This window comes from Actinosynnema sp. NPDC020468 (assembly GCF_040642015.1).
Classification (GTDB): Bacteria; Actinomycetota; Actinomycetes; order Mycobacteriales; family Pseudonocardiaceae; genus Actinosynnema.
Genome location: NZ_JBFAEO010000002.1, coordinates 285,695 through 343,365, shown reverse-complemented (window position 1 = coordinate 343,365; position 57,671 = coordinate 285,695). Strand labels below are relative to the sequence as shown.

The window sequence follows — 57,671 nt, the reverse complement described above, 5'->3', positions numbered from 1 at the left end:
ACCACGATCGGAGCACTCATCAGCGCGTTCCCTCCGGGGTTCGAGAACCTGTCGTCAGGTCCCATCACACCTCCGAAGCTAGGGGTCGCGCACCTCGGCGCACGCGGTCCAAGGTCCCGATCGGGTGAGGACCCCCACCCGGGACCTAAGACCCTGGGATGGTGCGGTGGCACGCGGGAGGGTCGGGTCGGCAAGCGAGCGGAGGTCCGGGTGGCACGGGTGTTTCTGGTGGACGACCACGAGGTGGTCCGGGTCGGCGTCCGGGAATTGCTCAACGGCGACGACGACCTCGAGGTGGTCGGCGAGGCGGGCTCGGTGGCCGAGGCGCTGGCCCGGGTGCCCGGCAGCGGCGCGGACGTGGCGGTGCTCGACGTGCGCCTGCCCGACGGCAACGGCATCGAGCTGTGCCGCGAGCTGCGCTCCCGCCTGCCCGAGCTGAAGTGCCTGATGCTGACCTCGTTCACCGACGACGAGGCCCTGTTCGACGCGATCATGGCGGGCGCCGCGGGTTTCGTGCTCAAGCGCATCCTCGGCAACGAGTTGCAGAGCGCGGTCCGCACCGTGGCCGCCGGCGGCTCGCTGCTGGACGCCCGGTCGACCGCCGCGCTGCTCGACCGGATCCGCCGCGAACGCGAGGAGGGCGACCCGCTGCGGGTGCTCACCGACCAGGAACGGGTCGTCCTCGACCACATCGGCGACGGGCTCACCAACCGGCAGATCGCGGAGAGGATGTTCCTCGCCGAGAAGACGATCAAGAACTACGTCTCGCACCTGATGGCCAAGCTGGGCCTGGAACGCCGCACCCAGGCCGCCGTGCTGTCGACCCGCCTGCGCAAAGCGCCGGACCGGGAGTAGCCGGATCGGGGGACGAACACGACCCTCGCCCGTACCGGTGACCGAAACCGGCGAAACCGCTCGACCTCGCGCCCACCGAACTCCGCGACCTGATCAGCGGGTCCGAGCGGCAGACGTCGACAACCGGTGCCGTCGAGTCGTGTCCGACCCCGCACCTCAACCGTGGCGGGTCGTCGTGGACAGCGAAGCGAAGACACCACGCGACGCGAACGCCTGCAACGACGCCGACGCGTCGCACCTGGACGGGGTGGTCGACGTCCTGCGGGTGGCGCACGCGGGCCGGGGTCTCGACCTGAAGGCGGTACCGCGCGGCCGGTACGAACGCGACGTCGAAGCGGTGTTCCTCGAGGGCGGACCGACGTCGGCGGGCGGCTTCCCCGCGCACGGCGTGGTCGACCGGGTGGTCACCTCACCTCGCGCGCAGCGACCCGGACGTGCGGCTCGTGGTACGGCGGGTGAGGTGGTCAGTCCAGCGGGACCTGCCAGGCAAGGCGGGTGCCGCCGCCCGGTTGGGCGGCGACCGAGAACGTGCCGCCGCACTCGGCCGCGCGCTGCTCCAGGTTGCGCAGGCCGCTGCGCGCGACCTGGTCCGGCAGGCCGACGCCGTCGTCGGCCACGGTGATCACCAGCGCGTCCGAGGCGTCCACGGTGAGCGTCAGCGCGCCGGCGCGGGCGTGCCGGACGACGTTGCTGACCGCCTCCCGCACCACGGCCACCGCGTGCTCCGCGATGTGCTCGGACACCGAGTTGTCCACCGTGCCCGACATCCGCACGGTGGGGGTGAGCGGCGCGTGCTCGGTCACCTCGGCCACCAGGTCGAGCAACCTCCGGCGCAACCCCGGCACGTCGTCGGACGCCTGGAGGTCGAAGATCGACGTGCGGATCTCCAGCACGGTCTGGTCGAGCTGGAGCACCGCGCGCTCCACCCGGTCGCGCACCTCGGGCTCCCGGATCCGCCCCACCGCGCCCTGGAGGCTCATGCCGGTCGCGAACAGCCGCTGGATCACGTGGTCGTGCAGGTCGCGGGCGATCCGGTCGCGGTCCTCCAGCACGTCCACCAGCCGCCGGGCCCGCTGGTTGTCGGCGAACTCCAGCGCCACGGCCGCCTGGTCGGCGAACGACGCCAGCAGCGGCACCTGGTCCGCGCCGAACTGCGGGCTGTCCTTGTCCCGCGCGGCGAGCAGCACCCCGGTCACCGCCGACCCCGACCGCAGCGGCACGCCGACACCCGGGCCCGCCTCCGGCGAGGCGTCGCCCAACCGCCCGTCCAACTCCTCCACCAGGACCGGCGTGCCGGAGTCGAGCACGTCGCCGACCACCGAGCCCGCGCGGGAGAACGTGCGGCCCACGAGCTCCTCGGCCCGCACGCCCGACCCGGCGGCGATCCGCACCCGGTCGCCCTCCACCAGCACGAGCAGCGACACCGCGGCGTGCGCCAGTTCCCGGGCCCGCAGCGTGATCAGCCGCAGCGCGTCGTCGGCCGTGCCGCCGCCCAGCAGCTCGGCGTTGATCTCCGCACTCGCCTCGAGCCACCGCTCGCGCATCCGGGAGCGCTCGAACAGCCGCGCGTTCTCCACCGCCACGCCCGCCGCGGCGGCCAGGGCGGTGAGCACCACCTCGTCGTCCGCGGTGAACGCCGCGCCGTCGGTCTTCTCGGTCATGTACAGGTTGCCGAACACCTCGTCGCGCACCCGCACCGGGACGCCGAGGAAGCTGTGCATCGGCGGGTGGCCGGGCGGGAAGCCCACCGACAGGTCGTGCCGGGTCAGGTCGTGCAGCCGGATCGCCCGCGGGTCCTTGATCAGCAGGCCGAGCAGGCCCTTGCCCTCGGGCAGGTGGCCCATCCGGGACCTGGTGTCCGGGTCGATGCCGACGTAGACGAACTCGGACAGGTCGTCCTTGTTGCCCAGCACGCCCAGCGCCCCGTACCGCGCGCCGACGAGCTCCGTCGCCGCCTGGACGATGCGCTGCAACGTCGAGTCCAGCTCCAGTCCGGCGCCGACCGCGAGCACGGCGTCCAGCAGACCCTGCATCTTGTCCCTGGTCGAGGCGATCTCGGAGAGCCGGTCGCGGACCTCGTCGAGCAGCTCGTCCAGGCGCAGTCCGCCGAGCAGGCGGGGCGTCGTGTCGTCCGGTCGCACCACGGAAGCCTGGCACGCCGCGGTGATCCGGCCAAGCCCGCCACGTCCTCGGCGGTTGAGGACTTTCGACCGTGTGGCGGGGTGACTCCCGGGTGGACAGTGGGGTGGTTGGTTCGATCGGGTGACGTTTCGAGGTGAGTGTGATGACCGGGGTGTTCGGGTTGTCGGCGGAGCAGTTGACCGGCGTGCTGCGTTCGGCGGCGCTCGCGCCGTCCGTGCACAACACCCAGCCGTGGCGGTTCCGCGTCGCGGAGGACCGGGTCGAGTTGTACCCGGACCTGTCACGCCGGCTGCCCGCCACCGATCCGGTCGACCGCGAGCTGCGGCTGTCGTGCGGCGCGGCGCTGTTCAACCTGCGGCTGGCGTTGCGCGGGCACGGCGTCACGCCGCTGGTGACGCTGATGCCCGGCAGCGAGGCGCCCGGCGCGCTGGCCATCGTCCGCGCGGGCGGGCGGCGTCCGCCGGACGACGAGACCGCCGCGCTGGTCGACGCGATCCCGGACCGCCGCACCAACCGCCGGCCGTTCCGCGAGGTCGTGGTGCCGGTGCGGCACCGGCAGGCGCTGGTCCGGGCGGCCGAACGGGAACGCGCGTGGCTGCACGTCGTGGCGGACCGCGAGGAGCGGGCCAAGGTCCAGTCGCTGGTGGCGAAAGCCCACCGCGTGCAGGCGGCCGACCCGGGCGTGCGCGAGGAGCTGCTCGCGTGGACCGGTCCGCGCGGCGGCGACGGCGTGCCGCCGAGGTCCGCGGGCAACCGCCCGGCGCCGCAGGACGAGTGGTCGTTCCGCGACTTCCAGGCCCGCGAACGCCCACCGGGCAAGGACTACGAATCCGACCCGCTCGTGGTGGTGCTGTGCTCGTTCTACGACGGACCCTCGGCGGAGCTCCAAACCGGCCAGGCGCTGCAACGGGTTCTGCTCACCGCGACCACGTTCGGCCTGTCCGCGTCGTTCCTGTCCCAGCCGGTCGAGGTGCGCCCGGTCCGCGACGAGCTGCGCCGCGCCCTGGGTGGCACCCTGGTGCCGCAGACCGTGCTGCGCGTCGGCTTCGGCTCGCCGGTGCCCGCGAGCCCGCGCCGCCCGGTCGCCGAACTCGTGGACAGTCCTTTGTAGACCGTCTACTGCGGATTGCCGAGTTTTACCGAGCCCTGCTCGACTTCCGCCGCGGTGCTGCCCCATCCGGCTTCCCCGGCGGCCTGCCGAATGGTCGCTTTCCACGGCACGTCGACGCCCCCTACCGTCGGCGGTGACGACGACGAGGTTCGGGGGTACCGGGATGAAACGACGCGTGGTGGCGATCGCCCTCGCGGTGGCGGGGACGGCGGTGTTCACGGGCACCGCCGACGCGGCGGGCGACGGCCTGTGGATCACCAGGGGGTACTGGGACGACCAGGCGCAGTGCGTGCAGGACAAGAACGCGCTGCGCTCCGAGGGCGTGCTCGTGACGCCGGCGGGTCAGACCTGCGCCCACGACACGTGGGGCTACTACTACCGCTACCTGGACCGGTGACGGGGAAAACCCCGACAACAACGCGACAACAACGCGCACGCGCTAACGGCGGGACCCGAGGACGCGACCACGGGGGTGGAATAGTTCCCACCCGACGAGGAACCGTCATGATCACGTGGTCTTCACCCCGCCGATTCCGCGTGCTGTCCGCCCTCGCCCTCGCCGCCGCCCTGCTGACGGGTTGCGGCGCGGGCGACGTGGGCGTCGAAGCGGGCGTCGGACTGCCCGTCGGCCCCACCGCCAAGATCAGTTGGAGCACCGCCGACCCGGAGCGCGTCACGTTCTCCGCCGGCGTCACGTTCCTGGGCATGGCGTACATCAACGCGACGGTGACGCCCGGCCCGCCGGCCGAGGACAGGATCCGGGTGATCCTGCGCGACACCAAGGAGTCCGGCGGCGTGGACCGGCACTTCGACGTCGAGGGCGCGAGCCGGCTGCGGGCCGTGCTGGTCGGCGTCACGGTGCTGGAGATCCAGGACCACCGGGTGCTGATCGACCTCACCGACGTCGCCGAGCAAACCATCGAGTTCACCACCCAGGAAGCGGGCGGCGGCACGGCCCCGAGCCCGTGGCGGACCTACTGGAAGGCGTCGCCGTACTCGCCGCTGGACCTGGCGCGCGGGGTGTACGACGACACGCACATCGGCGACTGGTACGGCGCGGGTTTCCTGCTGTTCCTGGTGCGGTTGATCGGCGCGGTGCTCGCGGGCCTGGTGGACCTGCTGCTGATGGCGGCGTTCGCCCTGGGCGGCCTGGCCTACCTGGCGTTCGGCCAACCACTCGGCAACATCGTGGTCGGTGTCGCGGTCCTGGTCGAACTCGTGCTGGTGATCGCCTGGCTGAAGGTCCTGGCCGAGGAGTTCTGAACCCGAAGCGGCCCACTACGATCACCGCGCGCCAGGTGCGGTTGCGCGTCAAGGAGGTCATCGCCTCGCCGGGCCGGACGACCTGGTGCCGGGGAGCCCGGACCTGGTGTCACTCCTCGTAGCCGCCGTCGTCCTCGAAGACCTCTTCGAAGACCTCGCCCAGCACCATGCCGCCCACGACACCGGCCGCCGCGCCCGCGACCACGCCGCCGATGCCCGGGCCCCGGTGGTGGTCGTACCCGTGCTGCTCGTAGCCGTGCTGCGGGTAGCCGTGCTCGTAGCCGTGCTGCGGGTAACCGTGCTGTTCGTACCCGTGCTGCTGGTACGGCTGCCCGTAGGCCGCGTGGCCGCCGCGTTCGGCGATCCGGGACAGCCACTGGCCCACCGCGCCCGCCCAGTCGGTGTGCAGCGCGTCCTGGTGCGACACGACGAAGCGACCGAAGGAGTCGCCGCCCGAGGAGAACGCGCCACCGCGCCGGTCCGCCTCCAGCACAACCGCCAGCTCGTGCGGGTTGGCCACGAAGGTCAGCTCGACCTCGGTCACCCGACCGCGGAACCGGTCCGGCGGCACGAACTCGATCTCCTGGTAGAAGCCGAGCTCCTGGTGCACGCCGTGGATCCGGCCGGTTTCCACGTCCGCCCGGCGGAAGTGGAAGCCGAGCTGCCCGAACGCCTCCAGCACGCGCTCCTGGGACGGCAGCGGGGAGACCGAGATCGGGTCGAGGTCGCCCTTGTCCGGCGCGCCGGCGATCACCAGCTCGGTGCGCACGCCCACCGTCATGCCGGGCAGCTGCGCGCCGCCGACCGCGGTGATCGGGGTTTCCCACGGGATCGGCAGCCGGAACGGGATGGCGAGCGGCTGGTTCGGCGCGACGTGCACGCCGTGCGCGACCGCGATCCGCAGGAACTCGGAGACACCGCCGTACTCGTGGTCGCCGTGCTCGACCTCGACCCGGGTCACCAGCGACAGCACGACCTGGTCGATGCGGGCCTCGGCGGAACCACCGCGGATGCGGACCTGGCCGGTGACCACCCGGCCGGGTGCGGTGTGCGGCGAGTCGAGCACGGTGTCGACGGACGGGCCGCCGACGCCGAAGGCGCCGAGCATCCGGGTGAACATGGGGAGTTCTCCTCCTAGGAGTTCTCGGGTGCCGCCGGTGTGTCGGTCTCGTCCTCGAAGTCGCCGATCAGCTCTTCGAGGAGGTCTTCCAGCGCGGCGATGCCCACCACGCGGTCCTCGGTGTCGGCCACCAGGGCCAACTGCGCCCGGTCGGCGCGCATCCTGGTCACGGCGGTGGCCACGGGCAGCGACGCGGGCAGGGTCAGCGGCACGGTCATCAGCTCGCGGGCCGGGGTGTCCGCGCCGACGGCGGTCGCCCGCACCACCTCGCGGATGTGCACGAGCCCGACGAACCGGCCGGCATCGTCGGTCACCGGGAACCGGGACCGGCCGCACTCGCGGCTGCGCGCCTCGACGTCGCGCGCCCCGGCGGTCTCGGCGACCGTGACGGTGTCCGCGACCGGCACCATGACCTGGGCGACGGTGGTGTTCTGCACCTGGAGCATCCGGGTGAGCAGCCGCTGCTGCCCCTCCGGGATCAGGCCGTGCTCGGCCGACTGGCGCACCAGCATCCGCAGGTCGTCCGGCCGGTGCGCCTGCGCCAGCTCGGACTGCGGGGTCACCTTCAGCAGGCGCAGCAACGCGTTCGTCACGCCGTTGAGTCCACTGAGGACCCACCGGACGGACTTGGCGAACGCCCGGAACGGCAGCGCGAGCAGCAGCGCGGACCGCTCGGGGTGCGAGATCGCCCACGACTTGGGCGCCATCTCGCCGACCACCATGTGCAGGAACACGACCAGCACCAGGCTCAGCGCGAACGCCACGCCGTAGGACACCGCCTCGGGCAGGCCGGTGAGCCGGAACAGCGGGTCGAGCAGGTCCGCGACGGCGGGTTTGGCCAGCGCGCCGAGACCGAGGGTGCACAGCGTGATGCCCAGTTGCGCGCCGGCGAGCATCAGCGACAGCTCGCGGACACCGGCGACGGCGGCCCGCGCGGCCCGGCTGTGCTCGGCGTCCTGCTCGAGCCGGTGCCGCTTGGCGGCGATCAGCGCGAACTCGGCGGCGACGAAGAAGGCGTTGGCCGCCAACAGGACCAGCGACACGACCAGGGACCAGGCGGTGCTCATCGGACGTCCTCCCGACTCGGCGTGACGGCGCCCGGGGTGACGGTGCTCAGCACGACGCTGCTCGGCACGTTCCGGGCCACCTCGGCCACCCGCACCGACACGCCGTCGAACTCCACCTCGTCGTCCACCTCGGCGATCCGGCCGAGCCGGTGCAGCACCAGGCCGGACACCGTGTCGTAGCCGTCGTGCGCGGGCAGCGCCACGCCGGTCGCGGCGGCGATCTCGTCCAGCCGCAACCGGCCGGGCACCCGCCACACCCCGGCCGCGACCGGCTCGACCGCGTCGGGCACCAGGTCGTCCTCGTCGTGGATCTCGCCGACCAGCTCCTCGGCCAGGTCCTCGAGCGACACCACCCCGGCGAAGCCGCCGAACTCGTCCACCACGCACGCCAGCTGACGCCGTTCGGCGCGCAGCCGCTCCAGCACGGCGGGCAGCGGCAGGGTCGCGGGCAGCACGAGCGCGGGCGAGGCGACCTCGCCGATCGGCGTGCGCGCGCGGTCCTCCGGCGGCACGGTCAGCACCTCGGCCAACCCGACCACGCCGCGCAGGTCGTCCAGGTCGTCGCCGACCACCGGGAACCGGGAGTGCCCGGTGTCCAGCAGCTCGACCACCCGCGCGACCGGCTCGTCCGCCCGCACGGTGTGCACTGCCACGCGCGGCGTCATCGCCTGGTCGGCGACCAGCTCGCGGAACCCGAGGCCGCGTTCGAGCAGCAGCGTCAGCTCCGGGTCGAGGTGACCGCCCTCGCCCGCGTCGCCGATGATCTGCTTCAGGTCCTCCGGCGTCGCGCCCTGGGGCAACTCCTCGACGGGCTCGATGCCGACCGCGCGCAGCAGCCGGTTCGCCGCCGCGTCGAACAGCCTGATCACCGGGCCCGCGATCGTGAGGTACACCAGGGTGGACCCGGCCAGCGCCTTGGCCAGCGCCTCGGGTTCGGCGATGGCGAGGTTCTTCGGCAGCAGCTCGCCGAGCACCATCTGCACCACCGTCGCGACCACGAGCGCGAACGCCGTGGACAGCGCGACCGACCACGGCCCGAGCAGGGCGGTGAGCCCCTCGCCGAGCAGCGGCTCCGCCACGTAACCGGCGAGCAGCGCCGTCACCGTGATGCCGAACTGGGCTCCGGAGAGCATGAACGAGAGCTTCGTGGTGACCCGGTACGCGCGGTCGGCGGCCTGGTCGCCGCCCTCGGCGAGCCGGCGGAGCCGACCCCGGTCGACCGCCATGTAGGCGAACTCCTGGGCCACGAAGTAGCCGGTGGCCGCGGTGAGGGCCACGATGACGAGAACGCCGTAGAGGATCAGCACGCCGGTGCTCCGGCGTGGTCGAGTGGCCGGGTCTCCCCCGGCCGACTACTACAGGTGTCGTCGTCCGCACTGCTGGGCATACCCCACACTAGCACGTGGCACTGTATGGTTGACGTCACGCGAGAGGGGGACGTCACGTGGTCGAGGCACTGCTGCGGATCGGCGAGTTGGCCGCCCGCGCGGGCGTGAGCATCCGGACCGTGGACTACTACACCGGCCTCGGCCTGCTCACCCCCGCCCAGCGCACGGCGGGCGGCTACCGCCTGTACGTGCCGACCGACGTCGACCGCATCCACCTCGTGCAGCGCCTGGAGGTGCAGGGCGTGCCGCTGGACGCGATCTCCACCGCGCTGACCGCTCCCCGCGCCGACGTCACCGAGATCCTCGCCCGCATCGACGAGGACCTCCGGGTGCTGCACGCCGCGGCCGAGACGGCGTCGCCCGAGGTGCACGGGCTGCTCGCGGCGATCGCCGGCCGGGTGCACTCGTTGATCACCGTCGCCCTCCAGATCCCGCCGGACCTGTTCGTGCCCTGAGCACGGCGGTCACCGACGGGCGGTGCGCGGCAGCACGCCGGACCAGTCGCCACCGGCCAACCGGCGGGTGCTGCGCGCGAGGTCGAAGGTCGACCACCGGGACAGCTCGGGGTGCGCCGGGTGCGACCACACGCCGGCCGGCCCGCGCAGCCCGGCCAGGAACGCGACCAGGTCGGCCGCCCTCGGGTCCTCGGTGGACGCGCCGGCGCGGGTCGCGATCCAGCACGTGCGCGAGGTCGAACCGCGCGGAGAAGGTGAAGAACCCGGCCACCGGCTCCTCGCCGAGCAGCCGGGCCGGCTCCGCGCCCAGCGCCCACTCGTCCCGGGTTTCCCGGCGCAGCACCAGGTCCACGCCCGTCCGGGTCACCGGGTCGACCCGCCGCGAGGGGTGCGGCACGAGGCACGCGACCGCGGCCCGGGTGTTGGCCCGGCACCCGGCCGAACCGGGCAGCCTGCGGTAGCCCGCGACGTAGGCGGGTTGGCCGGCGGCGTACCCAACGGGCCACGAGCCGTCGCCGAGGCGTTGCGCGACCAGCCGGTCGTCACCGCGCTCGACCCGCGGGTCCCGCGCGTACCCGACGGCCGCGAGCCCGCGCAGCGGGAGGGCCGTCCGCAACGGGATGAGGTCGTAGCGCCCGTCGGACTTGACGTCGGCGAACGGGAACGAGCCGTCGTCGCGCTGCCGCGCCGGCAACCGCTCGGTGAACTCCGCGACCCGGCCGTGCGTCCGGTCGAGGCCGAGCTGGGCGAACCGGCACAGCCGGTAGGCGAGGTCGCGGTGGTCCACCGGCTCGGCCTCGACCAGCGCGGCCACCTCGGCCGACGCCGCGCGCGCCGCCACCAGCTCGCGCACCTCGGGGTCGTCCGCCGGCACGTCCAGCAACTCGGTCAGCACCCTGCGCCGCAACGCCGGACTCGGGTCGGACAGCAGCAGCCACTCCGTCACCCCGGCACCTCCCGCAGGTACGGCGCCGTCGGTGTGGTGCCGGCCGCCAGGGTTTCGGGCGGGCCGGCGCCGACCACGCGTCCGCCGCCCGGGCCGCCCTCGGGGCCCAGCTCGACCAGCCGGTCGCAGCACGCCAGGAACACCGGGTCGTGGTCGACCACCAGCACGCTGTGCCCCTGCCGCACCAACGCGTCCAGCACCGCGACGAGGTGCGCCACGTCCCGCGCGTGCCAGGCCGGCGGTCGGCTCGTCCAGCACGAACGGGGTCGGCCTCGTGGTCCGGCGGGACAGCTCGCGCGCCGGCCGCAGCCGCTGCCCTCCCCACCGGACAGCGACCGACCGGCCTGACCCGGGGTGAGGTGGCCCAAGCCCAGCTCGACCGCGCGGCGCAGTGGCGCGACGATCGGCTCCCCGTCGTCCCACCGGTCCGCGACCTCGGCGAGCGTGCGCCGGTCCAGCTCGGGCGGGGTCCAGCCGCGCACCGCGAGTTCCCGGACCTCCCAGCGGTACCCGGTGCCGTCGCACGCGTCACGCGGGCGCTCCACGTCGGCCGGGAAACCCAGGTCCTCCCGGATCGCGCCGCGACCCTTGCACCCGTCGCACGAGGGCAGGAAGTCCTTCTCCGCCAAGCCTTCGGACGCCGAGGCGTACTCGGCGCGCAGCGCGGCGGCCACGCCCACCGGCGACTGGTCCACGTGCGGCACCCGCGCCGGCGCGCCGTCGATCCGCTCGTGCGCGCCGGGGTCGACGGGCGTGGCGGCGACCGAGGTGGTCAGCCCGCGCGGCGCGAGCGCGCGCACCAGCACGTCGATCACCAGCGTCGACTTGCCCGACCCGGACACGCCGCACACCCCGGCCGGCACGCCCAGCGGCAGCGCCACGTCCTCGCCGACCAGGTTGTGCGCGGTCGGTTTCCGCACCACGAGCCACCCCGACGGCGTCGTCCTGGGCGCCCGGGCCCGGTCCGGGCACGGGTGGTCCAGCAGGTCCGCCGCCGCCGGCACCGCGCGGACCACCTCGGCCGGACCCGAGGCCACGACCGTGCCGCCCTCCTCGCCGGGACCGGGTCCCGGCACGACGTGGTGCGCGGCGCGGCGGGTCACCCTCGGGTCGTGGTCGACCACGACGACCGTGTTCCCCTTGTCCGCCAACTCCTCCAGCGCCCGGGCGAGCACGTCGGCCTCCCGGGGGTGCAGCCCGCGCGACGGCTCGTCCGGCAGCACGACGGTCCCGGTCAGGTCGGCGCCGAGCAGCGCGGCCGGCCGGACCCGCTGCGACTCGCCCTCGGACAGCGTGCCGGACGACCGGTCGAGGCCGACGCACCCGAGCCCGACCAGTTCCAGGAACTCCAGCCGCCGCAGCACGACCGCGAGCGACCAGCGCGCCCACTCCGGCACGTCGGCCGGCACCGCCGCGCCCGCGAGCGCCGCGCGGACCTCCGCGATCGGCAGCCGGTGCAGCGCGTCCCGGTTGCGCCCCGCCACCCGCACGGCCGGGAACTCCGGCCGCCCGCGCACGCCGGGCACGGCACGCGCTCGGTGTACAGGCCGCCGACGTCCCAGCCGTCCACGATCCGGAACACGCCGCGCCAGGTCACCGTGCGACCGGCGGACCGGGTCGCCTCGGCGGGCAGCGTCACGTCCTCCTCGCCGAACAGGAACGCCTCCCGCGCCGGTTCGGTCAGCTCCGTCCACGGGGTGGTCTCCGGGTCGAAGCCGTACCTCGCGCCGATCTCCCGCAGCATCCAGTAGCCGACGTTGGCGGGCTTGGCCGGGTACGAGCGCGGGTAGAAACCGGGCGAGTGCAGCGCGCCGGCGCAGATCGGCAGGCCGGGCCGGGTGATCCGGCGCTCGACCCGCGGCACCGCGGCCGTGCCCGTGCCGCGGCAGTGCGGGCAGGCGGCCTCGTCGGTGGCGGGCGCGAAGTGCCCGGGGTCGGCGGGCGGTCCTTCGACACCGCACCCGGCGCACGTCCACGCCGAACCCGACCGCACACCGGCGCGTCGCTGCTCGCCGCCGCACGACGGGCACTCGCGGGCGCCGAGGTGGGCCGGCAGCACGCCGAGGTGGAAGCCGATGCCGGTCGACGTGCCGACCGTGCCGCGCGGGTTCCAGGCCTGCCGGCGTGGCCCGATCGCGATGGTGGGCCCGAGCCCGACCACCGACTCCACCCGCGCCCGCGGACCCTCCTTCACCGACTGCCGCTCGCAGACCGACAGGCACTCCAGCAGCCGCCGGGTCGCCTCGACCTCCAGCACGTCCCGCACCAGCGACGACTTGCCCGAGCCGGACACGCCGACGACCGCGGTCAGCCGCTGCTTGGGGAAGTCCGCCGACAGGTCGCGCAGGCTGTTCGCGGACGCGCCGCGCACCCGGATCACGTCGTGCGTCGGCCGGCCGGGTCTCGGCACCGCGCGCGGTCGCGGACCGACGGCGCGGGTGGTGCGCGGCGGTCCACAGTGGACGATCCGGCCGCCGTCCGGCCCGCCTCCGGGTCCGACCTCGACCACCTGGTCCGCGACCGCGACGACCTCGGGGTTGTGCTCCACCACGACGACCGTGCAGCCGCGGTCGACCAGCGACCGGAAGACCTCGACCAGCTGCGGCAGCACGTCGGGGTGCAACCCGGTGGTCGGCTCGTCCAGGTGCACCAGCTGCGCCGGCCTGGTCATCGCCGGCTGCTTCGCGAGCTTGACCCGCTGCGCCTCGCCGCCGGACAGCGTCGGCGACGGTCGACCCGGCGCGAGGCGGCCGAGACCGACGTCCGGCAGCGCGCCGATGGCCCGCCGGGACCGCGCGTCGTCGGCGAACAGCGGCGCGGCGTCCGCCACGGACAGCCCGAACACCTCGTCGATCGACTACTCGACCCCGTCGGCCGGCCGGGCGCGCACCGCCGGCACCTCGTCGGCGAACCGCCGTCCGCCGCACGTGCCGCAGCCCACCCACTCCGAGGGCAGGAACCGCAGCCACACCTCGACCGAGCCCATCCCGTCGCACTCCGCGCACGCGACCTCGGGCCGGTCGAACGAGAACGTGCTCGTGGGCACCCCGGTCGCGGCCGCGAACACGGCCCGGATCCGGTCGGCCAACCCGGTGCAGGTGGCCGGGGTGGACCGCCCTCCAGCGCCACGCAGCCCCGGGGTTCGCCCGCCACCAGCGAGGCCACCAGCACGTCGCGCACCAGCGTGGTCTTACCCGCGCCGGACGGGCCGGTCACCGCGGTGAGCGCGCCGACCGGGAACTCGCAGTCGACGTCGCGCAGGTTGTGCGCGTACCCGCCGCGCACGACGAGCTTCTTGTCCCCCAACGGTTTCGCGGGCACCCGGTCGAGCCGGTCGCGGCCGGAGAACCAGCGGCCGGTGCCCGTGTCGGACCGCCAGAGCCGTTCCGGCGTGCCCTCGAACGTGACCCGGCCGCCACCCGGTCCGGCCGCCGGACCCAGTTCCACGACGTGGTCGGCGGCGGCCACCGCCGTGCGGTCGTGCTCGACCGGCACCACCGGGCCGGGCAGCTCGGCGAGCCTGGCCACCAGCGCGGCGACCTGCTCGTCGCCGAGGCCGGTGGTCGGCTCGTCCACCACGTGCAGCAGGTCCTCGACGTCGTCGGCGAGGATCACCGCGAGCCGCAACCGCTGCGCCTCGCCGCGCGAGAGCGTGGGCGAGGGCCGGTCCAGCGGCAGGTAGCCCAAGCCGAGCGAGCACAGCGCGTCCAGCCGGCGGCGGACGTGCGCCACCGCGGGCCGCGCGCTCCGGGACGTCGGGCGAGGTCAGCACGGCGAGCGCGGCGAACGCGACGCCGGCCGGCTCGTGCCCGACGCCGGGTCCGTCGCCCCGGAAGTCCTGCGGTCGCACGGTCGGCACGTCCGCGCCGCACTCGGTGCACACCGGCGCGCGGGACAGCGTGCGCCGGACACCGGCCGCCACGAACGTCACCTGCGGCACGCCGAGGTCGGCCACCCCCGCGACCAGCGCGCGCCAGGTCCGGGGGTCGTCGCCGGGCGCGGCCGTGCCCACCGGGACCTCGACGTCGTGCGGGGCCGACGGGTCCGGCGGCGCGCCGCGCCACGGGCGACCGTCGACCACCACCGACCCGAACCGGTCGGCCGGCGCGGCGAGCAGCCGGCGGTGCGACCCGACCACGCCGCGCACCAGCGGCGCGACCACGTCCACCGGCCCGGAGTGGACCAGCCCGCGGAGCGCGGCCGGCTGTCCCTCCAGCGACGCCACGGCGGTCAGCTCGCCGCACCGACCGCAGCGCCGGTCCGCGGACGTCGCGTACGGCACCCGCAGGTACGGGTGCACGCCGAGCGCCGTCGCGACCGTCGACCGGGGATCGCGGTTGACCACGTTCTGCGACACCGCGACCGCCGGGTCGAGCCCCCGGATGGCCCGCACCCGCGCCGGCCTGCCCCGCGGCGAGCCCGCGCCGGCGGCCGGCGTCTCCACGAACCGGCGGCGCGCCTCGTGGTAGAGCGTGTCGAAGACCAGCGAGGACTTGCCCGCGCCGGACGGTCCGACCACGGCGGTGATCCCGCGGTCGAACGACACGTCCACCGACCGCAGGTTGTGCTCGGCGGCGCCCTCGACCACCAGTTCGCGCCGCTGCGTCACGGCGTGATCCCACCGCCGTCACCGGTTCGGCGCAACCACCGCTCCCGTGCCCCACCAGCCGGACGCCGACGTCCCCATCGCGGATACCGCCGAATTCCACGCCACCTCGCCTACCACGTCCCTCCACAGTGGACACCGGGCGGCCGGGCGGCGGATCGGCCACACCCGTCCGGGTGGGTCTCGGACGCACGCACTGATCCCTTCGTGCCACCGGCGTTGCGCCATTGACCGGAATACCCGAACCGAGTCCGCAGACCGGGTAACGGGGTCGGGTCGCGCTCCGATCCCCGGCGTGGAAGTGCCCCACCTGCACGGGAAAGGCGACACCATGCCCTCGTCCCGCACCACCAGACCAAGACCCGGGAGGTGGTGGGCACGACTGCTGGCGATCGCCGTCGTCGCCGCCACCGCGCCCGCGCTCACCGCAGGACCCGCGCTCGCCGACCCGTCGGTGGCGTTCACCGACGTGCCTCCCACGTCGACCGTCGGCAAGGACTACACGTTCGCCGGCACGGTGTCCGATGTGGACGGTGTCGCGGGCGTCGAGGTGTCCACCGACGGCGGCGCCACCTGGAGCCCCGCGACCTGGCGCGCGGGCGGGACGAGCTGGAGCCACACCTACACCCCGAACGCCTCCGGCACGGCCCGACTGCTGGTCCGCACCGTCGACGGCGAACGCCACCAGACCAGTCAGGCCTCCGCGACACCGGCCGTGTCGCCGCGCGCCTGCCCGTGCGGCCTGTGGGGCGACGACGACACGCCGTCCGTGCCGGACGCCTCCGACGGCAGCGCGCTGGAACTGGGCGTGAAGTGGCGCTCCTCGTCGGCGGGCTACGTCCGCGGCGTGCGCTTCTACAAGGGACCGGGCAACTCCGGTGTCCACACCGGCGCGCTGTGGTCGGCCGCCGGCCAGAAGCTCGCCACCGGCACGTTCCGCGGCGAGAGCGGCATCGGCTGGCAAACCCTGGTGTTCCCGAAGCCGGTCGCGGTCGCGGACAACACGACCTACGTGGTCTCGTACCTCTCCCCCACCGGGCACTTCTCGGTGGACGCGGGCTACTTCACCCGCGCGCCGCGCTACCTGGAGCCGTTGACCGGCCTGCAAACCGGCACCGACGGTCCGAACGGGGTGTTCCGCGGCGGAGCGGGCTTCCCCGACCAGAGCGCGGGCGACGCGAACTACTGGGTGGACGTCGTGTGGTCCACCGAGGAGGGCCAGGACACCCGACCGCCCGACCTGCTGGGGCTCGGCCCGGTCGACGGCGCGGTGAGCGTGCCGCTGAACGCCGTGGTGAGCGCGGCGTACGACGAGGTGCTGGCGCAGTCGGTCGAGTTCGGGCTGACCGGTCCCGCCGGGGCCGTCGAGGGCGCGACCGCGGTGACCGGCAACGGGATGACCGCGCAGTTCGTGCCGAACGCCGAGCTGACCGCCGGCACCCGGTACACCGCGAGCGTGCGGGTCAAGGACGCCGCGGGCAACTACACGACCGTCCGGAGCTGGCCGTTCACCACCGGCTCGCCCCGTCCGGCGGCGTGCCCCTGCACGATCTGGGACGACTTCAGCGCGCCCACCCTGGCCGCCGCGGACGACGGCACGGCGGTCGAACTCGGCGTGAAGGTCCGGTTCGACGGGCGAGGCGAGGTGACCGCGCTCCGGTTCTTCAAGGGCGAGGGCAACACCGGCACGCACACCGGCACGCTGTGGTCGGCGACCGGGCAGAAGCTCGCCACCGGCACGTTCACCGGCGAGAGCGGCGCGGGCTGGCAAACCCTGACCTTCGACCGGCCGGTGCCCGTCGAGGCGAACACCACCTACGTCGCGTCCTACTTCGCCCCGAACGGGCACTACGCGGCCACCCAGCAGTACTTCTCGGCGGGCGCCGCGTCCTACGGCCAGCTCCACGCGCTCGCCGAGGGCGCCGACGGACCCAACGGTCTGTTCCACGCCGGCGCGGGCTTCCCGACGTCGAGCCACCTGTCCACGAACTACTGGGTCGACGTCGTCTACCGCACGGGTCTCAACGGCGACACCGCGAAACCGACCCTGGTGAGCCGGGACCCGGCGCCGGACTCGGGTGGCGCGGCGGTCGGCGGTCCGATCACGCTCGGCTTCGACGAGCCGATCGACCCGGGTTCGCTGCGCCTGACCCTGACCGACCTGGGCGGTGGGGTGATCACCGGCACCCGGACGTTCTCGGTGGACGGCAGGACCGCGCGGTGGACGCCCGACGCGCCGTTGAAGCCGAACACGAACTACTACGCCTCGGTGCTCGCCGCCGACGTCAACGGCAACGCCCTGGCGCAGGCGGAGAACTGGGCGTTCCACACGGCGTACGCGCCGGACACCGCGTGCCCGTGCTCGCTGTTCAGCACCGCCTACCGGCCGCGGGTGCCCTCGGCCAACGACGGCGGCGCCTACGAGCTGGGCTTCCGGTTCGACTCCACCAAGGGCGGGTTCGTCACCGCGGTCAAGTTCTACAAGGGCGAGGGCAACACCGGCACCCACACCGGCTCGGTCTGGAGCGACGACGGCCTGCGCCTGGCGACCGGCACGTTCACCGGCGAGACCGACACCGGCTGGCAGACCCTGGTGCTGGAGCACCCGGTGCCGATCCAGAAGCACCTGAGCTACGTGGTCTCCTACACCGCGCCGAACGGCCACTACGCGATCGACCACGGCTACTTCGACCGCAGCGCGGTCGCCTCGTCCGGACCGCTGTACGCGCGCAACGCGGTCAACCGCGGCAACGGCCTGTTCCAGCCCGGCGGCGGCTTCCCGACCAAGTTCCAGGGCAACAACTACTGGGTCGACGTCGACTTCACCGTCGCCGACGACGAGAGGCCGCCGGAGGTCGTCTCGGTCAGCCCGCACGACTACGCCGGCAACGCGCCGGAGTCGGTGGTGACGGCGACGTTCGACGAACCGGTGTCCGATCTCAGCACGGTGATCTCGGTGACGGACGGCACCGGGAACCGGATCAAGGGCACGACCGACCGCAACGACGGCGGCGCGACGCTGGTGTGGCGGCCGGTCGCGCGGTTGGCCAACCAGGCGCACTACGAGGTGGAGATCACCGCGTCCGACCTGGCCGGGAACATCGGCCGGCTGCGCTACTGGTGGTTCGACACCGGGGTGGGCGCGTGCCCGTGCTCGCTGTTCAGCGAGGCCGCCGGCCTGTCGTCCTCCGACAGCGAGATCGGCAGACCGGTGGAGGTGGGCGTCCGGTTCGACACCCGGAGTCGCGGGAAGATCACCGCGCTGAAGTTCCTCAAGTCGGCGCGCGACACCGGCACGCACACCGGCACCCTCTGGTCCGACGGCGGCACGGTCCTCGCCACGGGCACCTACACCCACGAGACCGCGTCGGGGTGGCAGACCCTGGTCCTGGACCAGCCCGTGACGATCGAGGGCAACACGTCCTACGTGGCGACGTACTCGTCGTCCTCGGGCGTCTTCAGGTTCGCGCCGGTGTACGTGAAGTCCGGCCGGGCGGCCCAGTTCCCGTTGAACGCGTGGCCGCTGTACGCGCCGGGCACCGGGTCCTCGAGCACGTACTGGCTCAACGGGCTCTCCCGGTTCGGCAGCACCGGGTTCCCGGACACCGCCACCGGCGTCAACGCCTGGGCGGACGTGGTGTTCGTCCCGGCCTGACGCGACGCGCCGGACCCGCGACACCCGTCGCGGGTCCGGCGACCGCGATACTGATCGCCATGGCCGCCGCCTCCCTGCCCCCGTCCGTCGTCCGCATCCGGACCACGTCCGGCGCGATCGTGGGCAGCGGAGTGCTGGTGGGCCGAACCGAGGTGCTCACCTGCGCCCACGTGGTGAACCTCGCGCTCGACCGCGATCCCCTCTCGGCCGAGTTGCCCGACGGACCGATCCGCGTCGAGTTCCCGGCCACCGACGAGTTCGCCACCGGTGTCGTCCACCGCTGGGCCGCGCCACCCGCCCGCGAGGGCCTGTCCGGCGACGACATCGCCTCGATCCGGTTGGACTCGCCGGTGCGGGCGGAACCGGCCCGCCTCATCGCCACCCCGCCGGCGCCCGGCCACCCCGTCGACGTGTTCGGCTACCCCGCCGACCGGCCCGACGGGGTGTGGGCGCACGCGGTGGTGCGCGGCGAGGTGGGCGGCCGGGTGCTGCAACTCGACGCGGTGGCCGGCGCCGCGGTGCGCGTGCAGCGCGGGTTCAGCGGTGGAGCCGTGTGGGACTCGACCACCCGTCGCGTGGTCGGCATCGTGGTGGCCGCCGGCGACCGGGACAGCTACGCGATCCCGGCCGAACGCCTGCGCGGCCTGCGGGCCGAACACCGATCCGACCCGGTCGGCGACGTGACCGTGCTGCACCTGGCCGGACCGCTCGTCGCGCTGCCCGACGACATCGGCCGGCCGGACCTGATCGTGCACTCGGGCGACCTGACCACCGCCGGCCGGCCGAGCGAGTTCGAGCACGCCTTCGGGCTGCTGGGCCGGATCGCCGAGGAGGCCGGGCTGCACCGCGACCGGGTGGTCGTGGTGCCCGGCGACCAGGACGTGAACAAAGACCTGTGCGCCGCCTACTTCACCGCCGAGCGGGCCCGAGAACGCGAGCCGGTCGCGCCGTACTGGCCGAAGTGGGAGCCGTACGCGGCGGCCTTCGAGGAGTTCTACCGAGGTCGGTTCACCTTCACCCCGGACGAGCCGTGGACCGTGTTCGACATCCCGGACCTGGAGGTGGTGGTGTCGGGGCTCAACTCCACGATCACCGACACGCACCACTACTCCATCGCGGAGGTCGGGAAGCACCAGATGAAGAGCGTCCTCCAGCGGCTCGACGAGTACGACTCGGCGTGGCTCCGGCTGACCGTCGGCCACGACCTCCCGGGTGCGAGGGCCGGGACGGTGCAGCTGTCGTCCGCCCGGACGGTGCAGCAGTGGTCCGACCGGACCCTGCGGTTCGCCAGGCCCGGACGTGGCCCGCACGGCAACCCCACCGGGCGCAGGGGCGCGACGTCGAGGGACGTGTTCTTCGACAACGTGCTGGAGGCGACCCGGGTGAAGCACCCGGAGGCGGTGGTGACGCCGTTCCCGGACCAGCGCTACATCCGGATCTCCGAGCGGCGCCCCGGCGGCGGGGTCGCGCTGTGGCCGGTGGGGGTGGGCGAGGGCGAGGCGTCCGAGCGCATGCTCGCGGTCTTCGTGGCCGACGTGCACCGCTCGTTCGCGGCGGCCGACCCGGCGGTGCCGTCCGAACTGGTGCACGAGGGTCCGCCCGCGACCGCCGACCTGGTGCGGACGGCCGGTCGGGACGGCGTGTGGCTGCGCAGTTTCGTGGAGTACCAGGGAATGCTCGACCTGCGCCCGCTGGCCGAGCGCCAGGCGAACCGGCTCGCCCGCGACGACGTCTACCCGGCCGCGCTGTACGTGGCCCAGCGCTACACCGACGAGGCCGGCGGCGAGATCCGCGAGGACGTGCTGGAGCGGGTGGTGGACTGGCTCGGCCAGGAAACCGCGCGGTTCGTGGTGGTGCTGGGCGATTTCGGGCGTGGCAAGTCGTTCCTGCTGCGCCAGTTGACCCGCGAGCTGCCACGCCGGCGGGCCGGGTTGCTGCCGGTGCTGGTCGAGCTGCGCAGCCTGGAGAAGGCGCCGACGCTGGACGAGTTGTTGGCGCAGCACCTGGTGCACCAGGGCGTCGAGGACCTCGGGGTCAAGAAGCTCCGCTACATGATCTCCTCGGGCCGGCTCGCGCTGCTGTTCGACGGTTTCGACGAGTTGGAGCTGCGGGTCGGCTACGACAACGCGACCGACTACCTGACGACGTTGCTCCAGGCGGTCACCGATCGGGCCAAGGTGGTGCTGACCAGCCGCACCCAGCACTTCCGCTCCACCGACCAGGTGCGCACGGCGCTGGGCGCGCGGGTCGCGTCGCTCAACGCCAGTCGCGTGGTGGTGCTGGAGGACTTCACCGACGACCAGATCCGGGACTGGTTGGTGCGCCACTACAACGGCGACGCCGACCGCGCGGACCGCCGGTTCGACCTGCTGGGCGCGATCCGGGACCTGCTGGGCCTGTCCCGCAACCCCCGGATGCTGTCGTTCATCGCGGACCTGGACGAGGAGCGGTTGCGCGCCGTGCAGCGCCGGCACGGCCAGATCAGCGCGGCCGAGCTGTACCGGGAACTGGTCGACTACTGGCTGCTGCACGAGGCCGACCGGCAGCAGCACAAGATGGGCGTGTCGTCGTTGGACGAGCACGAACGCCTGGACGCGTGCGTCGTGCTGGCGCTGAAGCTGTGGGAGGGCACCGCGACGACCATCCCGGCGACCGACCTCACCGCCACCGCCGCCACCGTGCTGACCCGGCTGGCCGAACGCGGCTACTCGCACGACGAGGCCGCGCACGCGGTCGGTTCCGGAACCCTGTTGGTGCGCAACGAGGACGGCGGCTTCGCCTTCGTGCACCAGTCGGTGGTCGAGTGGCTGGTGGCGAAGGTCGCGTCGACCGGGCTGGACGACCCGGCCAACCCGGTCGCGACCCGCCGGATGTCCCGCCTGATGGTGGACTTCTTCTGCGACATGGCGGGCCACCAGGCCGCCCTCGACTGGGCGCAACGGGTGCTGGCCGAACCCCAGTCCTCGGAACAGGCCAAGCAGAACGCGGCGGACGTGGTGCGCAGGCTCGGCTCCAGCACGCCGATCACACTGTCCGATGTGGACGTTCGGGTCATCGACCTGAGCGCGTTGGACCTGCGCGGCGCGGTGCTGCGCGGCGCGAACCTGACCGGGCAGCGCCTGGTCGACCGGGACCTGACCGGCGCGGACCTGACCGGCGCGACGCTGCGCGGGGTCCGGATGTTCGGCGGCAGCCTCAGGAACGCGGTGCTCGCCGACACCGACTGGCGCGGCGCCGCGCTGATCGGCGTGGCCGACGTCCCGGCCACCGGAACCGCCGAGGCCGCCGTGCTCGGCCGCGACCCGCTCCGGAGCCACCTCACACCACCGACCACTCCGGTGCAGGCGCTGGCCTACTCCCCCTCGGGTGAGCTGCTGGCGATCGCGCGCACCGCGCACGTGGAGTTGGTCGACCCGGACTCCTTGACACCGCTGAGCGTGCTGTGGCCGCTCGGCCGGATCGCCGACGTGGCGTTCTCGCCGGACGGGCGCACGCTGGCCGTGGCGCTCAGGGACGGCTGGGTGGTGGTGTACGACGTCGAACTCGGTGGTGTGGTGCGGACGTGGAGGGCGCACTCGGCGGCGGTCAACTCCCTGGCCTACTCGCCGGACGGCACCCGCCTCGCGACCGCGTCCTCCGACTGCACCGCGCGGGTTTGGGAAACCTCGGGCTGGAACGAGGTGCGGGAGCTGACCGGTCACGCCCGGCGGGTGCGGTCCGTCGCCTACTCCCCCGACGGCAACTGGCTCGCCACGGCCTCGGACGACAACACCGCGGTCCTCTGGGACGCCGTGGCCGGCCGCCGGGAGCGGGTGCTCGCCGACCACCTCGGCGCGGTGTCCGGAGTGGTGTTCTCGCCGGACTCCACGACTCTCGCCACCTCGTCGGGCGACCACTGCACCCGCCTGTGGTCGTTGACCGGCGCGGTGCTCTCCCTGGTGGCAGGTCACGACGAACGCCTGCGCGGGCTCGCGTACTCGCCCGACAACCGCTTGCTGGTCACGGTGTCCACCGATCGCGTGCAGCTGTGGGAGATCGGGAGCGGCACCCCTCCCACCGCGCTCACCCTCGGCCGGGACCTGCGCGCGATCGCGCTCTCCCCGGACGGCGAGGTGATCACCACCGGTCGCGGCGACGGCGAGGTCACCCGGTGGAGCGTCGACGGTCCGGCACTGCGGCGGTCGCAGGGCCGGTCGCCCGAGGCTCACGCGGTCACCTCCGGTCGGTACGCGATCCGGGCGGGCGACGTGGGTTGCGACGTCTGGGATCTCACCACCGACCGGGTCGACCAGCGCTGGGCGCCGGAGAACGTGACCGCGGTCGCCCACTCCGACGGACGGGTCGCCTACGGCACCGCGGGCGTCGGGGTGTTCGTGGTGCGGCAGGACGGCACCGTGACGACGTTCAACGCGGAGACCAACTGGACGTTGGCGGTCGAGTTCGCGCCGAACCGGCGGTTGCTCGCGACGATCGGCAAGGACGGGCTGGTCCGCGTGTGGCCGCTGGACCACGGGTCGGCGGCCGATCCGTGGTCCTTCGGGAGACGGGTGCGCGGGATGGTGTTCTCACCGCACGGCACCGGACTCCTGACCAGGTCCGACTCGGAGGTGGCCGAGGTGTGGCAGGTGTCCGCCGGCGAGCCGGTGATCTCGTTGCGCGGCACCGGGAACGTGACCGCCGTGGCGTGGTCGCCCGACGACCGGCTGGTGGCGACCGGCCACGCCGACGGCACGGTGCGGCTGTGGCCGACCGAGTGGGCCAAGCCGCCCGTCGTGCTGGAAACCGACGACGGCTCGATCACCGCCGTGGCGTTCGACCCGGGCGCGAACGTGGTCGCGACCGCGTCGGACCGCGGCAGGGTCCGAATCTGGACCCTGGACGGGGAACCGGTGCACGAACTCCGCAGGCACCTGGACCGGGTCGGGTCGGTGTCGTTCAGCGCCGACGGCGTGCTGCTGACGGAATCCGACGACGGGCGGATCCGCCGGTTCGACACCACCACCGGCGAACTGCTGTCCACCCACGCGATGTGGGCCGACGGCCGGATCACCGTGCTGCCGAACGGGAGTTTCCGGGTGTCCGGTGTCGCCGAGGACCGGATCTGGTGGGCGATCCGGCTGTGCCGGTTCGGCGCCGACGAACTCGACGCGTACCTGACCGCCGACCAGCTCCCCGACGCACCGGACACCCCGGTGCACTGACTCAGGTGCAGCAGGCGGCCACCGCGGCCAGCAGGATGTCGGCCGCCCGGTCGACCACCCGCGCGGTCACGTTGAGCGGGGGCATCAGGCGGACCACGCCGTCGTCGCGGCCGCCGACCTCCACGATCAGGCCGTGCCGCAACGCGTGGGTCTGCACCGCCGCCGCCCGGTCGCCCGCAGGCCGGCCGTCGACCGGGTCGGCCAGTTCGACGCCCCACATCAGGCCGCGGCCGCGCACCTCGCGCACCCACGGGTTGGTCTCCAGCTCACCGAGCCGGGCGCGCAACTGCTCGCCACGCCGGCGCACGTTGCCCAACACGTCGTCCCGCCGCACGATCCGCACCATCTCCACACCGGCCGCGAACGCGAGCTGGTTGCCCCGGAACGTGCCGGTGTGCGCGCCGGGTGCCCAGGTGTCGAGCCTCCGGTCGTAGAGGATGATCGACACCGGCAACCCGATGCCGCTCAACGCCTTGGACGCCACCACCACGTCCGGCTCGATGTCGTACTGCTCGAAGGCGAACCACGTTCCGGTGCGCCCGCAGCCGGTTTGCACCTCGTCCACCACCAACGGGATGTCCAGCTCGGCGGTGAGGGCGCGCAGCCGGCGCACGAAATCGCGCCGTGCCGGGATCATCCCGCCCTCGCCCTGCACCATCTCGACCACCACGGCGGCCGGTGTCGCCACGCCGCCGTTGCCGTCGCGCAGCGCCTTCTCCAGGTAGCCGACGCAGTTGACCTGGCACGAGTCGGGTCGCAGGCCCAGCGGGCAGCGGCCGCAGTAGGAGTAGGGGAAGAAGTGCACGCCCGGCATGCCGTCGGCCACCGGTTCCTTCTGCGACACCAGGCCGGACAGCGCCATGGCCGCGTGCGTCGACCCGTGGAAGCCGCCCTGGAACGCCACCACGCCACCGCGTCCGGTCGCCGTCTTGCACAGCTTCAGCGCGGCCTCGACGGCGTTCGCCCCGGTCGGGCCGCAGAAGTGCACCTTGGTCCGGTCCCGCATCCCGGCCGGGAGCATGGAGATCTGGGCGTCCAGGAACTCGCGCTTGGCCGACGTCGGGAAGTCCAGCCCGTGGGTCAGCACCCGCAACCGCCCGGCGGCCGCCTCCGCGACCTCGGGGTGGTTGTGCCCCAGCGCGAGCACGCCCGCGCCGGACAGGAAGTCCAGGAACACGTTGCCGTCGACGTCGCGCACGAAGCTGCCGAACCCCTCGGCGAGCGCGATCGGCAGCCGGCGCGGGTAGCTGCGGGCGTTGGACTCCCAGCGCGCCTGGTGGTCGAGGTACTCGGCCGACCTCGGTCCCGGCAGGTCGGTGACGACCAGCGGGTAGTCGGTGTCGATCAGCGTCATGGCGTCCTCCGCACGGGCGACCCGGCGCCGGTCAGCTCGACGGCGGGGTTGCCCCGCCACCGCGAGCCCTCGGCCACCTCGGTGCCCTTCATCAGGAAAGAGTCGGGTTCGAGCACCGCGTCCGTGCCGAGTGATGCTCCGTAGTGGACGAACGCGCCGGTGCCCACCGTCACGCCCGCGCCCAGCACGACGTGGTCGGACTTGAAGGCGCCGTCCTCCAGCGAGTGGGCCTGCACGGTGCTGCCGATGTTGAGCGAGCAGTCGTCGCCGATGGCCACCAGGGACTTCTCCGGTATCGCGCAGCCGTCGTCGCACACCCGCCGCCCGATCCGCACGCCGAGCAGCCGCCACAGCGCGTTCTTCAGCGGTGTCCCGTTGAACAGCACCAGGTAGCGGCCGGCGCTGAGCTTCCAGAACCGCTCGTGCCGCCAGAACACCGGGTCGTAGATCGAGCAGAACCGCGGTCGCAGCGGGCGGAAACCCTGGACCGCGCGTTCGGCGAGCACCAGGAGGCACACCGAGAACACCACGGTGAGCACGAGGTCCGCGGCGGTCGAGAGCCAGCCGACCCGGGTGTGCAGCCGACCGGCGGCGACCCCGATCAGCACCACGCCGAACACCTGCGCCCAGTGCACCAGCAGGTACACCAGCGCGGTCACCGCGTTGTGCCGGTTCTTGCCCGCCACCCCGCGTGCCGCGTCCACCCCGGCGAACCCGGTGTCCCGCGCCACCGTGCGCGGGATCGGGAACGCGGGCGAGCCGAGCAGTCCGGTACCGGTGCGCGGCGGGCCGTCCAGCGGCACGAGCACCTTGGTGGCGAGCAGGCAGTCCGCGCCGACCTTCGCCTCCGGCGGGTAGGCGATGTTGTTGCCCAGGAAGGCCTTCCCCGGCACCCGCACCCGGCGCAGCCGGAACGAGGTGGCCGAGAACTCGGCGTTGAGCAGGGACAGCCCGTCGGACACCATCGTGCCCACGCCCACCTCGCACAGCGCGGGCGACTCGTGCCGGATCTCGACGCCGAAGTTCGAGCCGGTCTGGGTGAACCGGCCGAGCCGGTAGCCCAGCGCGCGCAGGTAGTGCACGATCGCCGAGCTGTCGCCGAACAGGTAGGTGAACGCCCGCAGGTTGGTCAGCCGGAACACCGCCTGGTGCGCCGAGTAGCGCCACCCGTAGAGCGGGTGCGCGCGGTCCGGGCGCAGCAGCGGCGCGAGCAGCCTCGGCACGGTGAGCACCGCGAGCAGGCCCGCGACCAGACCGCCGAAGTAGAGCACCGCCGAGTCCCGGAGCGCGGCCCGCACCGCCGCCGCGCCGGTGAGCACCGTCGTGTCGCCGACCAGTGCGATCACCACGTCCGTGCCCAGCAATACTGCGGGCAGCGGCACGAGCAGCAGCACGAGCAGTTGGCCGAGTCCGAACACCACCCGCCGGCCGCGTCGCGCCGGGCCGTCCGCGAGCACCCGGTAGTCCACTGTGGAGGGTCGGGCGGGCGAGCCGTGCCAGACCTCGCCCGCCGGCACCGACTGGCCCACGTGCAGCGAGGAGGCGTGGCCCAGCTGCGCGTCGTCGCCGAGCGCGGTGTCCACGTCCAGCACGGACATCTCGCCGACGAACGCGCCGGCGCCCAGCGTGACCCGCCCGGTCCGCACCCGGCCGCCGTGCAGCCGGTACCCGGTGAGGTAGGAGTCCTTGCGCACCACCGCTCCCGCGCCGACGGTCAGCAGGTCCGCGCACACCGGCGGGTACCGGGTCAGGAACAGCGCGCCCGCGCCGATCCTCGCGCCCAGCGCGCGCAGGTACAGCGCGTACAGCGGCGAGCCGACGAACAGCGCGAGCGGGCTGAACGCGATCAACGTCCGCACCGTCCAGAACCGGAGGTAGCGCAGGCCCCACAGGGGGAACTCCCCCGGCGTCCACCGGCCGATCAGCACCCACTTGGCCGCGATCGGCAGCAGGCACACCGCCGCGAAGCCGGCACCGGCCGCCGCGACCGCGCGCAGGTAGCCGTCGAGCGGTCCGGTCGCGTCGGCGACCCAGCCGAGCCCGGTGTCCAGCAGCAGGCCCGCGCCGCACGCGTAGGCCAGGAACACCAACGCCTGGGCGAGCCCGCACAGCAGGTACCGCGCGGTGCCGGCCCGCAGCACGGCGACCGCGGGTTCGGAGGCCTCCTCGACCGGCGCGTCGGCCAGTGCCGCCGCGAGCGCCCGCACGGACCGGTGCGCGTACACGTCCCGCATCGGCACCGGCGGCAGGTCGGTGTCCCGGCGGACGCCGGCGCAGAACCGGGCCAGCAGCAGGGAATCCGCGCCGAGGTCGGCGAAGAAGTCCGCGTCCGCCGACACCCGCTCCACCCGCAGCGCCCGGGCCAGCGCGTCCGCCAGGTCGCGCTCCACGCCGTCGGCGGGCGGCACGTGCGGCCGGCCCGACGCCAGGCCGCGCGCGGACCGGGGCGGCGGCAGGTTGCGCCGGTCCGCCTTGCCGCTCGGCGTCATCGGCACCAGGTCGAGCCGCTCGAGGTGGGTCGGCACCATGTACCCGGGCAGCCGGTCGCGCAGCCGCCGGTAGATCTCCTCCGCGCCGGGGTCCACCGCGTCGCGCCGGAGGCTGTAGTAGGCGACGAGTTCGACCACGCCGGGTTCCGGCCGGTGCGGCTCGACCACCGCCTGCGCCACGCCCGGCACCTGGAGCAGCACGGACTCCACCTCGGTCGGCTCGACCCGGTAACCGCGGATCTTGACCTGGGTGTCGATCCGGCCCAGGTACTCGACCTCGCCGCCGGCGCCGACCCGGCCGAGGTCGCCGGTGCGGTAGATCCGGCCGGACGGGTTGTCCGGCAGGCCGAGGAAGTCCGGCACGAACGCGCGTTCGGTCAGGTCCGGCCGGTTCAGGTACCCCGTGGCGAGGCCGATGCCCGCGATGCCGATCTCGCCCGTCTCGCCGCGGTCGAGGGCGCGCGGCCCGTCCGGGTCGAGCACCACCACCGAGTAGGTCGGCAGCGGCACCCCGATGGTCACCGGCCGGTCCGGTCGCACCGGGGTCCAGGTCGCGGTGACGGTCGCCTCGGTCGGGCCGTAGACGTTGAGGAACCGCCGGTCCGGCCGGTGCCAGCGGTCGACCAGGTCCTCCGGGCAGGCTTCGCCGGACACCAGCAGGAACCTCAGGTCCGGCACGTCGTCGTCCAGCGTGGCGAGCAGCGTCGGCACGCAGCACAACGCGGTGATCCCGTTGTGCCGCAAGAACTCCCCCAGCTCGTGCCCGACCAGCGCGGCGCCCGGCGGCCGCGGCACGAGGGTCGCGCCCGCCAGCAGCGGCACCCAGATCTCCTCGACCGAGAAGTCGAACGCGATCGTCATGCCCTGGTACACCCGGTCACCCGGCTCGATCCCGTACACCTCGCCCGCCGCGCGCACGAAGTTGCAGATCGCCGAGTGCCCGACGGTGACGCCCTTCGGCCGCCCGGTGGAACCGGAGGTGTAGACGACGTAGCAGAGCCCGTCCGCCGCGCCGCCCTTGTCCTCGGAGGTCGGCCTGGTCGCGGGCAACCCGGCCAGGACGGCGTCGAGTTCGTCCAGGCACACCACGTCGACCGGCACACCCCGCCACCGGTCCCGCCCGGCGGACAGCGTCAGCACCGCGCGCAACCCGGCGTCCTCGGCGATGTAGGCGAGCCGATCGTCCGGGAACGCCGCGTCCAGCGGCACGTAGACCGCTCCGGCCTTCATCACCGCGAGCATCGCCCCGTAGGCCCGCGCGGGCTGGTCGACCAGCAACCCGACCCGATCACCCGGCACCACCCCGAGCGCGCGCAGGTGGTGCGCGACCCGGTTGGCCACCGCGTCCAACCCGGCCACGGTCAACCGCGCCTGGGCGCAGTCCACCGCGAGCCGCTCGGGATGCCGGTCGCAGTACTCCTCGAACACCTCCTCCAACCGCTCACCCGGCCGCCACCGCGCCGCCTGGTCCGCGCCGGGACAGGTCAGCACGGCCGTGCCGACGCCACCCTCACGCGCGCTCACCGCGCCTCCTCCGCCACGACGTCGGCCGACGGGTCCGCGGACGTGGGCGAGGGCAGCACCACGTCCGCGGGGGAAACCCGGTCAGGTGAGGAAAGCGCGGTGTCCGCCGCCGACCCGGCACGCGGCGGCACCACGTCCGCCGCCGCGAGCCGGTCGGACGCCCGGTCGGCCACCGCACCCGGTGTGGCGGGCGGAGGCACGAAGCCGGCAGGCGTCCGGTCCGGCGGGCGCGCGAAGTCGCCGAGGTGGTCGGCCACCTCGGCGGCGACCGGGTCCGGTGTGGTCGGTGGTGGCAGGAACGCCTCGTGCAGCGCGCGGACCGCCGGCTCCACCAGGTCCGCCGGCAGCACGGCGGTGAAGCGCGACGACGAGGTGGTCACCGTGGTGACCGGGGCACCGAGGTCGGCCAGCACGCGCAGCACCCCGGTGAGGTAGCGGCGGTCGTCGAACAGGCCGACGCCCACCAGGGACACCGCGCCCAGGTCCTCCTCCACCGACCACCGCGCGCCGAGCTCACCGGCCACCCCGTCGACCAGCGCGCGCAGGGGCGCCCGGCCGCGCACCGCGAAGCGGAAGCCGCGACCGTCCTGCCAGGACTGGACGTCCGGGTGCAGGCCGCGTTCCACCAGCAGCGCCAACGCCTCCGCGCCGCGCGCCGGGTGCAGCGTCACCAGCCGCAGGTCGCGCTCGTGGGCTATCCCGACCACCCGGTGCGGCTCCTCCAGCGGCAGCGCGGCGACGGTCGTGCCGGCCACCGGCCACGCCGAGTGCAGCACCCGCACCCGGACGCCGTGCCGCTCGGCCACCGCCACCGACCTCGGGTGCAGCACCTTCGCGCCGTTGCCCGCCAGCTCGGCCATGACGTCGTAGGACACCTCGGGCAGCCGCCTGCTGCCCGGCACCGCGCGCGGGTCGGCCGTGTGCACGCCCGGCACGTCGGTGCAGATCTCGCAGTCGGCGCTGCCCAGCGCGGCGGCCAGGGCGACCGCCGTCGTGTCCGAGCCGCCGCGGCCGAGGGTGAGCAGGTCGCCGTCACGGGTCCGACCCTGGAACCCGGCCACCACGACCACCTGCCACCGCCGCAGCCGGCCCAGCACGCGGTCGGTGTCGATCCGCTCGATCACGCCGGCACCCGGCCGGCCGGTCACCACGATCCCGGCCTGATCACCGGTCAGCGAGCACGCGCGCACCCCGAGATCACCCAGTGCCACCGCCAGCACGGCGGCCGACACCTGCTCGCCGGTGGCGGTCAACTGGTCCACCTCGCGCGGCTCGGGCCGTTCGGCGTACTCGCCCGCCACCGCGAGCAGCCGGTCCGTGGCGCGGCCCATCGCCGACACCACCACGACCACCCGCCGGCCCGCCGCGACCAGGTCCGCCAACGCCCGTGCCACGGACCGCACCCGGTCCGGTGTGGACAGCGACGAACCGCCGTACTTGCGCACGACGAGCGCGGCGCCGCCCGCCACTAATTCGGACATGTCCCGTTCCAAGGTAATCCTCCGCGTTTTTTACCCAGGTCAGGGGACAACTGCCGGCGGCCCGAGCCGTCCGCTGACCGGAGGCGCGTCCCACGCGCCGTTCGGAATGGAGCAGAGAATCCGAACGTAGCGCACCGCGGTCCACCCCGGACACCCTCCGGAAGGATTATGCGAAACGAGGCGGTGACAACACATTCGGCTGGTTTGAACCGCCGTACCACCGGTTCGGCGTGGCCCGAACGGCCCTCCCAGCTGGGAAAACCGGGTGCCCGCGGGTCGACCTGCCCCATTTCGCACGGTTCGTGCCACTCGCCGGGAAAAGCCCCGTCGTCCCGTCGTAGGAGACCTCCGGAAAAGGTCACGAAGTTTCCTCCGGAACGCATTTCAGTCGACTGCTCACATGGTCCGGAGCCCTCGAGGGTGCGCCTTACCGCGGGTTGGGCCACTCGACGGACAGCGGCCTGAACGCCAGGTCCGCCCGCCCCGCGAGCACCCCGTCGCGCAGGGTGCCCGCGTGCCGAGGATCACCGGCGGCGGTGAACGAGCCCCGGCCCACGATCGCGGTGAGGCTTTCCACCTGACGTGGCGTGGACATGAGCCGATTCTATGGCAGCGAAAGACAATTCTTCTTTGAATTCCGGTTTCCGATTCGTGACAGTAGAAACCATCCCGGAGACGAAGGAGGAAATGTCGTGTACCTGACGCCGAACGGCGAGGTGGTCGTGGTGACCGGCGCGTCGGCGGGCAGCGGCGAGGCGGCCCGCTTCCCGGACAAGTCCATTGTGGACCACGCCGCGTCCGCGACCGCGGTGCCGACCCCGTCCGAGGTGATCGCGGGCGAGTTCGGCGCGCGGGGCGCGCGCCACTTCGTGCGCGAGGTCCGCGACCTGCCGACGCAGCGCCTCGGCACGCCCGACGACGTCGCGCCGCGCCGGATCTGACCGCCACCACACTCCCAGGGGAGATCATGCCGCTCGCACTGCTCGCCCTCGCCGTCGGCGCCTTCGGGATCGGCACCACGGAGTTCGTCGTCGTCGGGTTGCTGCCCGACGTGGCGGGCGACCTCGGCGTCTCGATCCCGGCGGCCGGGCTGCTCGTGTCCGGCTACGCCCTCAGCGTCGTGATCGGCGCGCCGCTGATGACCATGGCGGGCTCCCGGTTGTCCCGCAAGACGGTGCTGCTCGCGCTGATGGGCGTGTTCATCGCGGGCAACGTGCTCTGCGCCCTGGCCACCGACTACACCGTGCTGATGGCCGGCCGGGCCGTCGCGGCGCTGTGCCACGGCGCGTTCTTCGGCATCGGCTCGGTCGTCGCGGCCGAACTCGTGCCGCCGCACCGCAAGGCCGGCGCCGTCGCGATGATGTTCACCGGCTTGACCGTCGCCAACGTGCTGGGCGTGCCGCTGGGCACGGCGCTGGGCCAGGAGTGGGGCTGGCGCTCGACGTTCTGGGCGGTCTCCGCGCTCGGCGTGCTCGGGCTGATCGGGATCGCCGCGCTGGTGCCGTCGACCCCGCGCCCGACCACCGGGCTGCGCGGCGAGCTGGCCGTGTTCCGCGAGCCGCAGGTGTGGCTGGCGCTGGCGATGACCACGCTGGGGTACGCGGGCGTGTTCGCCTCCTTCACCTACATCGCCCCGATGATGACCGAGGTGGCCGGGTTCTCCACCGGCGCCGTGACGTGGCTGCTGATCCTCTTCGGCATCGGCCTGTGCGTGGGCAACGTGCTGGGCGGACGCGCCGCGGACCGCCGGGTGCTGCCCGCCGTGTTCGGCACGCTCGGCCTGCTCGCGGTGGTGTTGTTCGCTTTCGTGTTCACCGCGCACGCCCGGTGGCCGGCCGCGATCACCATCCTGCTGTTCGGCGCCGCCGGCTTCGCCACCGTGCCACCGCTCCAGACGTGGGTGATGCGTCAGGCGGAGGGTTCGCCCGCGCTCGCCTCGGCCGCGAACATCGCCGCGTTCAACCTGGGCAACGCGCTCGGCGCGTGGCTCGGCGGCGCGGCTCTGGACGCCGGACTCGGCTACACCGCGCCGAACTGGGTCGGCGGCCTGCTGGCCGTGTCGGGACTGGGCGTGGCGCTCGCCGCGGGCCGATTGCACCGACGTGCCGGGGCCGTGCGCGTGCCCGCCTGACACAGCGAACTCCTCACCACCCCAGCACTTCTCACCACGAGGCCTGCGCGCGCACGTGCCTCGACACCGGAGGGCGGCTCGCGCCGGGCGAGGCACGAGCCGCCCTTCGCCTGACACCGCGGCTGACAGACCAGACCACGCGCGAGAAGGCGACAACCAACCCTGAGGGCGGGCGCGCGTTCGTGGTCGAGGCGGGTGCCCGGCTCACCGACGTCCACGAAAGCCTCTCCAAGGGTTGGCACGCCAAGAACATCGGGCACCGCGACCGCATCCCGGGCGGTAGGCGCCACGCGGGTCCGGTGCCTCCGATCGGGGCGCACCGGACCCCGCGCCACGCCGAGGGGACCGCCCGCCTTGCCACCCCCCGCGTCCGCGCGGGACACTGTGGGCGGTTTTCGATCTGTCGTCCGAACAGGTGAGGTGAGGGGATTCGACTCCGGTCGACCCGTGTCGTGGTGGATACGCAGCGTGTCGTGGAAACGCCGTCGGTGGCCGACGTGCAGGCCTGGCAGGACGCCCCCTACCCGTCCGTGCTGGTCGGAGCGGGTGGCGAGGTGCGCGCGGCCAACGACGCCGCGACCGCCCTGCTGCTCGAGCCCGGCGGTCCGGTCGCCGAGGTCGGCTGGCTCGCCGACGCGCACGACCGCTTCGTGAGCGCGCCGGACGACCTCGTGGTCCCGGTGGCGGGCTCGGTCGGCGACCGCAGTTTCGAGGCCCACCCCGTCGCGCACGACGACCGGTCGGTCACCTGGTGGCTGGTCGAGGACACCGACGTGCGGCTGGCCAGGGAGGCGCTCCAGGTCGAACAGGGCCGGGCCGCGCTGCTGGCCGACGTGTCGTCCGCCCTGCTGACCTCGTTGAACCCCGAGCGGTGCATGCGCATCACAGCCGAACTCGCCGCGCGCCACCTCGCGGACGCCGCGTTGGTGATCAGCGCCGGCAGCCACCGCGAGTCGACCGTGACCCGGTGCGCCCGCGACGGCGAGCCCGAGCAGGTCCGGACGCGGATCGACGCGGACGAGGTCGCCGGGCTCGGCGAGGCGCTGCGCGGGTTCCCGCCGGTGCCGTCGCGCTGGATCGATCCGGCGAGCGCCCCCGGCTGGCTCGCGCCGGACGGCTTCGGCGACGTCGGCTCGATCGTGGTGACCCCGCTGCCCGGCCACGGCGTGCCGGCGGGGGCGCTGATCCTCCTTCGGCACGCGGGCGAGCCCGTGTTCACCGAGGACGAGGAGGTGTTCGCCCGGCTGTTCGCCTCCCGCGCGGGCACCGCGATGTCGGCCGCGCACATGTTCACCCGGCAGGCGTCGATCACCGAAACCCTGATGCGGGAACTGCTCCCGCCCACGTTGCGCGACGTCGGCGGCATCGAGTTCGCGGGCCGCTACCGACCGGCGGGCGACACCGAGCGGGTCGGCGGCGACTTCTACGACGTGCACCCGGTCGAACGCGAGGACGGCGACGCCGAGGCACTCGCGGTGCTCGGCGACGTGTGCGGCAAGGGCCTGGAGGCGGCCGTGCTGACCGGCAAGGTCCGCACCACCGTGCAGGCACTGCTGCCGATGGCCGACGACCACCAGCAGGTGCTCGACCTGTTGAACAACGCGCTGCTCACCTCGCACCACACCCGGTTCGTCACGCTCGTGCTGGCGTCCGTGGTGCGCACCGGCGCGGAGGTGCGGCTGCGGCTCACCAGCGCGGGCCACCTGCCGCCGCTGATCGTGCGCAACAACGGCGACGTGGACGAGGCGGACACGACGGGCACGCTGGTCGGCGCGCTCGCCGACATCCCGTCCACCACCGCGACCGTGGTGCTCGCGCCCGGCGAGACGTGCCTGCTCTACACCGACGGCATCACCGAGGCCAGGGGCGGGCCGCTCGGCGGCGAGATGTTCGGCGAGCACCGGCTCAAGCACGCGCTGGCCGCGTGCGCCGGCATGCCCGCGGACGCGATCGCCGAGCACGTGCACATGCTCGCCGCCCAGTGGGTCGGGTCCGGCGCGCACGACGACATGGCCGTGCTGGCGATCACCGCGCCGCGCGGGCGGCACCTGAGCGCGGTCGGGGGGCACGGGCGCGGGCGGTTCACCCCGTGACGCCCGCCGACCTGTTGTGGGACGCGGTGGTCGCCGGTGACGAGTACACCGCGACCGACGTCGTCCTGGACTCGCTGCGGGCGGGGTTGGACGTGGAGTCCGCGCTGCTCGACGTGGTGGGCGCGGTGCAGGCGAAGGTGGGCGTCGAGTGGGCGGCCAACCGGCTGACCGTCGCCCAGGAGCACGCCGCGACCGCGATCAACGAGCGCGTCGTGGCCGCCGTCGCCGCCGGGCTCGACCGCGGCACGCCGACCAGGGGCCACGTGACGGTGGCGTGCCTGCCCGGCGAGTGGCACGCGCTGCCCGCGCGACTGCTCGCCGAGGTGCTGCGGCTGCGCGGGTTCCGGGTGGACTACCTCGGCGCCCAGGTGCCGGCCCCGCACCTGGTCACCCACCTGCACCGGACCGGTCCGGACGTGGTGGCGCTGTCCGGGTCGCTCGCGCCCCGGCTGCCCGACGCGCACGCGACGATCACCGCCTGCCAGGCCGCCGGCACGCCCGTGCTGGTCGGCGGCAGCGCGTTCGGCCCCGACGGCCGGTACGCCCGGCTGCTCGGCGCGGACCTGTGGGCGCCCGACGCGCGCACCGCCGCCGACCTGCTGCGCTCCGTGCCGCGGCCGCGGGACGGTCGGCAGCCGATCGACGTGCTGCCGCACCTGGCCGACCAGGAGTACACGATCGTCAGCCGCACCTCGGCGCAGCTGGTGAAGGCCGTGCTGACCGGGCTCGAGGAGCGCTTTCCGGCCGTGCGCGAGTACTCCGACCTGCAACGGGAGCACACCGCGTCGGACCTGGCGCACATCGTGGACTACCTCGCGACGTCGTTGTACGTGGACGACGCGGACCTGTTCACCGGTTTTATAAGCTGGACGGCGGACATCCTGGACGCCCGCGGCGTGCCACCGGTGTTCCTCCCGCCCGCCCTCGACCTGCTGGCGGCCGAACTGCGCGACTTCCCGCGCGCGGTCCGGCTGCTGACCGACGCCCTGTCCGCCTCGCACCACCACGGATCCACCGCATGAGAACTCCTGCCACACCCACGTTCACCAGCACGGTCGACGGCGCGGTCGCGCACGTCGTGATCCGGGGTGAACTCGCCTACGAGACCGGCGACGAGCTGGTCGCGATCGTGGACGACGTGCTGACCCTGGTCGCCGAGGTCCGCGTGGACTGCGCCGAACTGGGCTTCTGCGACTCCTACGGCCTGTCGACGCTGCTGCTCGTGCAACGCCGGCTGCACGCGGCCGACGTCCGGCTGAGCCTGGTCAACCGGTCCGCCGCGCTCGACCGGTTGCTCAAGCGCACCAACACGTTCCTGCACCTCACGAACCCGGCGCCGGACACCAGGCGACGCCGCGACAACTGAGGTGTTTGAACCGTCCACGACCCGGGTACCACGCACGACGTGCGGCACCACCGTCGCGAGGCCCGGGGGACGCCCGCGACGACGAGTCCCGCCCGGACAGGAGTGGGAACCATGGCTGCCGTCGAGGACGGGGCGCCGCAACTGGCGGTAGAGGGCATTCCGCTCGCCACCATCCGCGGATGGGTGCGCGGGCTGCTCGACGACCTCCACGCCGACGACCTGGACGACTGCCTGCTCGTGGTGACCGAGTTGGTGAGCAACGCGTTCGACCACGCCGACAAACCCCGCCACCTGCGCGTGCGCCGAGGCACCCTGGTCCGCATCGAGGTGGACGACAGCACCCACGACGAACTGATCATCGGCCACTCCCGCCTGGGCGAACACCGAGGCCGAGGCCTGGTCCTCGTGGACAACCTGGCCCTCGCCTGGGGAGTCGACCACTCCCCCCACGGCAAAACCGTCTGGGCCGATCTCCCCGGCCCCCGCCCCTGACCCGACGACCGGGGCCACGGTCGCGCCTCGGACACGAGCACTCCGACTCGGTGATCGCCTGGACCACCGAGTCGGTCGCCGGCGGACTGGACTCCTCGGGGGACAGGCCACGGTTGACCGTGCGAGTCCACCAGTACCGAGGGCCTCCACCTACGGGAACTGCTTCTCCTCGCGGCCGATGTCCTCGATCGGGCCGAGGATCGTCCAGCCGGGCCCAAGGGGGCGGGTGGAGCGGAAGCCGCGGGCGTTCGCGTACTCCTCGGCCTCCGCCGCGGTGTCCTCGGGGGCGCGCATGATCGTGTAGCGCGGGGGGTCCTCGTGGTAGAAGCGGTAGAACGTGCGGCCCTCGTCCTTGGACTGGTAGAGGATCACGCTGACGCCCCACAGGGCGTCGTACACCTCCTGGTCGCGCGGGGGTGTCGTCGTGCACGTGTCGGAGGGGCGGCCGGGCTCGCGGACGCAGGTTCGGTACTGGCTCCAGGCGATGCGTTCGGCGCGGGGGTGTTCCGCGATCAGCGTCCGCATCCGGGTGTCGGCCTGGGCGAAGGCGTCCTCGTGGCGGTCGTACTCCTGCTGTAGTCGGGTGAAGCGCTTCTCATCGAGGCCGCCGCCGAAGTGGGCCTCCAGGCCCGCGAGGACGGCGACCCGCCAGGCCAGGTACCCGACCGTCACGACGAGCAGCGTGATGACCAGGACCCGGACCGGCGAGCGCTTGTGGGGCATCAGGTCGGCGAGCTCAGAATGTGCCACTGATGGGGATCTCGATGTCCGCCTGCGCGATCGCCGGGGGGTACTTCCCGTCGAACCGGTCATAGTGCTGGAGCGTAAACCAGTCGATGAAGCCGTACTCCGTGATCTCGTCGTCCGGGTCGAGACCGAAGTGGTCGTAGGAGTGGAAGAGGAGCTTGCCGGAGAAGGAGTTGCCCTCGACCTTGTAGTCCTTCAGCGCGATCGTGTGGCCTTGGAACTGGTGGATCGCGATGGCGAGGGCGCGCTGGTTGGCGTCCCAGAGCGAGAAGTCGTACACCGGGAACTTCACGTCCTGGCTGTAGAACTCCTGGAAGAGGAAGTTCCTGGAGAGGTCCTCCTGGACCTTGAGCTGATCGGTGCGGCCCTTGTTGTCCACGAGGGACTGCTTGATGATCTGGCCGGCCTTGTCGGTGTACACCTTCTCCTGCGGTGAGGCGCCGACGGCACGGGAGAGGGCGGTGCCGGAGCCGCGGTAGAGGTAGCGGCCGGGGTCGAAGTTGTCGTCGACGGTGACCTTGCCCGCGCTCTGGCCGCCGCGGCCGTAGCGGAAGGCGTCGCGGAGGTCATCGACGGACTGGGCGTAGTCGGCGTCGGCACCGAGCTTGCCGAAGTTCATGATGTCGTTGAACTCGGCCCACATCCAGGACTCGGGCGTGATGCGGGCGACCCAGAACTCCCAGCCGAGGTCGGTGAGTTTGTCGAAGTCGTAGTCGTTGAAGGTGAGGTCGTCGGCGACGCGCGGGTCGGCCGGGACGGGCGGGTGCCGGGGGTCGGGTGCCTTGCGGTGGCCCTCGAGGAAGGACGACTGGTGGATCAGCATGTCGGTCGGGGGCGGGTCACCGGGGTCTCCGCCGTCCGGGATTCGCTTGCCGGGGGCGTCGGGGCCCGCCTTGTCGAAGGCGTCGCTGTCGAGGACGACGTACTTGGCGGAGCCGTAGTCCGTGGCAGTGACCGTGATCGTGCTGCCGTCGCGCTGCTGGCCCGACTGCTTGACCAGGTGGCGGCCCTTCTCGTCGTAGCGGTAGAGGGCCGGTGCGGTGCCCTTCGTACGGTCGGGGTCGAGGCGGAAGGTGAGCCTTGCGGCGTGGTCTGCGGGAGCGGAGAGCTGGAAGCCGTTGCCGAGGTAGCCCGGAGTGGACGTCGGGAACTCCCGCTGCTCGGCGGGGAGCCTGGTGACCTGGAAGCCGCCGACCTGCTCGGCGCGCAGGTCTTCGAGCGCGGCCTCGGCGGTGGTGGTGCCGCCGTCCGCGCGGCGCGTCACGTCGAAGGTGGAGTTCTTGGCGCTGGGAGAGGTGTTGAGCCTCGTCTCCTCGCCGTCCTGGACGCCGTCGCCGTCGGTGTCGGCCTTGGTGGGCTCCGTGCGGAGCTCCAGCTCGCGGGCGTCCGCGAGGCCGTCCCGGTCGGTGTCGTCGTTGGCGGGCTCCGTCCGGAGCTCCAGCTCGCGGGCGGTCGTGAGGCCGTCCTTGTCGGGGTCCTCGGCGCCGTCCTTGACGCCGTCGCCGTCGGTGTCGGCCTTGAGCGGGCTGCTGAAGCGGTAGCCGAGCTCGGCGAAGTCGGAGAGGCCGTCGCCGTCGGTGTCCTGGGACTTGGGGTTGAGCCGGGCGCGCACCTCCAGGTCGTCGGGGAGGCGATCGCCGTCGGTGTCCACCGTCGGCGAGACGCCGTGCTCGGCGAAGGACGCCCAGGTCGGGGTATCGGTCGTGGTGCCAGGCTCGGCGCGGTACCAGACGGTCTCGGTCCTGCCCGGTTGCAGGGTGTTCGCAGGGCCGACGCCCTGGAGCGTCGTGCGCACGCCCTGGGGGGCGGCGAGCTTCGCGGCGGAGGTGTCCGTGATGCGGTCGGAGAGCTCGAAAGTCAGCGACCACTGGGAAACGGGGTGATCGGAGACGTTCTCGAGCTGGAGCCGGGCGACGTAAGAGCCCTCCGTCGCCCTGTCGCGGAGGGCGGCCGGGACCTGGCTCCACGTCGCGTCGCCGGGGGCGACCTGGCGGTAGGAGACGTCGACCGTGTTGTCGTGGTAGAGCGTCGCCCCGTCGGTGGCCGCGCCGTTGCCGGGGGTTCCCGCGACGGCGGGCACGGCCGTGCCGAGGAGAAGGAGTAAGGCCGCGCCGAGGGGCACGGCGACGCTTCTGTGCACTGTTACCTCTCAGTCTGGTGCGTGCGGATCGGCGGCCGCCATCAGGGCGGCAGCCGCCCTCATTGCTCGTCGTTTCCATTCCCGCCCGCCTGGATCCACTCGGCGGGGGATGGACAACTGTCCCCATCGTGGATAAATATGTGCTGAACATACTTTTCGACTGTGCAGCAAGGCAGCAGCCATTCGGGTTGTGAACTGTTTGTGAAGACAACATGATCCCACGCGACTGCGGCTGCCGGGATAGGTGCTCGACCGACCGGATGGGCAACCTCCTGGTCAGCCGGTTTGGGGAGATGTCCCGAAAAGGCGGTCATGATCCGGTGCTACAGCCGCAGGCTGTGATCCCGATGGGGATGCGGGGACAGGCACCGTGATCGACTTCGAGGATCTGTGCGACGCCGGCGAACACCATCGTCTGCTGATCCGACGTCCGCTCACCCCCGACACAATAGTCTGGCCCAGAATGCCACTGCACTGTCGAAATGACCGGGGAATCGCCCCGACGTGATAAACGCTGCAAGGTGAGGACGGCGAGACTCTGCTCGAACGGGTCACCGCCGCCGATCGCCCGAGCGCTTGGGCAGCTCGGGGAGTCTCGCCGGCCGCTTGCGAGACCGGGTTCACGGGTGTCCGCAGCGGTTTCCCGAACGCGACGGGTGCTCGTGGCTCGCGGGCGGGTGGGTGGCGTGCGAGGCCTTGTCGGGGGGAATCGGGCAGGTGTGTGCGGTCGGGGCGGCGGATTGTGCTGGGAGGCGGCGGGTTCTGGCGTGGGGTGGGTGGTTCGGCCTTGCGGGTGGACTCGGTTGGTGGGGGCTGTGCGGGGGCCGGTCGCGCGGCAGGCTGCGAAGTGCGGATCGGCTTGGGGCGGCGGGAGTTGGGCCGGTTTCGCGGTGGCGCGGTCGGGTTGCGCGCCGCGTGGTCGGAGAGGGGCGACGGTGGGGCTGCGCGGCAGGACCGGCGAGGGTGTTCTCGGGTGGGAACTTCCTGTCCCCCAAGGGAAACCTCGGCCGGAGAGCCGAGTGCCCCGACCTCGGCCCCCATCCCGCTGCCCGGCACCTTCACCCGCGGACAAGGAGCAGTCATGACCGAGATCAGCCAGTCCCAGTTGCACCGGGAAGCCGTGGAGATCGCGCTGTGGGAGGTTCCCTCCCCCGCGCCGGACGCCGACACGCTCGCCGAGCTGTCGCGGCTCGACTCCGGCGGTGACGACCAGGGGGTGGGCAACAAGTCGGCGGGTGACGGGAGTGTGCTGCCCGATCTGGGGTCGCTGTCGACGTTCGGGTCGTGGGAGTCCGTCGCCAGCACCATCGTGCACAAGGCGGTGACGCTCAGTGGGTTCAACCCCGGTACCGCGGAGTTCGACCCGGTCGCCTGGGGGAACTTCCTCAACAAGTTCGCGACGATCCCGTTCTTCCTGACCTACACCTACGACAACCGCGACACCTCCATCACCAAGCTGTCCCTGAAGGGCGCGGTCGACGCGGTGTCGGATCTGGTCGAGAACATCATGACGCCGGAGAACTTCAAGGGGATCCTGACGACCATCCAGAAGATCGGCACGCTGGCACTGGAGAACAAGGGCCAGACGCAGAAGAACTCCAACCAGCAGGTCGGTGTCCTGTCCCGGCACGCGAGCTCGCTCTACCTCGGCGCCGTCCGGACCGAGGTGGCGATGGAGTACAGGTCGGGCAAGGGGTACGAGCAGTTGCAGCAGAGCATCAAGGTCTACCGCGGCTACGGCGTGCTCGACTTCGACAAGTGCAAGCGCAACTCCGACACGCTGCTCAACTGGGACGGCCAGGACGTGAACGACTGGGAGAACGGGACGGCCAGCGCGTCGAAGACGCCCAACGACAGCCCCGCCTGGAACCAGTAGCTCGGGTAGGTCCACGTCCACCGGGCTCCCGGGGTTGCCACCCCGGGAGCACTCCACCCCGGGCAGGTACCCATGTCCTCCGCGGAAGCGCCGCCTCGCGGGACGGCGACGGCCTCGACCTTCACCCGGGTCCTCGCCGAGAACCTCGACCACTCGGACGGTGGCCTCACCTTCGTCCGGGAGGACGGGCACGAGCACGTCGTGAGCTGGTCGGAGCTGTCGCGGGAGGCCCTGCGCCGGGGACGCCTGCTGCTCCGCGGCGGCCTGCGCAAGGGAGAGCGCGTCGCGCTCGTCATCCCCGAGCAGCGGGAGTTCGTCCTCACCTTCCTGGGCGCGGTCTCGGTGGGCGTCGTCCCGGTCCCGATGTACCCGCCGCTGGGTTTCGGCAGGTTCGAGGCGTACCTCGCGGACGCCGCCCACGTCCTCCGCGCGGCGGGAGCCCGCGCGCTGTTCACCCCCCGGAGCCTGGTGGACGCGCTGTCCCCGGCGGTCGAGGGCTTGCGGGTCGTCGTCCCGGAGGAGTTCTTCGCCGAGCCGCTGGTGGGGAGTGCGCCCCGGCCCGAGCCGATCCTCCCGGACGACGTGCTGTTCCTACAGTTCACCTCGGGGAGCACGGCGGCGCCCAAGGGCGTGCGGGTCACGCACGCCAACGTGCTCGCCAACTGCGCGGCCATCATCGGCGCCCTCGGCCTGGACCGCGAACGGGACCGGGGCGTGAGCTGGTTGCCCCTGTACCACGACATGGGGCTGGTCGGTTTCGTGCTGGCGCCGCTGATCGCGCGCTGCCCGGTGACCTACCTCCCGACGCTGCGCTTCGCGCTCTCACCGAGGACCTGGCTGGACGCGGTGAGCCGGCACCGCGCGACGGTGACCTTCGCGCCGAACTTCGGCCTGGCGTTGGCCGTCAAACACACTCCCGCGGAGGAACTCCGGCGGCTGGACCTGTCCTGCCTGAGGGTGGTGGGCTGCGGCGCCGAGCCCAACCACCCGGAGACGCTGCGCTCGTTCGCGGCGCACTTCGCGGCGGCGGGGCTGCGGCAGGGTGCACTGGTGCCGTGCTACGGCATGGCGGAGGCGACGCTCGCGATCTCGTTCAGCGACATCGGGGTTCCGCTCGCCCCGGACACCATCCGGAAGGAGCCCTACCACGCGAGCGGCCTCGCGCAGCCGGCCCCGCACACGGAGGCGCCCGGCGAGCAGGTGACCTTCGTGCCCTGCGGGCGCCCCATCTCGGGCCACCGGGTCGTCATCGTGGACGACGAGGGGAGTCCGCTCCCGGACCGGCACATCGGCGAAGTCGTCTTCCAGGGGCCCAGCGTGGCCGCGGGCTACCACGGTGACCCGGAGGCGACCCGGCGCGGTTTCACCGCGCACGGCCTGCGCACCGGGGACCGCGGATACCTGGCGGACGGCGTCCTCTACGTGACGGGCCGCAAGAAGGACCTGCTGATCGTCAACGGGCGCAACCACGACCCCCAGACGGTGGAGTGGGCCGCGGCCGAGGTTCCCGGCCTGCGCAAGGGCAACGTCGTGGCCTTCACCCGGCCGGGCCCGGTCACCGAGGAGGTGGTGATCGTCGCCGAACTCCGCGCCGGGGACGCCGCCGCGGTGGCACGGCAGGTCCGCGGTCACGTGCAGACGGCGCTGTCCCTGTCCGTCGCGGAGGTTCTCCTGCTGGCGCCCGGAGAGCTGCCCAAAACCTCCAGCGGCAAGGTGCGGCGGCGCGAGACGCGGCGGCAGTACCTCGGCGGGACGCTCCACAGTGGAGTGTTCCGCCACCCGAGTTGACCCACCACCACGAGGAGCGGCCATGAACACCCGTCTCGACCCCGGAGAGCGGGAGCAGCTGTACTCCCTGATCCACGAGAAGTTGGACCTCGGCGGCGCCGAGCGTCCCGTGGAGATCGAGGACACCACCGCGGTGCGGGAGCTGCCGGGTGTCGACTCCCTGAAGCTCTTCGGCCTGCTGGGCGCGATCGAGCTGGGCTTCCGGGTCAACCTGGGTTTCGAGGCCATTCCCCAGGTTCAGACCGTGCGGGACGTCGAGAGGTTGATCTGCGAGTCGCGCGCGCGGTACGCCGGGCGCCCGTCCTGACCCGCCGGAGGTGGCCATGAGCACGGGGACCGAGGAGCAGGCGCGGCGGGAAGCGGTGGAGATCGCCCTGTGGGCACAGGGCAGGCAGGCACCGCCGAGGGAGGTGCTGGCCGAACTCGGGCTGCTGGGCCCCGACGGCCGGGTCCTCGCCGACGACGGCCAGGAGGCGGGTGCCGGCAACGCCTACGGCGAGGACGGCAGTCGGCTGCCCGACCTGGGGCCGTTGGCGCCCTTCGGCTCGTGGCAGTCCGTGGCCGCCACCATCCTGCGCAAAACCGCGGACTCCGCCGGCTTCGACCAGACGTCCACGGTGTTCGACGTCTTCCAGTGGATCCTCTTCGAAATCCAGTTCGCCTCGATGCCGTTCCTCTACGACATCACCGAGGACAGCCGTGACGTCTCCATCTCGTCGCTCTCGCTGTCACCGGCCGTCCGGGCGGTGACCGACCTGGTCGGCGGGCTGGTGACCGAGGACGCGCTCACCGGCATCGTCGACTCCATCAAGAAGATCGGCCAGCTGGCGGTCGAGAACCCGGGGCAGCCGGAGAAGAACAGCAACGTGCAGCAAGGGGTGCTGACCGTGGCGGACGGGAACGTGCGCCTCGGGTTGCTCCGGACCGCGGTGCGGATGGAGTACCGGTCGGGCAAGGGGTACCAGCAGCTCAACCAGGAGATCTCCGTCAGCAGGCTCTTCGGGAACCTCGACTACGGGATGTGCCTGCGCAACGCCGACATATTGCTGGAGTGGGACGGGCAGGACGTGGACGACTGGGTGAACGGCACCTCCAGCTCACCCTTCCCCGCCAACACCAGCCCCGCCTGGGACAACTGAGGTCGTGAGCCCGCCCCGCTACGCCCGCGGCACGTGGATGGCCAGGGCCACCACGTCGTCGCGCTGGCCGCCGTCCAGCATCAGCCGGGCGGCGGTGTCCACCAGGTCCTCCACGGACTCGGTCGGGGTGGTGGCGAGCAGGGCGCGGAGTTCGGCGGTGCGGTCGTCCAGGTTGCTGTCGCGGCGCTCGACCAGGCCGTCGGTGTGCAGGAACAGGGTCGAGCCCGGGAGGAGCAGGACCTCGTGGTCGGTACGGCGGTGGGGCCGCAGGTGGGGGAAGCCGAACAGGATGTCGTGACCCTCGAGACTGCGGGGCGGGCCGTCCGGCGGCACCAGGACCGGCGGTGGGTGGCCCGCGTTGGTCCACGTCAGGAGCCGGCCCTCCGGGACCTCGCGGAGGTGGGCGTGCAGGAGGGTGCCGCGGGCGGGGACCCGGATGCCCGCCAGGGCGTCCTCGAGCGCCGTCACGACGGTCGACGGCGGGTGGTCGCGGTGGTCCCACGCGGCCTGGCGGAGCATGCTGCGGACCTGGGCCATGAGGGTGGCGGCGCGGATGTCGTGGCCGGTGATGTCACCGACCGTGACGGCCAGGGTCGAGCCGCCGGCCGCGGTGGGCAGCGGGACGGCGTCGTACCAGTCGCCGCCGACGCGTTCGCCGGTGTCGGCGGGCAGGTAGCGGGCGGCCATCCGCAGGCCGGGCACGTCCGGGAGGTCGCTGAGCATGGCCTCCTGCATCCGCCGCACGACGAGGACGCGGTCCTCCACGTACCGGGCGCGTTCCAGCGCCTGGGCGGTGTAGGCGGCGATGGTGCTGATCACCGCGCGTTCGGAGTCGTCCACCGGGCGCGGCGAGTCCCAGCCGAACACCAGCACGCCCAGCACGTCGCGGGTGCCGACGAGCGGCGCCACGCAGATCGCCTCCACGTCGAGTGCGGCCACCACGGCCACGACGTGCGCCGGGAACTGCTCGGCGATGGCGGCGCGGTCCTCGTAGCAGAGCATCCGCCGCTCCCTGGCCACCCGCGCGGTCAGCAGCGGCGCGTCGACCGGGTAGTGCTCGTACTCGCCTCCGTCGGCACCGAACGGCACGCGCGGGTCCGCGATCCGGCGCATCCACCCGCCGGGCTCGATCACGCTCAACCCGACGTAGGTGGGTGCCAGCTCGCCGGACACCAGGTCGGTCACCTGGTACCGGATCTGCTCCAGGCTCATCGTCCCGGCCAACGCCTGCGAGGCGACCAGCAGCAGCCGGTCCCGGATCGCGGACTGCCGCACGAGCACGGCCAGCTCCGCGGTCCGCGCCCGCTCGACGTCCGCCTCCCGCACGGCCAGCCGCAGCCGCAACTCGGTGGCGCACGCGACGGCCAGGTCCGCGAGCGCGCCCAACTCGCTCTCGGTCCACTCCCGGGGCACGCTGTCGATCGCGCACAGCGAGCCGAGCACGGTCCCCTCGCCGTCGGTGAGCGGCATGCCCGCGTAGGCGATGACGTCGAGGTCGCGGATCGCGAGATTGCCCTCGAGCCGGTCGTCCAGGCGGGCGTCGGCCACGACCAGCGGTCCGCCGGTGGCGACCACGTGCCGGCAGAACGAGTGCGACAACGGCGTCTGCCGGTCGTCGGACCACGGCCGCGCCAACCCGACCGCGCCGGGCAGCACCTGGCGGTCGACCTCGACCAGCGACACCAGCGCGACCGGCACCCGCAGCTGGATCCGCACCAGGTCCGCGAACCGGTCCATCACCGGGTCGGCCGCCGCGCCGAGGCCGGTGGCCCGCACCCTCGCGCCGCGCGCGAGGTCACCCGGCACGCGGTCGGACGACTGGTCGGACACCCCTCGAACTCCGCTCTGCCGCACACCCCGGGCAGTGCCTATTCGACCACAGGGGCCGAGGTCGAGCCTCTCCGCCGCGGGTCCGGCGTCAGTTCCGCGACAGGCACAGCACGTACGAGTCGGCGGGCGACAGCGTCCGGGAGACCTCGATCCCGTACTGGTAGTGGACGTTGTACACGTCGACCTTGTAGGCGTCGGTGTTCTCGGGCAGCGCGGCGCAGTCCGACTCGCCGAGGTAGGGGTTGCGGCGCAGCACCGTGTACGAACCCGGCGCGCACAGCGGGTCCGACCGCATGTCCGGCGAGGAGTCGGTGCCGTCGTTGGCCACGCACGAGCCGACCGACACGTACTTCAGCCGGTCGACGGACAGCTCGCTGTGCAGCTCCGGCAGGCCGTACGTGGTCGTCGGGAGCTCGGGGACCCAGGTCGGCGCCGTGCCCGTGGCCGTCGGAACGGGCGCGGCCTCGTACGTGGTCGTCGGCGCGACGGTGTAGACCGGCCGCGGCGTCGTGATCACCACGGGCGCGGCGACGGGGGTCGAGCGGTCCGGGGTGAGGCCGTACGCCACCAGACCGAGGATCGCCGCGACACCGGCCGTCGCGAGCACCCGCCCGGTGGTCAGGCCACCCCGCACGTGCACCAGCACCACGTGGCCCTCGGCCGGCGGCCCGAGCGGTAACCGCGCGCCGTCGGGCACCGCGGCCGGCACCCGCACGTCCAGGGTGCGCCGCAGGCCGTGCACCTCCCAGGGCACCGGCACGACCACGGCGGTCCGCCGCCGGGGCACGGTGATCTCGGCCAGCACGGGCAAGGTCTCGTCCACCGGTTCTTCGTCCATGTCCAGTCAGACGCGCCGGAGTGGACCGCCGTTACCGACGGAAACCCTTTCGGCGGAACAATCCGCCGATCACCCCGATGGCCGGACAGCGGCGCGGGTTTCTGCTACGACTCCCCCGTCACGCCAGGTGCCGCACCACGAAACTGCGGGCGCGGGGATCGGTCGCCCGGTGCGCCAACGCCCGGAAGTCGGCGCTCGACTCGCCGCGTTCCAACCGGGTCGCCCTGGCCGCGGCCAACTGCACCTCGCCCGCCAACTCCGGCAGGCGCGCCAACAGCTCGTCCAGCACCGACGTCCGGTCGCCGCGAAACGCCCGGCCCGCGGTGACGATCACCCGTTCCAGGTCGTCCACCGCGCCGTCCAGGGCGGGCGACCCCAGCGCCTCGGTCACCAGTTCGCGCAACCACGGCGGACGCAGGTCGGGGGTTTTCCCGCGCTCCAGCAACGATCTCAGCACCCGCAGCGCGCCGCGCGCCCGCGTCCGGGTCGCGGCGGCGAGCGAGGACCGCAGCACGGCCTCGGCGTGCCGGACCGACGGACCAGCCAGGCGCACATCCGCCGCCACCACGTCGAGCAGCGCCTCCACCACGGGGTCCGCGTGCCGCGCCGACACCGCGTCGACCACGGCCTCGGCCAACCCGGGCGTCAACGGCAGGCCCAGCGACCCGATCCACTCGGCCACGTCCCGCGCCGCGCCCGGTGTCCTGGTGGCCAGCAGCACCGCCGCCAGCTCCGCGTCGAACCACCCCAGTTCCCGCGCCACCGTCACCAACCGGTGCGCCGCCGCCCGGGACGCGCCGACCGAACCGCCCAGCACCAGCTCGACGCACCGCCGCCGGCTCGGCTCGTCCCACGGCGCCAGGGAACCCGCCACCCGGCCGGCCAACTCGCGGTCCGAAGTGGACAGTGGACGCAGGTGGGGCACCAGTTCCGGCAACCCGCGCGCGGGGCACGCGTCCAGCACCGTCACCACGACCCGGGCCAGCTCGTTCTCAGGCAGGCCCTCGGCGTGGGTCATCGCGCGCGCCAGCAGCGCCGGATGTCCTCGCGCCGCCTGCACCATCGCCTGCACCACCAGCGCGCGGTTGTCCGCCACCACCGGTTCCAGCCACTCCACCACGCGCAGCGCCGACCCGGCGTCGGTGCCGGGCGTTTTCAGCAGCACCGTCCGCACCAGGCCGATCGCCCGCCGGTCGCGCGGCGCGGGTCGGGCCACCAGCAGGTCGACCACCCGGGCGGGCGCGCGGACGGCGGCCTTCTCGGCCACGTACAACGCGCGTTGCGCCGGCACCCGGTCCGCCGACAGGGCCAGCGCCAGCACGTCCGCGAGCGCCACCGTGCCGCGGTCCACCACCGCCGTCGCCACGAGTTCGCCCTGCACCTCGTCCCACCCCTTCGCGCAGGGCAGGCACAGCACCGCGCGCCAGTCCGTCCACCCCAACCCGCGCGCCGCCTCCGGGTCGTCCAGCACCAGGGTCGCGACCGCGACGGCCTCCGCGACCACCTGCCCGGGCAACCGGTTCGCCATCGCGACCCGGAGCAGCCCCGCGGCCGGACCGGGTGAGCCGGTGGTGTGCAGGCGCAGGATCCGGGACCGGCCGAGGATGCCCGTGCGACCGTAGTACTCCTGGAGCACCAGGAGATCCGCGTCGGTCGGCGCGGTCACCGCCTCGTCGAAACCGGTCAGCAGCACGTGCGCGACCTCGTCCGCGAGCACCCGGTCCGCCATCGCCGACCGGCGTTGCAGCACCGCCTCCACCGCCGACCGCAGCGCGCGGTCCCGGTCCGCCGCCATCCGCCCGACCACCGAGCCGAGCGCCTTGGCCACCGCGAACACCGCGTCCTGCGCGACCTCGCCGAAGATCCCGCACACCACCGCGACGAGTTCGCCCAGCACGTCCTCGGGCGCGCCCGCGATCGCGTCGGCGAAGTGCCGCTGGTGCTCCGGCGACAACCCGACCGCCCGCTCGGCCAGCGCGCGCACCTCGGCCACCTCGCGCCGGGTCACCGCCGCCAGCGCCAGCGCGCGGAACGTCAGCAGGTCGTCGCCGTCCAACCCGGCCGTGAGCGCCCGGTAGGCCGCCGGGTCGGCCGGCGCGTACAGCAGTTGCACCAGCACGGGCGCCAGGTGACCGCGTCGCACCGGGTCCGCCAGCGCGGCCGCGAACTCGGCCCGGTCGCCGGCGGCGCCCGCGAGGTGCCGCGCGATCACCCACTCCGCGAAGCTCTGGTGGAAGAACCGGAACCACGCCGGGTCGGCGCCCGCGACCAGCACGCCGGTCGAGCACAGCTCGTCCACCACCTCCGGCGCGGGACGCGGTTCCAGGTCGGTCGCCTTGAAGTCCTCCACGAACGTCGTGCCGGACCGGGCGAACAGGTCGCGTCCGCCCGCGAGGCACACCCGCCCGCGTTCCTCGGACTCCTCGTAGCTCAGCTCCCGGCGCGGGCTGCGCACCACGTGCGCGCCCCAGTAGCTGTCGAACAGCCGGGCCACGGTCAGGTCCTCCGGCACGTCGCCGGTCGGCGCGTACAGCCGGCAGGTGAGCGCGAGCAGCAGCGGGCTGCCGCACACCTCCACCACCGTGCGCCGGGTGGTCCGCAGGTGCAGCAACCGGTCGAGGAACCGGCCGTGCGGCCCGGGATCCGCGCCCGGCTCGGCCAGTCCGCGCAGGTACGCGAGCGCGAACGCCTCGGTTTCGGCGCGGCTGAGCCGGTACACCTCGCGCCGGTCGACCAGCGTCGCCAGCAGCGGCGCGCGGTCGGCCAGCGGCTCCAGGTGGGTCTGGTACTCGAACGACCGGCAGGTGAACACGACCGGCACGCCGGAGTCGACCACCCGCCGCAGCCACGCCACGACGACCGGCCGGCTCGCCGCATCCAGGATCAGGTCGAGGGTGTCCAGCAGCACCACCGGTCGCAGGCCGGCGGCGCGCTGCGCGGCGAGCACGTCGGACAGCGGACCCGACCGCAGCACGGCCGCGCCGAACTGGTGGTCCAACTCGGCGGCGTCGCGCGGCCGGTCGCGCACCTTCGCGCTCGCCGACACCAGCACCACGCCGGTGTCCGGGTCGGCGGCCAGCTCGTCGTGGATCTGGCCCAGCAGCACGGACTTCCCGAGTCCGGCGTCCGCGTGCACGGCCACCACGGCCGGGTCGGCGAGCGCCTGCCGCACGGCGGGCAGGAACACCCGGTGCAGGGTGTCCCGCTCCTGGAGGGGGAGGATCAGCCGGGCCGGGTCGGTGAGCGACGCCCTGGTCGGCGACACCACCCGGTCGCGGGCGTCGGCGAGCGCGGGCGGGGTCCACAGCCGGCCCGCGCGGTCCCGGTCGGGGTCGGTCCGCAGGGCGCGCAGCAGGTCGTCCGCGCCCTGGTCGGTGAGCGCGGCGACCGGGAAGTGGGTGGCCGAGTGGGGCAGGAGGAACAGCGGGATCTCCCGCGCGTGCCGGCCGGGCAGCAGCACGGGCAGCACCCGCGGCTCCCAGTGGTCCGGCTCGGCGGTCAGCAGCTCGCGGATGATCTTGGCCTCGTACCGCGCGCCCCAGCCCTCGCCGTCCGGCGCGCGCGGGTCGACCCGCCGCAGGTACCCCGGCGAGACGACCACCAGCACGAAGTCGGCGACGCGCAGTTCGCGCTCGGCCCACTCGGCCCAGTTGACCCGCGGCCCGTCGACCCACTGGTCCAGCACCACGTCGACGTCGCGGTCGCGCAGGAACTCCGCGAGTTCGCGCACGGCGCGGACGTGCGCGGTCGTGTCGTGCGAGTACGTCACGAACGCACGGGGTCCGACCACGGCTGAGCACCTTAACGGACCACGACCCGCCGTGGTCCGGCGTTCGCCGGTGCGCTTCGGAGCCGGGTTCCGACTACTTGACGACACGCGTCAAGTAGCTGCTACCGTGCGCCTGTCCGGGAGGGGGAACCGATGCCCGAGTGGTCCGAGCCGTCGACCGCGACGCACACCGCCGTCGCCCGGCAACTGCGCCTCGACGTGACCGCGAAGCTGTTGGACCCGTTGGCCGTGCTGCTGGACGCGGCCGCCACCACCGCGCTGCGCCGCCGGGTGGAGGCCGAGGCGGACGTGTGGGCGGCCCAGGTCACCGGCCGGAACGAGCGCCTGGCCCGGGAGACCGCGACCCGGATCGTGTCGGCGGTGTACCAGGACGGCCCGGAGTTCGCGCCGCCCGCGTCGTGGTGGCGGACGCCGTTCGGCGACCTGGTCGCGCGGCGGTTCGGCCACCCGACCGCCGACGTCGTGCCGGTCGCGGTGGCGGGCGCGATGCTGGGCATCACCCGGCAGGGCGTCCACGACCTGGTCCGGCGCGGCAAGCTGGACCGCGACCCGGGCGGCGGCGTGCTCGCCCGCTCGGTGCGGGACCGGCTGAACCCGGTGTGAGGCGAGGATGTCCGAGAGGTTCCGGCGACGCGCGGTCCGCCTGCTGACCCCCGTCGGACCCACCCCGCTGCGCCGGTGCCCGGTACCGGTCGACCGGCGGATCTCCCTGCACGTCAAGGACGAGACGGTGCACCCGACCGGCAGCGTGAAGCACCGGTTCGCCCGCGACCTGGTGCTGGACGCGGTGCGCGCCGGCCGGATCACCGAGGGCACCCCGCTCGTGGAGGCGACCGGCGGCAACACGGCCGTGGCGGAGGCGCACTTCGCGCGGCTGCTCGGCCTGCCGTTCACCGCCGTGGTGCCGCGCAAGACCGCCCGGGCCCGGCTCGCCCGGATCGAGGAGCAGGGCGGTCGGTGGCACCCGGCGGGTCCGCCGATCGCGATCTACGACCAAGCGCGCGTGCTGGCCGAGGTCACCGGCGCCCACTACCTCGACCACCTCCACGCGCTCGCGGACAGCGTCGACGCGCGGGTGCCCGACACCCCGCTGGCCGCCGAGATCCTGGCCGACCTGCCCGAACCGCCGGCCTGGATCGTGCTGGGCGTCGGCACCGGCGCGAGTTCCCGCGCGGTGGGCCGGTTCGTCCGCCACCACGGCCTGCCGACCCGGATCGCCGTCGTCGACCCGGAGAACTCCGCGTACTTCCCGGGATGGGTCACCGACCGCGCGGACTACGCCACCGGGATGCCGTCGGCCATCGACGGCATCGGCAGGCCGCGGGTGGAGCCGGCGTTCGACCCGGCGGTGGTGGACCTGGTGATCCCGGTGCCGGACGCGGCGGCGGTCGCGGCGATGCGGCACTTCGCCGCCACCACGGGCGTGCACGCGGGCCCGTCGACCGGCGCGGCGCTGTGGGGCGCGCTCCACCTGGTCGACCGGATGAGGCAGGAGGGCGCGCGGGGCCCGGTGGTCCTGATCGCCGCCGACTCGGCCCGCGCGCACGTCGACACGTACTACGACAACCGGTGGACCACCGCGAAGGGCTGGGACCTCGCCACACCCGCCGCGACGCTCGACCACTTCCGGCGCACCGGCGAGTGGCGCGACCGCTGAACGCCCCCGCGCCGCCGCCGACTACGGCTGTTCGGGCCACCGCCGGAGTTCCTCGACGTACCGGGCGAGGAAGCGCGTCCGGTCGGCCGCCTCCAGCGAGCCCAGCACCTCCAGCACGTCCTGACCGCGGTCGACCAGCAGCACCCCGGTCGCCCGCACCGCGTCGGCACCCCGTTCCGCGACCACCCGCGCCAGGTCCTCCTCCCGCGCCCAGTCCCGCACCACCGGCGACCCGCGGTCGGCCAGGATCCGCGCGCTGTCCGCGATCTCCGCGCGGTAGTGGCGGGTCCGGTCGGTGAAACCGCCCTGTACCAACGGGCGCACGAGCGCCACCAGCTCGTCCGCCGCCTCCGGGTACCGCCGCGCCGCGCGCAGCGCCAGGTAGGTGTTCTCCCGACCGAGGACCTCGCCCTCGTGGTCGGCCAGCCGGGCGAAGTGCTCGACGCCCATCCGGGACAGCGCGATCGACTCGGTGAGCCGACCGGCCTCCAGCGCGCGGAAACCCCGTAGCTGCGCGCGTTCCGCGAGGACCGGGTGCCCGGCGGCCGACGCCTCGGGGTGCGCCTCGACGGCCCGTCGGTCCGAGTCCACCGCGTCCGCCTCCCGACCGCGGTCGTGCAGCAGCACGGCCAGTTCCAGGTGCTCGGCCACGGTGTCCTGGTCGACCACGTCGGTCGGCAGCGCGGCGAGCGCGCGGCTCACCGCCACCGCCTCGTCCAGCACGTCGTCGTCCGGCCGCTCCCCCTTGTGCCGCACCACGGACAGCAGCCGCAACGCCCGCAGCAACCCTCGGCCGTGCACCGACGGCGCCGGGCCGGCCAACGCCCGGAACCCGGCCACCCCGGTGGTGCACGCCGCCACGGCCTCGGCGTGCCGACCGAGGTCGGAGAGGATCAGGCCGCGCACCACGTGGGCGCGGGCGGGCGCGTCGTCGGTCGTGCCCAGGCGGGCGTGGAGCGCGAGCGCGTCGTCCACCGCGCGCAGCGCGTCCTCGGCGTCCACGCCCAGCAGGTGGATCGCCGTGGTGAACAACAGCCGGGCCAGGACGACGCCGCCGCGGTCGGTCCGGTCCCACGCCGCGGTCAACTCCCGCACCGTCCCGGCCACCTGCCCGGCCTCCTCGACGCGACCGACGGCGACCAGGTCGACCTGGTGGTTCACCAGCGCGGTGGCGTAGTCGGCGAGCGCGCCGTCCGGGTCGTCCCGGTACCGCCGGCGGCTGATCTCCAGGGCCTCGCCGGACGCGGCCAGCGCCTCGTGGTGCGCGCCGATCGACGTCAGCACGGTGCCCAGGGTCGTCAACGCCGCCGCCAGCCGACGCCGGTGCCGCCGGGGGTGCCGGCGTACGTCCCGGCGGCGGATCTCCACCGCCTCCCGGGCGATCCGCAGGCTTTCCCGCACCCGACCGAGGGCGCGCAGGCACTCGACCAGCAGGTGCGGCCCGTCGGTCGCGTGGTCCGCGTCGGGTTCGGACTCCCCGGCACGCCTCAGGTCCAGCGCCTCGAACTGGATCTCGGCCGCGGCCGCGTGGTCGCCCACCCGGTGCCGGACCCGACCCGCGACGTCGAGCGCGGCCAGGAACCCGACGCCGTGCGCGGCGGGGTTCGTCGCGTGCAGCGCCCGACCGGCCCGCACCGCCGCGTCCGCCTCGGTCCGCGCCGCCTCGACGTCGGTGTCGACCAGCAGGTGCGCCAACCTGGTCCGGGCCCGCACCAGTTCGGGCAGGTGGGTCGACGGCGCGGTGGCAGCCAGCTCGGCGAACAGCCCGACGCTGCGCCGCAACAGGTCCACTGCCTCCGCCGACCGGCCCGCGCCCGCGAACGCCTCGGCCTGGTTCCACAGCGCGAGCGCCAGGTGCGGCACCGCCTTCGGGTCGCGTTCCAGGATCTCGCGCGCCCGTTCGGCCGCGTCCGCCGCCTCGGCGAACCGGTTCATCCGGTTGAGATCGACGGCGAAGTTGCTCAGCGCCACCGCGTACGGCGAGGTGAACAGGTCGGGCGCGACCTCGGCGGCCACCCGGCTCAGCCGGACCGCCTCCCGGGTCGCGGCGAGCGCGTCTTCGTGCCGACCGAGGTCGGAGAGCCGGAAACCGAGGTTGTTCCACGCGATGCCCAGTTCCGGCAACGACTCCCGGCCGTGCGCCCGGTGCAGCTCGACGGCTTTGCGCGCGTGGTCGAGCGCGGGCGCGGCGTCGCCGGCGTCGGCCAGCCGCACGCTCAGCGCGAAGTGCAGCCGCGCGCGTGCGGCGGGATCCGCCGTGCCCGACAGGCGGTGCGCGGTGACCCGCCGCGCCACGTCCGCCATCGCCACGTCGAGTTCGACGTGCCGGCCGACCGGGAATCGTTGCTCCACCCGGACCAACAGCCCGATCGGCGCGAAACCGGCCACCGCCGTCAGCGCGGGCGCGCCCACGTCGAGGCCGGGATCCTCGGTCAGCAGCCCGAGAACGAGGTCCCTGATGTGCGGCCAGCGCGCTCCGGTGTCGGTCACGGTGGTCCACGCGGCGTGCCGACGCGGCGCGAAGTCCGGCCGGCCGTCGAGCAGCACGGTCCGCACCAGGTGCGCGGCGCCCCCGTCGCCGGCGCCCGGACCGGGCAGCAGCGACGCCAGGAAGTCCTCGCCGAGCCGGTCGGGGCGCATCGGCCGCAGCACGGCGCCGGAATCGGGCGGGTAGCACGCGGTGTGCGCGTCGAGCAGCCGGCCCGCGGCCGCGTCGGAGTCGGCCAACCCGAAGTACCGCAACACCTTCAGCGCCTCGGCGTAGTCGACACCGCCGAGCAGCGTGCCGAGCGCGACCACCCGGGCCATCTCCCGCGGCGTGGCGTCGACCTGGCCCGCCTCGGCCAGCTTCGCCCAGTGCGCGTGCTCGCGGTCGCGCAGGTACGAGGACAGCTCACCGGGGTCGGTCGGCGGCCGGACCCCGCGCACCGCCGCGTCGACCTGGACCAGCGCGCCCATCAGCACGGTCAGCGCGGAGGTGTGCCGGGGGTCGACCCCGGTCGGCCGGTCGGCCTCGGCCAACCCCCACACGTCGGCGAACCGACGCACCGCCGAGTCGAACAGCTCGGCCCGCCGCTCGCCGTCGTCCGCCGTCAGCTCGTGGTGGGACAGCTCGTACCCGCTGTCCCGCAACGGACTCCGCAACCCGTCCCACCAGGGTCCGGCGGTCCGGGCGAGCAGCAGCACCCGCACCCGGTCCCGCGTCGCGAAGTCCTCGCACAGCAACCGCTCCAGCGCCGACCGCGGCCACCGGTCGGCGTAGTCCACCAGCAGCACCGACGCGGTGTCGACCTCACCACCGCCGTGCCGGCCGCGTCCGTACCGCGCCGTCACCACCGGCAGGTCGACCTCGCGCGCGAACCGGTCGGCCAACCGCGTCTTGCCCGCGCCTCCGTCGGCGTGCAGCACCCGCACCGCGCGCGGCGCGTCCGACCGGGCCCACCGCGTCAACGCGGCCAGTTCGTCCTCGCGCCCGACGAAGTCGACCACGGCGGTGCGCGCCGCCAGCCACTCGCTGGGCGCGACCTCCCGCAAGTGCCCGTCCGGCGCCGGTTCGGCCGGCGCGAACGGCTCCACGAGGTAGGGCGGCCGGTCGAAGAACTGGGTGCGGGCCACGTAGGCGTCCCGGTCGGCGCTCACCCGGCCGACCGCGAAGTCACCGCTCACCGGCGGTCGCCGAAGTGCTGGTCACCCCGCGAGACGTAGGTGTCGCGCCCGGAGTGCACCGTGCCGACCACCGAACCGCCGTCGGCGGCACCGTCACCGGAACGCCGCGCCTCGCGCAGCGACCACACCCCGACGACGAGCCCGCCGATCCCGACGAGCACGCCGACCACGTTGAGGAACAGCCCGAACACGCTGGAGAACTGGTCGGCCCGCTCCAGGCCCTGGCCGCGGAGGAACAGCCCCAACCACAGCAGTCCCCCGCCTACGAGCACCGGCACCCCGAACCACAGCACCACCCACCACGGCGACCGCCTGGCCATCCACGCCTCCACCCGAGCCGGACCGTGTCGACCACGCTACGCCGCGCGCGGGCGTCAGAAGATGGCGATGAGCACGACGATCACCACGAGGGCGATCGCGATGGGCAGGATCGGGATGCGGCCCGCGGGACGGCGGTAGTGGCTGCGGACCGTGGTCCGCTGGAACCAGCTGTACGGCGTGCGTCGGCGATGGCGCTCTACCCAGGGCATGTCGACTCCGTTGTCCGAGGGGATGGTCACCCCGGACATACCCCGCCGCGCCGGCGGGGACACCTCGATCTTCCGAAGTCGAGTAATCGTCGGCTCGTAGCCCGCGCCGACTCCGCCGGGTATCTTCATCCTTCACCGCGCAGCACCCGCGAGCGGACGCCCGACCGGCCCAGCCGGATATACTACAGACGTAGACTAACCGACGGACAACCGGGAGCGCGGATGCCCAAGGTCATCGACCACGACCAACGTCGCGAACACATCGTCGACGTGACCTGGGGCCTGATCGTGCGGGGCGGCCTGGAAGCCGCCACCATGCGGGAGATCGCGACCGCCGCCGGGTTCGCCAACGGCGCGTTGAAGCGGTACTTCCCGAGCAAGGACGCGCTCGTCGAGGCGACCTTCAACAGAGCCCTCTCCATGATGAACGACCACATAGCGGGAGGAACGAAGGTCCACACCGGACTGGAGGCGCTGCGCGCGATGTGCTACGGCGCGATGCCGCTGGACGCCAAGCGGATCACCGCCGGGAGGGTGCTGATGGCGTTCTGGGAGATGTCCCTGGCCAACAAGGCGCTGCACGACCGGTACCTGGAGCACCTCAAGGCGTGGCGGGGCCTGCTGCACGAGCACATCCGCCAGGGCCGCGCGGACGGGGACATCCTCACCGCGGTGCCGGATGACCAACTGGTGGACGAGATCGTGCTGATGAACGCGGGCGCCAACGTGATGAGCCTCGTCGGTCCCCGGCACTCGACCAAGAAGCTCCAGCGGCAGCACCTGGACACGTTCTTCGAACGGCTCGTGCGGCCGTAGCACGGCACGGAAGAAGGGGCGGCCCGCTCGCCCGCGGCGGCCGCGTACCGCGAGGCGGCGCTGGCGTGGCACGAGGTGTCGGACCCGGCGGAGTCGGCCGGGTCGTGGGTGGAGG

General features: G+C 73.5%; 43 protein-coding genes and 1 pseudogene (1 of these 44 cut by a window edge). 24 read left to right on the top strand and 20 right to left on the bottom strand.

Annotated elements, in window-relative coordinates:
- Positions 1-20: the start of a universal stress protein gene (locus AB0G50_RS03500; RefSeq protein ID WP_360101785.1), read on the bottom strand. The gene continues 853 nt to the left of window position 1, outside the view; 20 of the gene's 873 nt are visible here — the first part of the coding sequence; the start codon lies at positions 18-20; its stop codon lies off the left edge, out of view.
- 190 nt (positions 21-210) lie between these two features.
- Between AB0G50_RS03500 and AB0G50_RS03495 the strand changes: the two genes are divergently transcribed.
- Positions 211-855: a response regulator transcription factor gene (locus tag AB0G50_RS03495; protein ID WP_360101783.1), complete on the top strand. Its 645-nt coding sequence runs from the start codon at positions 211-213 to the stop codon at positions 853-855.
- A 37-nt stretch (positions 856-892) separates the two neighbouring features.
- A pseudogene (locus AB0G50_RS03490) lies at positions 893-1,249 on the top strand (dihydrofolate reductase family protein); the annotation flags it as partial.
- A gap of 70 nt (positions 1,250-1,319) precedes the next feature.
- Here the strand turns inward: AB0G50_RS03490 and AB0G50_RS03485 are convergent.
- Positions 1,320-2,996 carry a GAF domain-containing protein gene (locus AB0G50_RS03485; protein WP_360101781.1) on the bottom strand — a complete coding sequence of 559 codons (1,677 nt, stop codon included), beginning with the start codon at positions 2,994-2,996 and terminating at the stop codon, positions 1,320-1,322.
- Positions 2,997-3,139: 143 nt separating this feature from the next.
- Between AB0G50_RS03485 and AB0G50_RS03480 the strand changes: the two genes are divergently transcribed.
- From AB0G50_RS03480 to AB0G50_RS03470, 3 genes are all read left to right on the top strand, one after another.
- Positions 3,140-4,108, top strand: a complete 969-nt coding sequence (locus tag AB0G50_RS03480; protein WP_360101779.1) for a nitroreductase — start codon at positions 3,140-3,142, stop codon at positions 4,106-4,108.
- 163 nt (positions 4,109-4,271) lie between these two features.
- Positions 4,272-4,505, top strand: a complete 234-nt coding sequence (locus tag AB0G50_RS03475) for a hypothetical protein (protein ID WP_360101777.1) — start codon at positions 4,272-4,274, stop codon at positions 4,503-4,505.
- 107 nt (positions 4,506-4,612) lie between these two features.
- Positions 4,613-5,371 carry a hypothetical protein gene (locus tag AB0G50_RS03470; protein WP_360101775.1) on the top strand — a complete coding sequence of 253 codons (759 nt, stop codon included), beginning with the start codon at positions 4,613-4,615 and terminating at the stop codon, positions 5,369-5,371.
- Between the two features lie 109 nt (positions 5,372-5,480).
- Here AB0G50_RS03470 and AB0G50_RS03465 read toward each other — a convergent pair whose 3' ends face one another.
- Genes AB0G50_RS03465 through AB0G50_RS03455 form a run of 3 tightly spaced genes read right to left on the bottom strand, consistent with a single transcriptional unit; the run spans position 5,481 to position 8,865 of the window.
- Positions 5,481-6,491 carry a sporulation protein gene (locus AB0G50_RS03465; RefSeq protein WP_360101773.1) on the bottom strand — a complete coding sequence of 337 codons (1,011 nt, stop codon included), beginning with the start codon at positions 6,489-6,491 and terminating at the stop codon, positions 5,481-5,483.
- Positions 6,492-6,505: 14 nt separating this feature from the next.
- Positions 6,506-7,558 carry a hemolysin family protein gene (locus tag AB0G50_RS03460; protein ID WP_360101771.1) on the bottom strand — a complete coding sequence of 351 codons (1,053 nt, stop codon included), beginning with the start codon at positions 7,556-7,558 and terminating at the stop codon, positions 6,506-6,508.
- Positions 7,555-8,865 carry a hemolysin family protein gene (locus AB0G50_RS03455; RefSeq protein WP_360101769.1) on the bottom strand — a complete coding sequence of 437 codons (1,311 nt, stop codon included), beginning with the start codon at positions 8,863-8,865 and terminating at the stop codon, positions 7,555-7,557. Before AB0G50_RS03455 ends, AB0G50_RS03460 begins: the two co-directional genes overlap by 4 nt.
- Before the next feature lie 137 nt (positions 8,866-9,002).
- Here AB0G50_RS03455 and AB0G50_RS03450 point away from each other — a divergent pair, with 137 nt between their 5' ends.
- Positions 9,003-9,401 carry a MerR family transcriptional regulator gene (locus AB0G50_RS03450; RefSeq protein WP_360101767.1) on the top strand — a complete coding sequence of 133 codons (399 nt, stop codon included), beginning with the start codon at positions 9,003-9,005 and terminating at the stop codon, positions 9,399-9,401.
- Here the strand turns inward: AB0G50_RS03450 and AB0G50_RS03445 are convergent.
- The 3 genes from AB0G50_RS03445 to AB0G50_RS03435 form a co-directional block, all read right to left on the bottom strand.
- Positions 9,358-10,347, bottom strand: coding sequence for a hypothetical protein (locus tag AB0G50_RS03445; RefSeq protein ID WP_360101765.1), 990 nt, complete (start codon positions 10,345-10,347; stop codon positions 9,358-9,360). The two genes, AB0G50_RS03450 and AB0G50_RS03445, sit on opposite strands and share 44 nt — an antisense overlap.
- Positions 10,348-11,581: 1,234 nt before the next feature.
- Positions 11,582-13,192: an AAA family ATPase gene (locus AB0G50_RS03440; protein ID WP_360101763.1), complete on the bottom strand. Its 1,611-nt coding sequence runs from the start codon at positions 13,190-13,192 to the stop codon at positions 11,582-11,584.
- 12 nt (positions 13,193-13,204) lie between these two features.
- Positions 13,205-13,435, bottom strand: coding sequence for a hypothetical protein (locus AB0G50_RS03435; RefSeq protein WP_360101761.1), 231 nt, complete (start codon positions 13,433-13,435; stop codon positions 13,205-13,207).
- Between the two features lie 132 nt (positions 13,436-13,567).
- Here AB0G50_RS03435 and AB0G50_RS03430 point away from each other — a divergent pair, with 132 nt between their 5' ends.
- From AB0G50_RS03430 to AB0G50_RS03410, 5 genes are all read left to right on the top strand, one after another.
- On the top strand, positions 13,568-14,029 hold the full coding sequence (locus AB0G50_RS03430) for a hypothetical protein (RefSeq protein WP_360101759.1): 462 nt from the start codon (positions 13,568-13,570) through the stop codon (positions 14,027-14,029).
- Positions 14,030-14,246: 217 nt separating this feature from the next.
- Entirely contained in the window at positions 14,247-14,816 is a 570-nt protein-coding gene (locus AB0G50_RS03425) for a hypothetical protein (protein ID WP_360101757.1), read from the top strand.
- A 3-nt stretch (positions 14,817-14,819) separates the two neighbouring features.
- Positions 14,820-14,963 (top strand): hypothetical protein, encoded by a 144-nt coding sequence (locus AB0G50_RS03420; RefSeq protein ID WP_360101755.1) that lies wholly within the window; start codon positions 14,820-14,822, stop codon positions 14,961-14,963.
- A 285-nt stretch (positions 14,964-15,248) separates the two neighbouring features.
- Positions 15,249-18,608 carry a DUF4082 domain-containing protein gene (locus AB0G50_RS03415; protein ID WP_360101753.1) on the top strand — a complete coding sequence of 1,120 codons (3,360 nt, stop codon included), beginning with the start codon at positions 15,249-15,251 and terminating at the stop codon, positions 18,606-18,608.
- A 59-nt stretch (positions 18,609-18,667) separates the two neighbouring features.
- Positions 18,668-23,809 (top strand): trypsin-like peptidase domain-containing protein, encoded by a 5,142-nt coding sequence (locus tag AB0G50_RS03410; protein ID WP_360101751.1) that lies wholly within the window; start codon positions 18,668-18,670, stop codon positions 23,807-23,809.
- A gap of 1 nt (position 23,810) precedes the next feature.
- Here AB0G50_RS03410 and AB0G50_RS03405 read toward each other — a convergent pair whose 3' ends face one another.
- The 4 genes from AB0G50_RS03405 to AB0G50_RS03390 all read right to left on the bottom strand — a co-directional run bounded on the left by AB0G50_RS03405 (position 23,811) and on the right by AB0G50_RS03390 (position 31,252).
- Positions 23,811-25,163, bottom strand: coding sequence for a diaminobutyrate--2-oxoglutarate transaminase family protein (locus tag AB0G50_RS03405; RefSeq protein ID WP_360101749.1), 1,353 nt, complete (start codon positions 25,161-25,163; stop codon positions 23,811-23,813).
- The gene (locus AB0G50_RS03400) at positions 25,160-29,176 is read right to left on the bottom strand and encodes a Pls/PosA family non-ribosomal peptide synthetase (protein WP_360101747.1); all 4,017 of its coding nucleotides are present in this window, start codon (positions 29,174-29,176) and stop codon (positions 25,160-25,162) included. Before AB0G50_RS03400 ends, AB0G50_RS03405 begins: the two co-directional genes overlap by 4 nt.
- Complete coding sequence (locus tag AB0G50_RS03395; RefSeq protein ID WP_360101745.1) at positions 29,173-30,657, bottom strand: aspartate kinase; 1,485 nt, start codon at positions 30,655-30,657, stop codon at positions 29,173-29,175. Before AB0G50_RS03395 ends, AB0G50_RS03400 begins: the two co-directional genes overlap by 4 nt.
- Before the next feature lie 427 nt (positions 30,658-31,084).
- A complete protein-coding gene (locus AB0G50_RS03390) occupies positions 31,085-31,252 on the bottom strand; it encodes a hypothetical protein (protein WP_360101743.1) in 168 nt (55 codons plus the stop codon).
- A 97-nt stretch (positions 31,253-31,349) separates the two neighbouring features.
- Here AB0G50_RS03390 and AB0G50_RS03385 point away from each other — a divergent pair, with 97 nt between their 5' ends.
- The 6 genes from AB0G50_RS03385 to AB0G50_RS03360 all read left to right on the top strand — a co-directional run bounded on the left by AB0G50_RS03385 (position 31,350) and on the right by AB0G50_RS03360 (position 36,739).
- A complete protein-coding gene (locus AB0G50_RS03385; protein ID WP_360101741.1) occupies positions 31,350-31,598 on the top strand; it encodes a hypothetical protein in 249 nt (82 codons plus the stop codon).
- A gap of 26 nt (positions 31,599-31,624) precedes the next feature.
- Entirely contained in the window at positions 31,625-32,788 is a 1,164-nt protein-coding gene (locus AB0G50_RS03380; RefSeq protein ID WP_360101739.1) for an MFS transporter, read from the top strand.
- A 473-nt stretch (positions 32,789-33,261) separates the two neighbouring features.
- Positions 33,262-34,881 (top strand): GAF domain-containing SpoIIE family protein phosphatase, encoded by a 1,620-nt coding sequence (locus tag AB0G50_RS03375; RefSeq protein WP_360101737.1) that lies wholly within the window; start codon positions 33,262-33,264, stop codon positions 34,879-34,881.
- Positions 34,878-35,903: a cobalamin-dependent protein gene (locus AB0G50_RS03370; protein ID WP_360101735.1), complete on the top strand. Its 1,026-nt coding sequence runs from the start codon at positions 34,878-34,880 to the stop codon at positions 35,901-35,903. The genes AB0G50_RS03375 and AB0G50_RS03370 overlap by 4 nt, the downstream gene beginning before the upstream one ends.
- Positions 35,900-36,247, top strand: a complete 348-nt coding sequence (locus AB0G50_RS03365; protein WP_360101733.1) for an STAS domain-containing protein — start codon at positions 35,900-35,902, stop codon at positions 36,245-36,247. The genes AB0G50_RS03370 and AB0G50_RS03365 overlap by 4 nt, the downstream gene beginning before the upstream one ends.
- A 111-nt stretch (positions 36,248-36,358) precedes the next feature.
- Positions 36,359-36,739, top strand: a complete 381-nt coding sequence (locus AB0G50_RS03360; RefSeq protein WP_360101731.1) for an ATP-binding protein — start codon at positions 36,359-36,361, stop codon at positions 36,737-36,739.
- A gap of 150 nt (positions 36,740-36,889) precedes the next feature.
- Here AB0G50_RS03360 and AB0G50_RS03355 read toward each other — a convergent pair whose 3' ends face one another.
- Positions 36,890-37,489, bottom strand: coding sequence for a hypothetical protein (locus AB0G50_RS03355; RefSeq protein ID WP_360101729.1), 600 nt, complete (start codon positions 37,487-37,489; stop codon positions 36,890-36,892).
- On the bottom strand, positions 37,476-39,626 hold the full coding sequence (locus tag AB0G50_RS03350) for a DUF3289 family protein (protein WP_360101727.1): 2,151 nt from the start codon (positions 39,624-39,626) through the stop codon (positions 37,476-37,478). Before AB0G50_RS03350 ends, AB0G50_RS03355 begins: the two co-directional genes overlap by 14 nt.
- A 1,081-nt stretch (positions 39,627-40,707) precedes the next feature.
- On the opposite strand from AB0G50_RS03350, the gene AB0G50_RS03345 reads away from it, so the two are divergent.
- The 4 genes from AB0G50_RS03345 to AB0G50_RS03330 all read left to right on the top strand — a co-directional run bounded on the left by AB0G50_RS03345 (position 40,708) and on the right by AB0G50_RS03330 (position 44,429).
- Complete coding sequence (locus AB0G50_RS03345) at positions 40,708-41,502, top strand: hypothetical protein (RefSeq protein WP_360101725.1); 795 nt, start codon at positions 40,708-40,710, stop codon at positions 41,500-41,502.
- A 72-nt stretch (positions 41,503-41,574) separates the two neighbouring features.
- Positions 41,575-43,290, top strand: coding sequence for a fatty acyl-AMP ligase (locus AB0G50_RS03340; protein WP_360101723.1), 1,716 nt, complete (start codon positions 41,575-41,577; stop codon positions 43,288-43,290).
- 22 nt (positions 43,291-43,312) lie between these two features.
- Positions 43,313-43,597, top strand: coding sequence for an acyl carrier protein (locus AB0G50_RS03335; RefSeq protein WP_360101721.1), 285 nt, complete (start codon positions 43,313-43,315; stop codon positions 43,595-43,597).
- Positions 43,598-43,613: 16 nt separating this feature from the next.
- Entirely contained in the window at positions 43,614-44,429 is an 816-nt protein-coding gene (locus AB0G50_RS03330; RefSeq protein WP_360101719.1) for a hypothetical protein, read from the top strand.
- An 18-nt stretch (positions 44,430-44,447) separates the two neighbouring features.
- Here AB0G50_RS03330 and AB0G50_RS03325 read toward each other — a convergent pair whose 3' ends face one another.
- The 3 genes from AB0G50_RS03325 to AB0G50_RS03315 all read right to left on the bottom strand — a co-directional run bounded on the left by AB0G50_RS03325 (position 44,448) and on the right by AB0G50_RS03315 (position 50,887).
- A complete protein-coding gene (locus tag AB0G50_RS03325; protein WP_360101717.1) occupies positions 44,448-46,259 on the bottom strand; it encodes a SpoIIE family protein phosphatase in 1,812 nt (603 codons plus the stop codon).
- A gap of 88 nt (positions 46,260-46,347) precedes the next feature.
- Positions 46,348-47,082, bottom strand: coding sequence for a hypothetical protein (locus AB0G50_RS03320; protein WP_360101715.1), 735 nt, complete (start codon positions 47,080-47,082; stop codon positions 46,348-46,350).
- Between the two features lie 133 nt (positions 47,083-47,215).
- Positions 47,216-50,887 (bottom strand): SEFIR domain-containing protein, encoded by a 3,672-nt coding sequence (locus tag AB0G50_RS03315; protein WP_360101713.1) that lies wholly within the window; start codon positions 50,885-50,887, stop codon positions 47,216-47,218.
- 132 nt (positions 50,888-51,019) lie between these two features.
- Between AB0G50_RS03315 and AB0G50_RS03310 the strand changes: the two genes are divergently transcribed.
- Complete coding sequence (locus AB0G50_RS03310; RefSeq protein ID WP_360101711.1) at positions 51,020-51,490, top strand: hypothetical protein; 471 nt, start codon at positions 51,020-51,022, stop codon at positions 51,488-51,490.
- 7 nt (positions 51,491-51,497) lie between these two features.
- Positions 51,498-52,544, top strand: coding sequence for a pyridoxal-phosphate dependent enzyme (locus tag AB0G50_RS03305; protein WP_360101709.1), 1,047 nt, complete (start codon positions 51,498-51,500; stop codon positions 52,542-52,544).
- A 21-nt stretch (positions 52,545-52,565) separates the two neighbouring features.
- Here AB0G50_RS03305 and AB0G50_RS03300 read toward each other — a convergent pair whose 3' ends face one another.
- From AB0G50_RS03300 to AB0G50_RS03290, 3 genes are read right to left on the bottom strand one after another with little or no spacing between them, the layout of a single operon-like run.
- Positions 52,566-56,210 carry a tetratricopeptide repeat protein gene (locus AB0G50_RS03300; protein WP_360101707.1) on the bottom strand — a complete coding sequence of 1,215 codons (3,645 nt, stop codon included), beginning with the start codon at positions 56,208-56,210 and terminating at the stop codon, positions 52,566-52,568.
- Entirely contained in the window at positions 56,207-56,530 is a 324-nt protein-coding gene (locus AB0G50_RS03295; RefSeq protein ID WP_360101705.1) for a hypothetical protein, read from the bottom strand. Before AB0G50_RS03295 ends, AB0G50_RS03300 begins: the two co-directional genes overlap by 4 nt.
- Positions 56,531-56,584: 54 nt before the next feature.
- Positions 56,585-56,740 (bottom strand): hypothetical protein, encoded by a 156-nt coding sequence (locus tag AB0G50_RS03290; protein ID WP_360101703.1) that lies wholly within the window; start codon positions 56,738-56,740, stop codon positions 56,585-56,587.
- Between the two features lie 222 nt (positions 56,741-56,962).
- Between AB0G50_RS03290 and AB0G50_RS03285 the strand changes: the two genes are divergently transcribed.
- On the top strand, positions 56,963-57,556 hold the full coding sequence (locus AB0G50_RS03285) for a TetR/AcrR family transcriptional regulator (protein ID WP_360101701.1): 594 nt from the start codon (positions 56,963-56,965) through the stop codon (positions 57,554-57,556).
- Positions 57,557-57,671: the final 115 nt, after the last annotated feature.

Coding starts and splice junctions, on each gene's coding strand:
- AB0G50_RS03480 (WP_360101779.1), top strand. CDS start 3,140: ATGACCGGGGTGTTCGGGTTGTCGGCGGAGCAGTTGACCGGCGTGCTG.
- AB0G50_RS03475 (WP_360101777.1), top strand. CDS start 4,272: ATGAAACGACGCGTGGTGGCGATCGCCCTCGCGGTGGCGGGGACGGCG.
- AB0G50_RS03470 (WP_360101775.1), top strand. CDS start 4,613: ATGATCACGTGGTCTTCACCCCGCCGATTCCGCGTGCTGTCCGCCCTC.
- AB0G50_RS03465 (WP_360101773.1), bottom strand. CDS start 6,491: ATGTTCACCCGGATGCTCGGCGCCTTCGGCGTCGGCGGCCCGTCCGTC.
- AB0G50_RS03460 (WP_360101771.1), bottom strand. CDS start 7,558: ATGAGCACCGCCTGGTCCCTGGTCGTGTCGCTGGTCCTGTTGGCGGCC.
- AB0G50_RS03410 (WP_360101751.1), top strand. CDS start 18,668: ATGGCCGCCGCCTCCCTGCCCCCGTCCGTCGTCCGCATCCGGACCACG.
- AB0G50_RS03405 (WP_360101749.1), bottom strand. CDS start 25,163: ATGACGCTGATCGACACCGACTACCCGCTGGTCGTCACCGACCTGCCG.
- AB0G50_RS03395 (WP_360101745.1), bottom strand. CDS start 30,657: ATGTCCGAATTAGTGGCGGGCGGCGCCGCGCTCGTCGTGCGCAAGTAC.
- AB0G50_RS03390 (WP_360101743.1), bottom strand. CDS start 31,252: ATGTCCACGCCACGTCAGGTGGAAAGCCTCACCGCGATCGTGGGCCGG.
- AB0G50_RS03380 (WP_360101739.1), top strand. CDS start 31,625: ATGCCGCTCGCACTGCTCGCCCTCGCCGTCGGCGCCTTCGGGATCGGC.
- AB0G50_RS03365 (WP_360101733.1), top strand. CDS start 35,900: ATGAGAACTCCTGCCACACCCACGTTCACCAGCACGGTCGACGGCGCG.
- AB0G50_RS03360 (WP_360101731.1), top strand. CDS start 36,359: ATGGCTGCCGTCGAGGACGGGGCGCCGCAACTGGCGGTAGAGGGCATT.
- AB0G50_RS03345 (WP_360101725.1), top strand. CDS start 40,708: ATGACCGAGATCAGCCAGTCCCAGTTGCACCGGGAAGCCGTGGAGATC.
- AB0G50_RS03340 (WP_360101723.1), top strand. CDS start 41,575: ATGTCCTCCGCGGAAGCGCCGCCTCGCGGGACGGCGACGGCCTCGACC.
- AB0G50_RS03335 (WP_360101721.1), top strand. CDS start 43,313: ATGAACACCCGTCTCGACCCCGGAGAGCGGGAGCAGCTGTACTCCCTG.
- AB0G50_RS03330 (WP_360101719.1), top strand. CDS start 43,614: ATGAGCACGGGGACCGAGGAGCAGGCGCGGCGGGAAGCGGTGGAGATC.
- AB0G50_RS03310 (WP_360101711.1), top strand. CDS start 51,020: ATGCCCGAGTGGTCCGAGCCGTCGACCGCGACGCACACCGCCGTCGCC.
- AB0G50_RS03305 (WP_360101709.1), top strand. CDS start 51,498: ATGTCCGAGAGGTTCCGGCGACGCGCGGTCCGCCTGCTGACCCCCGTC.
- AB0G50_RS03295 (WP_360101705.1), bottom strand. CDS start 56,530: ATGGCCAGGCGGTCGCCGTGGTGGGTGGTGCTGTGGTTCGGGGTGCCG.
- AB0G50_RS03290 (WP_360101703.1), bottom strand. CDS start 56,740: ATGCCCTGGGTAGAGCGCCATCGCCGACGCACGCCGTACAGCTGGTTC.
- AB0G50_RS03285 (WP_360101701.1), top strand. CDS start 56,963: ATGCCCAAGGTCATCGACCACGACCAACGTCGCGAACACATCGTCGAC.